Origin of the sequence: Micromonospora sp. NPDC006431 (assembly GCF_042870725.1) — a bacterium.
Taxonomy (GTDB): Bacteria; Actinomycetota; Actinomycetes; order Mycobacteriales; family Micromonosporaceae; genus Micromonospora.
Genome location: NZ_JBIAHQ010000004.1, coordinates 142,060 through 186,159 on the forward strand (window position 1 = coordinate 142,060; position 44,100 = coordinate 186,159).

The 44,100-nt window shown below is 72.7% G+C and carries 44 protein-coding genes and 1 pseudogene (1 of these 45 only partly in view); 25 read left to right on the forward strand and 20 right to left on the reverse strand.

Features of this window, described 5'->3' with window-relative positions; translation table 11 throughout:
- The 3 genes in view from ACFYM6_RS09735 to ACFYM6_RS09745 are tightly spaced (at most 14 nt apart) and all read left to right on the forward strand, a layout consistent with a single transcriptional unit that may run on beyond the window.
- Positions 1-276: the 3' end of a hypothetical protein gene (locus ACFYM6_RS09735; RefSeq protein WP_387273982.1), read on the forward strand. It extends 324 nt beyond the left edge of the window; only the last 276 of its 600 coding nucleotides appear in the window; its start codon lies off the left edge, out of view; it ends in the stop codon at positions 274-276.
- 9 nt (positions 277-285) lie between these two features.
- Positions 286-1,428, forward strand: a complete 1,143-nt coding sequence (locus ACFYM6_RS09740) for a hypothetical protein (protein WP_387273984.1) — start codon at positions 286-288, stop codon at positions 1,426-1,428.
- A 14-nt stretch (positions 1,429-1,442) separates the two neighbouring features.
- Entirely contained in the window at positions 1,443-2,750 is a 1,308-nt protein-coding gene (locus ACFYM6_RS09745; RefSeq protein ID WP_387273986.1) for a toxic anion resistance protein, read from the forward strand.
- A 20-nt stretch (positions 2,751-2,770) separates the two neighbouring features.
- On the opposite strand, the gene ACFYM6_RS09750 is transcribed toward ACFYM6_RS09745, so the two are convergent.
- Complete coding sequence (locus ACFYM6_RS09750) at positions 2,771-3,742, reverse strand: LysR family transcriptional regulator (RefSeq protein WP_387273987.1); 972 nt, start codon at positions 3,740-3,742, stop codon at positions 2,771-2,773.
- A 49-nt stretch (positions 3,743-3,791) separates the two neighbouring features.
- On the opposite strand from ACFYM6_RS09750, the gene ACFYM6_RS09755 reads away from it, so the two are divergent.
- Both ACFYM6_RS09755 and ACFYM6_RS09760 read left to right on the forward strand, forming a co-directional pair.
- Entirely contained in the window at positions 3,792-4,670 is an 879-nt protein-coding gene (locus ACFYM6_RS09755; protein ID WP_387273989.1) for a serine hydrolase, read from the forward strand.
- A 152-nt stretch (positions 4,671-4,822) separates the two neighbouring features.
- Entirely contained in the window at positions 4,823-5,818 is a 996-nt protein-coding gene (locus ACFYM6_RS09760) for an MBL fold metallo-hydrolase (RefSeq protein WP_387273991.1), read from the forward strand.
- A 34-nt stretch (positions 5,819-5,852) separates the two neighbouring features.
- Here ACFYM6_RS09760 and ACFYM6_RS09765 read toward each other — a convergent pair whose 3' ends face one another.
- From ACFYM6_RS09765 to ACFYM6_RS09775, 3 genes are all read right to left on the reverse strand, one after another.
- Positions 5,853-6,404, reverse strand: a complete 552-nt coding sequence (locus tag ACFYM6_RS09765; RefSeq protein WP_387273993.1) for a DUF1697 domain-containing protein — start codon at positions 6,402-6,404, stop codon at positions 5,853-5,855.
- Positions 6,405-6,604: 200 nt separating this feature from the next.
- Positions 6,605-6,988 (reverse strand): Rho termination factor N-terminal domain-containing protein, encoded by a 384-nt coding sequence (locus tag ACFYM6_RS09770; RefSeq protein ID WP_387273995.1) that lies wholly within the window; start codon positions 6,986-6,988, stop codon positions 6,605-6,607.
- Entirely contained in the window at positions 6,985-7,995 is a 1,011-nt protein-coding gene (locus ACFYM6_RS09775) for a ParA family protein (protein WP_387273997.1), read from the reverse strand. The genes ACFYM6_RS09770 and ACFYM6_RS09775 overlap by 4 nt, the downstream gene beginning before the upstream one ends.
- Before the next feature lie 130 nt (positions 7,996-8,125).
- Here ACFYM6_RS09775 and ACFYM6_RS09780 point away from each other — a divergent pair, with 130 nt between their 5' ends.
- Positions 8,126-10,210, forward strand: a complete 2,085-nt coding sequence (locus ACFYM6_RS09780) for a LuxR C-terminal-related transcriptional regulator (RefSeq protein WP_387273999.1) — start codon at positions 8,126-8,128, stop codon at positions 10,208-10,210.
- Here ACFYM6_RS09780 and ACFYM6_RS09785 read toward each other — a convergent pair.
- The 3 genes from ACFYM6_RS09785 to ACFYM6_RS09795 are packed head-to-tail and all read right to left on the reverse strand — an operon-like array spanning position 10,149 to position 12,853.
- Complete coding sequence (locus ACFYM6_RS09785) at positions 10,149-11,288, reverse strand: oxalate decarboxylase family bicupin (RefSeq protein WP_387274001.1); 1,140 nt, start codon at positions 11,286-11,288, stop codon at positions 10,149-10,151. The two genes, ACFYM6_RS09780 and ACFYM6_RS09785, sit on opposite strands and share 62 nt — an antisense overlap.
- Before the next feature lie 23 nt (positions 11,289-11,311).
- Positions 11,312-11,572 carry a hypothetical protein gene (locus ACFYM6_RS09790; protein WP_387274002.1) on the reverse strand — a complete coding sequence of 87 codons (261 nt, stop codon included), beginning with the start codon at positions 11,570-11,572 and terminating at the stop codon, positions 11,312-11,314.
- Positions 11,573-11,590: 18 nt separating this feature from the next.
- A complete protein-coding gene (locus tag ACFYM6_RS09795; protein ID WP_387274004.1) occupies positions 11,591-12,853 on the reverse strand; it encodes an Nramp family divalent metal transporter in 1,263 nt (420 codons plus the stop codon).
- Between the two features lie 429 nt (positions 12,854-13,282).
- On the opposite strand from ACFYM6_RS09795, the gene ACFYM6_RS09800 reads away from it, so the two are divergent.
- Positions 13,283-15,406, forward strand: coding sequence for a hypothetical protein (locus ACFYM6_RS09800; protein ID WP_387274547.1), 2,124 nt, complete (start codon positions 13,283-13,285; stop codon positions 15,404-15,406).
- A 72-nt stretch (positions 15,407-15,478) separates the two neighbouring features.
- Here ACFYM6_RS09800 and ACFYM6_RS09805 read toward each other — a convergent pair whose 3' ends face one another.
- The 3 genes from ACFYM6_RS09805 to ACFYM6_RS09815 are packed head-to-tail and all read right to left on the reverse strand — an operon-like array spanning position 15,479 to position 17,882.
- On the reverse strand, positions 15,479-16,195 hold the full coding sequence (locus ACFYM6_RS09805) for a hypothetical protein (protein WP_387274006.1): 717 nt from the start codon (positions 16,193-16,195) through the stop codon (positions 15,479-15,481).
- A gap of 2 nt (positions 16,196-16,197) precedes the next feature.
- Complete coding sequence (locus ACFYM6_RS09810; RefSeq protein WP_387274008.1) at positions 16,198-16,989, reverse strand: ABC transporter permease; 792 nt, start codon at positions 16,987-16,989, stop codon at positions 16,198-16,200.
- A complete protein-coding gene (locus ACFYM6_RS09815; RefSeq protein WP_387274010.1) occupies positions 16,986-17,882 on the reverse strand; it encodes an ABC transporter ATP-binding protein in 897 nt (298 codons plus the stop codon). The genes ACFYM6_RS09810 and ACFYM6_RS09815 overlap by 4 nt, the downstream gene beginning before the upstream one ends.
- A gap of 132 nt (positions 17,883-18,014) precedes the next feature.
- On the opposite strand from ACFYM6_RS09815, the gene ACFYM6_RS09820 reads away from it, so the two are divergent.
- From ACFYM6_RS09820 to ACFYM6_RS09830, 3 genes are all read left to right on the forward strand, one after another.
- Entirely contained in the window at positions 18,015-19,262 is a 1,248-nt protein-coding gene (locus ACFYM6_RS09820; RefSeq protein ID WP_387274012.1) for a sensor histidine kinase, read from the forward strand.
- Complete coding sequence (locus ACFYM6_RS09825) at positions 19,241-19,942, forward strand: response regulator (RefSeq protein WP_387274548.1); 702 nt, start codon at positions 19,241-19,243, stop codon at positions 19,940-19,942. The genes ACFYM6_RS09820 and ACFYM6_RS09825 overlap by 22 nt, the downstream gene beginning before the upstream one ends.
- Positions 19,943-20,183: 241 nt before the next feature.
- The gene (locus tag ACFYM6_RS09830; protein WP_387274014.1) at positions 20,184-20,393 is read left to right on the forward strand and encodes a hypothetical protein; all 210 of its coding nucleotides are present in this window, start codon (positions 20,184-20,186) and stop codon (positions 20,391-20,393) included.
- Positions 20,394-20,526: 133 nt separating this feature from the next.
- Here ACFYM6_RS09830 and ACFYM6_RS09835 read toward each other — a convergent pair whose 3' ends face one another.
- Positions 20,527-21,300 (reverse strand): D-Ala-D-Ala carboxypeptidase family metallohydrolase, encoded by a 774-nt coding sequence (locus tag ACFYM6_RS09835; protein ID WP_387274016.1) that lies wholly within the window; start codon positions 21,298-21,300, stop codon positions 20,527-20,529.
- A 332-nt stretch (positions 21,301-21,632) separates the two neighbouring features.
- Between ACFYM6_RS09835 and ACFYM6_RS09840 the strand changes: the two genes are divergently transcribed.
- Positions 21,633-22,274: a DUF6642 family protein gene (locus tag ACFYM6_RS09840; protein WP_387274018.1), complete on the forward strand. Its 642-nt coding sequence runs from the start codon at positions 21,633-21,635 to the stop codon at positions 22,272-22,274.
- 44 nt (positions 22,275-22,318) lie between these two features.
- Positions 22,319-22,783 (forward strand): PPOX class F420-dependent oxidoreductase, encoded by a 465-nt coding sequence (locus ACFYM6_RS09845; protein WP_387274020.1) that lies wholly within the window; start codon positions 22,319-22,321, stop codon positions 22,781-22,783.
- A 5-nt stretch (positions 22,784-22,788) separates the two neighbouring features.
- Here the strand turns inward: ACFYM6_RS09845 and ACFYM6_RS09850 are convergent, their stop codons facing one another.
- Together ACFYM6_RS09850 and ACFYM6_RS09855 are read right to left on the reverse strand one after the other, a co-directional pair.
- Positions 22,789-23,430, reverse strand: coding sequence for an NAD(P)-dependent oxidoreductase (locus ACFYM6_RS09850; RefSeq protein WP_387274022.1), 642 nt, complete (start codon positions 23,428-23,430; stop codon positions 22,789-22,791).
- A 263-nt stretch (positions 23,431-23,693) separates the two neighbouring features.
- Entirely contained in the window at positions 23,694-24,926 is a 1,233-nt protein-coding gene (locus ACFYM6_RS09855) for a serine hydrolase domain-containing protein (RefSeq protein ID WP_387274024.1), read from the reverse strand.
- A gap of 65 nt (positions 24,927-24,991) precedes the next feature.
- On the opposite strand from ACFYM6_RS09855, the gene ACFYM6_RS09860 reads away from it, so the two are divergent.
- The 6 genes and pseudogenes from ACFYM6_RS09860 (at position 24,992) to ACFYM6_RS09885 (ending at position 28,485) form a co-directional block, all read left to right on the forward strand.
- Positions 24,992-25,585: a pentapeptide repeat-containing protein gene (locus ACFYM6_RS09860; RefSeq protein WP_387274026.1), complete on the forward strand. Its 594-nt coding sequence runs from the start codon at positions 24,992-24,994 to the stop codon at positions 25,583-25,585.
- Positions 25,586-25,638: 53 nt separating this feature from the next.
- Positions 25,639-26,091 (forward strand): pyridoxamine 5'-phosphate oxidase family protein, encoded by a 453-nt coding sequence (locus ACFYM6_RS09865; RefSeq protein WP_073832328.1) that lies wholly within the window; start codon positions 25,639-25,641, stop codon positions 26,089-26,091.
- 121 nt (positions 26,092-26,212) lie between these two features.
- Entirely contained in the window at positions 26,213-26,725 is a 513-nt protein-coding gene (locus ACFYM6_RS09870) for a hypothetical protein (protein WP_387274579.1), read from the forward strand.
- A 79-nt stretch (positions 26,726-26,804) separates the two neighbouring features.
- Positions 26,805-26,918, forward strand: a pseudogene (locus ACFYM6_RS09875) (nitroreductase/quinone reductase family protein); the annotation flags it as partial.
- 178 nt (positions 26,919-27,096) lie between these two features.
- Entirely contained in the window at positions 27,097-28,068 is a 972-nt protein-coding gene (locus ACFYM6_RS09880; protein WP_387274028.1) for a hypothetical protein, read from the forward strand.
- A gap of 90 nt (positions 28,069-28,158) precedes the next feature.
- Positions 28,159-28,485 (forward strand): hypothetical protein, encoded by a 327-nt coding sequence (locus ACFYM6_RS09885; RefSeq protein WP_387274030.1) that lies wholly within the window; start codon positions 28,159-28,161, stop codon positions 28,483-28,485.
- 45 nt (positions 28,486-28,530) lie between these two features.
- On the opposite strand, the gene dacB is transcribed toward ACFYM6_RS09885, so the two are convergent.
- Positions 28,531-30,114, reverse strand: coding sequence for a D-alanyl-D-alanine carboxypeptidase/D-alanyl-D-alanine-endopeptidase (gene dacB / locus ACFYM6_RS09890; RefSeq protein WP_387274032.1), 1,584 nt, complete (start codon positions 30,112-30,114; stop codon positions 28,531-28,533).
- Positions 30,115-30,461: 347 nt separating this feature from the next.
- Between dacB and ACFYM6_RS09895 the strand changes: the two genes are divergently transcribed.
- Positions 30,462-30,743 carry an iron-sulfur cluster assembly accessory protein gene (locus ACFYM6_RS09895; RefSeq protein ID WP_073832335.1) on the forward strand — a complete coding sequence of 94 codons (282 nt, stop codon included), beginning with the start codon at positions 30,462-30,464 and terminating at the stop codon, positions 30,741-30,743.
- Positions 30,744-30,753: 10 nt separating this feature from the next.
- Here the strand turns inward: ACFYM6_RS09895 and ACFYM6_RS09900 are convergent, their stop codons facing one another.
- The 4 genes from ACFYM6_RS09900 to ACFYM6_RS09915 form a co-directional block, all read right to left on the reverse strand.
- The gene (locus tag ACFYM6_RS09900) at positions 30,754-31,854 is read right to left on the reverse strand and encodes a hypothetical protein (protein ID WP_387274034.1); all 1,101 of its coding nucleotides are present in this window, start codon (positions 31,852-31,854) and stop codon (positions 30,754-30,756) included.
- Positions 31,855-32,077: 223 nt separating this feature from the next.
- Positions 32,078-32,581, reverse strand: coding sequence for a PepSY domain-containing protein (locus tag ACFYM6_RS09905; RefSeq protein WP_387274035.1), 504 nt, complete (start codon positions 32,579-32,581; stop codon positions 32,078-32,080).
- An 81-nt stretch (positions 32,582-32,662) separates the two neighbouring features.
- Positions 32,663-33,940 carry an ATP-binding protein gene (locus ACFYM6_RS09910; RefSeq protein ID WP_387274037.1) on the reverse strand — a complete coding sequence of 426 codons (1,278 nt, stop codon included), beginning with the start codon at positions 33,938-33,940 and terminating at the stop codon, positions 32,663-32,665.
- Positions 33,937-34,632 carry a response regulator transcription factor gene (locus ACFYM6_RS09915; RefSeq protein WP_387274039.1) on the reverse strand — a complete coding sequence of 232 codons (696 nt, stop codon included), beginning with the start codon at positions 34,630-34,632 and terminating at the stop codon, positions 33,937-33,939. The genes ACFYM6_RS09910 and ACFYM6_RS09915 overlap by 4 nt, the downstream gene beginning before the upstream one ends.
- Before the next feature lie 335 nt (positions 34,633-34,967).
- Between ACFYM6_RS09915 and ACFYM6_RS09920 the strand changes: the two genes are divergently transcribed.
- From ACFYM6_RS09920 to ACFYM6_RS09935, 4 genes are all read left to right on the forward strand, one after another.
- Positions 34,968-37,403 carry a M14 family zinc carboxypeptidase gene (locus ACFYM6_RS09920; RefSeq protein WP_387274041.1) on the forward strand — a complete coding sequence of 812 codons (2,436 nt, stop codon included), beginning with the start codon at positions 34,968-34,970 and terminating at the stop codon, positions 37,401-37,403.
- Positions 37,404-37,536: 133 nt separating this feature from the next.
- Positions 37,537-38,814, forward strand: a complete 1,278-nt coding sequence (locus ACFYM6_RS09925) for a YibE/F family protein (protein ID WP_387274043.1) — start codon at positions 37,537-37,539, stop codon at positions 38,812-38,814.
- Between the two features lie 99 nt (positions 38,815-38,913).
- Complete coding sequence (locus tag ACFYM6_RS09930) at positions 38,914-39,396, forward strand: septum formation initiator (protein ID WP_387274045.1); 483 nt, start codon at positions 38,914-38,916, stop codon at positions 39,394-39,396.
- Positions 39,397-39,659: 263 nt separating this feature from the next.
- Positions 39,660-40,052, forward strand: coding sequence for a cupin domain-containing protein (locus ACFYM6_RS09935; RefSeq protein WP_387274047.1), 393 nt, complete (start codon positions 39,660-39,662; stop codon positions 40,050-40,052).
- A 96-nt stretch (positions 40,053-40,148) separates the two neighbouring features.
- On the opposite strand, the gene ACFYM6_RS09940 is transcribed toward ACFYM6_RS09935, so the two are convergent.
- Together ACFYM6_RS09940 and ACFYM6_RS09945 are read right to left on the reverse strand one after the other, a co-directional pair.
- On the reverse strand, positions 40,149-41,342 hold the full coding sequence (locus tag ACFYM6_RS09940; protein ID WP_387274049.1) for a threonine synthase: 1,194 nt from the start codon (positions 41,340-41,342) through the stop codon (positions 40,149-40,151).
- 8 nt (positions 41,343-41,350) lie between these two features.
- Positions 41,351-42,385 carry a DNA polymerase ligase N-terminal domain-containing protein gene (locus ACFYM6_RS09945; RefSeq protein WP_387274050.1) on the reverse strand — a complete coding sequence of 345 codons (1,035 nt, stop codon included), beginning with the start codon at positions 42,383-42,385 and terminating at the stop codon, positions 41,351-41,353.
- Positions 42,386-42,522: 137 nt separating this feature from the next.
- Between ACFYM6_RS09945 and ACFYM6_RS09950 the strand changes: the two genes are divergently transcribed.
- Together ACFYM6_RS09950 and ACFYM6_RS09955 are read left to right on the forward strand one after the other, a co-directional pair.
- Complete coding sequence (locus tag ACFYM6_RS09950; RefSeq protein ID WP_387274052.1) at positions 42,523-43,311, forward strand: aldo/keto reductase; 789 nt, start codon at positions 42,523-42,525, stop codon at positions 43,309-43,311.
- Positions 43,312-43,391: 80 nt separating this feature from the next.
- A complete protein-coding gene (locus tag ACFYM6_RS09955) occupies positions 43,392-43,985 on the forward strand; it encodes a hypothetical protein (protein WP_387274054.1) in 594 nt (197 codons plus the stop codon).
- The last annotated feature ends 115 nt before the right edge of the window (positions 43,986-44,100 follow it).

Below are 44,100 nucleotides of genomic sequence, written 5' to 3' on the forward strand. Positions count from 1 at the left end.
GACCGCTCACCGGACAGCCTCTACTCCACCGCCGCCCAGGTCGGCGGCCATCTGCGCAGCCTCGACGGCGTGGTACGCCAGTATCTCGACATCCAGCGCCAGCCGGTGCTCTACCACGATCCGGAGATGCTGCGCCGCAACGGCGAAGCCGCGTTCCGGCGCTTCGCCGACTTCGCCCTGGACAGCGTCCGGCTGGTCAACCAGGGCGACATCGCGCAGTACACCGCCAACCTGGACACCGTCGCCCCACCCAGCCTGCCCGACCTGGGCCGATAAGGAGTCACGTTGAGACTGCCCAGCGCCCGGTTCCTGATCGGGCTGGTCACGGTGATCGCCGTCTGTGTCGTCGCGGCGGTGCTCTGGCGCCGCTCCGCGGGCACCCCGGCGACCGCCGGCCCACCCACCACCGTCACCTGTGTGGGCGGCTCCGAGAAGTCCGAACTGATGGCCGACGGCGAGGTCAAGCGGATCCTGCGCGAGGACTACCGGCTGACGGTCGCCTTCCAGCCGCTGGGCTCCTACGATCAGGTGCAGCTGAGCACCGACGAGATCAAGGCCCGCAAGCTGGACTGCCTCTGGCCCTCCAGCGCCAGCGCCCAGAGCGTCTTCGAGGCGCAGCACGCCGGGGCCTTCCCGGACTACCGGGCGGAGAACCTGCTCCAGTCGCCCGAAGTCATCTACGCCGGACCGCGCGGCACCGACGCGCTCCTGCGCAAGGGCATCGTGCAGCGCCGCGGCGACCGGTACTTCGTGGTCGACATGAAGCGCCTGCTCCTCGACCACGTCGTCAAGCGCGGCACCTGGGAGGCGATCGGCGCGGCCGACCTGCGCGGCCCGATCACCGTGGCCAGCACCGATCCCGCCAAGTCCAACAGCGGATTCACCCTGGCGCAGCTCCAGCTCAACATCATCGCCACCGCCGACGGGTTCTCCGCCCCGAGCCTCGCCCAGGCGCGCCGGGCCCTGCCCACCATGCGCGCGCTGCACGACGCGCAGGGCCTGCAGTCCCGCAGTTCCGACTCGGGCTTCCGGGAATGGCTCACCCAGGGCGGCGAGTTCAAGGCCCCGCTGTACGCCGGCTACGAGAACCAGATCATCCAGCAGGTGGTGCAGAGCGGCGACAGCAGCGCCAACCTGCTGAAGAACGTCCGGGTGCTCTACCCCGACCCGACCATCTACAGCGACCACCCGGTGCTCGCCCTCGACCCGGCCGCCGGTCGGCTCATCGACGCGCTCAAGGACCCGAAGATCCAGGACATCGCCTGGCAGCGGTACGGCTTCCGCTCGGCGGTGCAGGTCGGCGCGAACGACGTCACCGACTTCCCCGACATCGGGCTCGCCGACCAGATCCGGGCCGCTCCCGCCCCCGCCGCCGACGTGACTCTCGCGCTGCTCAGCTGCATGAAGGACACCACCACCTGCAAGTGAAGGGACCCCACGCCATGACCGAGGGACTCCAGATCGACTTCGGCAGCATCGTCGGCGGCCCGGCCGACCCGCCCGCCGGCGCCGCCGACGCGGCGATCACCACCGCGCTGGCCACCGCGGAACCGAAGACCTTCTCCTGCACCGCCCTGCTCACCCCGGCGCAGCGGACCCAGGCCGAGCAGGCCGCCCGCCAGCTCTACCCGACCATGATGGCCAACACCGAGGCCCTGGCGAGCTTCGGCAACCAGGCCTTGGACCAGGTCAACGCGCAGGTCAGCCGGATCTTCCGGGAGGTCGGCCGGGTCGACATCCCGGAACTGACCAGCATCATGCACGAGATCAACGACCGGATGCGCAGCTTCCGCCGCAAGTACGACCCGAGCGACCCCAAGGTGCGGGAGACCTTCACCAAGTTCTCCGACGCCATTCGGGGCCTGTTCCGCACGGGGCGGGACCTGCTGGAGATGCTGTTCGAGGAGGCCCGGACCGTCGAGCAGCAGCTCGACCGGGTCGCCGGGCAGCTCAGCGACAAGCAGTTGCAGCTACGCCGCAACGTGGTGCTCTGCGACGAGCTCTACAAGGCCAACGAGGCGGCCATCGGGCAACTCGTCGGCGCCATCGCGGTGATGGAGCTGATCCGCGACGCGGCGCTGGCGGACGCCAGGTCGATCACCGTCACCCCCGGCGCACCCGACGAGCGGGACCAGCAGGAACGACTCTCTCTGGTCACCGAGTTCGCCCAAGCGCTGGAGGTGCGGATCAACGAGTTCCAGCAGCGCCTCTTCGTCGCCTGGTCGACCTCGCCGCAGGTGCGTAACATCCGCACCCTCAACTACGGGCTCGGCCAGCGTCTCGCCCTGCTGATGAACCTCACCATCCCGACGATGAAGCTCACCATCGCCCAGTGGGCGCTGCTGTTGCAGGCCAACCAGGCCGCCGACATGCAGCAGGCGGTCGCCGACGGCGCCAACGACGTGCTGTCGGCGTACGCGGCGGCGTCGAAGACGGCCGTGCCGCAGATCGCCCGGGTGATCCAGACCCCCACCGTCCGCCCAGAAACCATCCTGGAGGTGGCCGAGTCGATCGACGCGCAGGCCCGGGGCATCGAGGACGCCGTCCGCTACGGCCAGCAGAAGCGGGCCGAGGTGGTCACCGCCATCGTCACCGCGAACCAGTCCATGTCAGAGTCCGCCCAGCGGCTCAGCCGGACCGTGGTCGACCTGGTCACCCGGGCCAAGGAGCCGGTGGCGCTGCCCGCCGGCCCGCAGCTTCCGACGGCCGTGCTGGAGCAGGCCCCGGCAGTCGTCCCCGCCCCGCGCTGACCGGCGCGTCACCGCCGGCGTCAGCCGGCCGGTGACTGGCCCGCCTCGAACAGCACCGGCCACGGGCGGGCGGCCGACGCGACCGCCGCCGGCCCGGGCGGCGGCTCGACCACCGCCAGCACCTCGGCCGCGAGCTGGGCGAACATTGGCGCGGCGGGATGCGGTGCCCGGTCCGGCCAGGCCGCCGAGGTGCGCTTCACCAACGGCGCGCCGGCGAGCGGCCGCCAGGCGATCCGCGGTTCGCGGCGCGCCACCGCCTCCGGCTCGACGGCCACCGCCCCGCCCGCCAGCAGGAGCCCGAACAGGAACTCCGGGTTGCGGGCATGCCGGACCCGGGCGGGCACGAAACCGTGCCGCCGGCACACCGCCAGGACGTGGTCGTGCCAGCCGGGTGCGGTGGCCCGGGGCGCGGTGATCAGGTCCAGCCCGGCCAGCCCGGCCAGGTCCACCTGCCGGGCCCGGGCCAGCGGCGACGCCCGCGGCAGCAGCACCCCCACCGGCACGTCGACCGCCGGACCGAACCGCAACCCGACCTCCTCCACCGGGTGGTGCAGCAGGCCGACGTCGAGCCGTCCCTCGCCCAGCATCCGCCGCTGCTCGGCGCTGGTCAGCTCGTGCAGGTCGACGTCGAGCCCGGGCGCCCGGGCGGCGAGCCCGTCGAGCAGCGCGCGCAGCATCACCGCCGGGGTCTCCGGCGGTACGCCCGCCCGCAGCACACCCAGCGCGCCCCGGCGTACCTGGTCCATGAGGTTGCGCAGCCGCTGCTCCCCGGCGAGCAGGTCGTCGGCCTCGCCGAGCAGGAGCTGACCGGCGGTGGTCAGCCGCACCTGCCGCCCTGACCGGTCGAACAGGGCAACTCCCAGCTCCCGTTCGAGGCGCTGGATCGACTGGCTCAACGGCGGCTGCGCCATCCCCAGCACCTCGGCCGCCCGCCCGAAGTGCAACTCCCGGGCCACCACCACGAAGTGCCGCAGGTGTCGCAGCAGATCCACGTCCCGCACCCTACGCCCGCCCCCGACGGCCGCTGGTTAGCGTGTGTCGGTGGCAGCGGGGGAGCAGGTCGAGGCGATCTTCGAGCGGGCGGGCATCAGCGGCAGCCTGCACGTGATGGACGTGGACGACGGCAGCCGGCAGGTGGCCGTCCGGGCGGACGACCAGGTGGTCATCGCCTCCGTCTTCAAGATCCTGCTGGTGCTGGAGTTCGCCCGGCAGGCCGTCGCCGGGCAGCTCGACCCCGTCGAGCGGGTCCTCGTGCGGGCCGCGGACCGGCTCGGCGGCTGGGGTGTCGCCGGCTGCGCCGACGACGTCGAGGTGTCGCTGCGCGACCTCGCCTACTTCGCCATGTCGGTCAGCGACAACACCGCCGCCGACCTGCTGCTGCGCCGGATCGGCCCGGACGTGCTGCCGATGCTCGCCGCCGAGCTGGACCTGCCGCGTACCCGCATCGTCGGCGGCCCCCGGCAACTGGTCGAGACCATGCTCGCCGACGTCGGCGCCCGCACCGAGGCGGAGTTCGCCCGGATCTTCCCGACCCTGCCACCCGAGCGGATCCGGGCGATGCGCGTCTTCGACCCCACGCACACCACGTCCAGCACCGCCCGGGAAATGACTCGGCTGCTCGGCCTGATCTGGCGCGACGAGGCCGGCCCGCCGGCCGCCTGCGCGCTGGTCCGGGAGTTGATGGGCCGGCAGCTCTTCTGGACCCGGCTCGCCGCCGGCTTCCCGCCCGGCGTCCGGGTGGCCGGGAAGACCGGCACCCTGCCCGGCCTGCACCTGGAGGCCGGGGTCGCCGAATATCCCGACGGCGGCCGGTACGCCGTGGCGGTCTTCGCCCGCACCGAGCGGCTGAGCACCCGGAACATCGACGTGGACCTGGCGATGGGCGAGGCGGCCCGGGTCGCCGTCGAGGCGCTGCGCTGAATTTCGGCCGACCCCGGCCGAAGACGACCCGGGTGAGCTGCGGTGATATGCGAATACATATCGACCGTGCCGCTGTTCGATCTTGGACAGGGCGAACCGGCCGATGGTGGGCTGGTGCTACCGATCGCCCACCGCACGGGGGAGGACCCACCATGCCCGAGAACCGCTCGTATGACCGCCGCCGCTTCCTGCGCGATGCCGCGGTCGGCGCCGCCGCCGTCTCCGCCGTCGGCCTCGGCGCCGGCGCGCTGGCCGGGCCGGCCCAGGCCGCTCCGGCGACCGCCGCACCGCTCACCACCACCGGCGCCCGCCGCTCCCGCCCGGTCAGCTTCCGCTGGTGGGGTACGTCCGGCTGGCGGATCGACATCGGCGACCGCACGGTGCTGGTGGACCCGTACCTGAGCCGCTTCGACACCGGCCTGTTCACGGGGAAGTTCGATCAGGACACGCCGTTGGAGGTGAACACCGAGGTCATCGACTCGCTGGTGGACCGGGCGGAGAACATCTTCGTCACGCACACCCACTGGGACCACTTCAACGACGTGCCCCACATCGCCGGCCGGACCGGCGCCCGGGTCTTCGGCACGCTGACCGCGTACCACCTGGGGCTGGCGTACGGGCTGCCGTCCGGGAAGCTCGCCCCGGTCAAGGGCGGCGAGGTGCTCGACTTCGGCGACTACACGGTCGAGGTGATCAGCTCCCTGCACAGCCGCAACGCGGCCTGGTCGATGGCCTTCCCCGGCGTACGCCTCACCCCGCCGCCGATGCCGCAGACCATCGCCGACCTGCCCGAGGGGGACACCCTGGCGTACCAGATCCGGATCGCCGACGGCCCGGCGGTGTTCTTCATGGGAGCGAGCGACCTCAACGAGCGCAACCTCGCCGGCCTGGCCCCCGATGTGGCGATGGTCGCCTCCGCCGCCACCACCTCCACCGCCGACTACGTGCCCCGGCTGATGGCCGCACTGGACTACCCGAAGATCGTGGTGCCGGTGCACTGGGACAACTTCGAGACCAGGCTGACCAACCCGCCGACGGTCGCGGAGAGCGACCGCAAGCGCCTCGACGACCTGATCGCCGCGGTGCGCAAGGTGTCGCCGCGCAGCCGCGTGCTGCTGCCTGAGTACCACACCGCGTACCACTTCTGACGCCGGCCGCGGCGGGGCCCGGCGGCCCCGCCGCTCAGCCCCCGGTCAGGTCGCGCAGGGCCAGCACCGACTTCCAGTTGCGGGTCGTCGCCACCACCCCCAACTTCTTTTCCAGGTACGCGTTGGTGAACTTCGTCCGCCCGTAGCCGCCGTCCGGGAAGTGCAGGTGCAACTCGCGGCCGATCATCGCGTACTCGATGTTCTCGCCGGCCGGCACGGTCAGGTCCTTGACCTTCGCCGCGGTGGGCTTGGCCGACAGGAAGGCCACCAGCACCCGGGTCGGGTCGTCCTGCTTCCCCGCGTACGGGCTGGCGTCGGCGACCGCCGCCAACTCGCCGCCGTCGCGGACCAGCACCGGCACCCGCAACCCGAGCTCGTCAGCGAGCTTGCGCTCGATGCCCTCGGCCAGGATCTCGTCCTTCGTCGGTGGGCTGGTGAAGACCACGTTGCCGCTCTGCAGGTACGTCTTCACGTCCTCGTGGCCGAGGTCGGCGACCAGGCGACGCAGGTCCGCCATGGCGAGCCGGGTGCTGCCGACGTTGACGCCCCGCAGCAGGGCGGCGTAGCGGTTGCTGCCGTCGGCCATCCTGGGTCCCCTCGCCTGCGACCTCGTTCCCGCCCAGCCTAGGGCCCTCGGCGCCGCCCGGCTGGCCACGTCGACCCGCGTGGTGTGAATCGTCTGCGACATCAGGTCGACAGCGACTCACGAGGTATGTGCCGGGCAGCTCAGCCGGCGGCGGCGGAATACACTCCTCCTCCCGGACCGCTGCGCCGCGACGTCGCGGCTCAGCGCTGGCGGATGGCGGTGGAGTTGAGCCGGAAGCCGATGGTGCGCTCGACGATCCGCTCGACCAGCTCACCCTTGCGCAGCCCGGCCACCCCGCGCAGCCCTGCCCGGGCGGCCAGTGCCCGCAGTTCCCGGGTCGTCCACGACCCCAGGTACGCCGTACCGTCCTCGCGCCGGGACATCGCCGCGAGCGCGGCCTGGGCCCGCTCCACGTCCTGGATTTTCCCGCCCGGCGCGCCGCCCGGTGGCGCCGCCCGTCCGGCGGCGGCCGGGAGCAGCGCGAGCCGGGCGCGTCCCGCGGCCAGGTCGGCCACCTCCGCCGCGGACAGACCGCCGAGGAACGCGGCCACCCGGGCCAGCACGGCGAGGGTCGGGTCGCTCATGCGTCTGCCCCCGTCGCGCCGCTGGTGACGGGGACGGCGGGGGTTGCCGCCGCGCCGTTGGCGGCGGGGGAGGAGGGCGCTGCCGCCGAGGCGGGCTGGAGGTGGGCCAGGAACTCGGTGGTGATCTGACGCAGCTCCTCGCGGACCGCCGGCGCGGTGACCCGGTCCCGCAGCACCACCGGCACCCCGCGTGGCGTGTTCGTGGCGAACAGGGTCACGTTCTCCCGCAGCGCGGTGGGGAACACCGGCACGCCCAGCGCGCGTACCTGGTCCATGTAGCCCTGGTGCGCGGCGAGCGGCTGCTGCGCCATCAGCTGGATCATCGTGAACACCACGCCCGCGATGTCCGGGGCGACCTTGTGGTGACGCCGGATCTTGGCGAATCGGCGGGAGTCCGCGTTGTACCGGTCGACCAGCTCGCGGACATTGCCGTGCAGGTAGTCGATGCCGAGGGTGGACAGGTAGTCGGCCTTCGCCGGGATGAGCAGGTGGTCGCTGGCGATGATGGCCGACTGGGTGACCACGTTGAAGTTCGGCGGGCAGTCGATGAGCACCAGGTCGTACGGGTCCAGCGCCGGGTCGTGCAGCCCCTGGTCGAGCGAACCGCGGACCCGGAACAGCTCGGCGTCGTACTCGTCGCCGTCGGCGACGCCCCGGGCCAGGGCCAGGTCGATGTCGACCAGCTGGAGGTGGGACGCGATCAGGTCGAGCCGCCCCGCACCCTTCAGCTGGGCGTTCGCCGGGCCGGGCGAAACCACCAGCTCCCCGAGGGCCACCGCCGGGGTGTCCCCGCGCAGTCCGTCGTACCAGCGCTTGACCGTCCGCTCGTCGCGCAGCCGGTCCCGCCAGTCGTCCGGCTCGTAGAAACTGAACGTCAGGCTGGCCTGCGGATCGAGGTCGATCAGCAGTACCTTCATCCCCCGGTTGGCCAGTTCGGCCCCGAGGTTGGCGGTCATGGTGGTCTTACCCACCCCGCCCTTGTAGTTGATCACCGATACGACGTACACCTGCACCTCCCCGACCGGAACGGTAACGGGCGGGCCGGAATCCCGTGCTACCTCCCCGGGCGTCACCGTTCCGAGCGGCTTTCACCTAGAACTCCCGCCCCGGCCCGGCAGCCGTGGTTGATTCGGTGCCGTGGCTGAACCACCGGAAGCGGGCGGCCCGCACCACGACGATCCACCGTCGACCGCCGCCGAACGGTCGGTGACCAGGGCTGTCGCGGTCGCGTCGGGCCCGTGCCGGCTGGGCTACGTCCAGCGGCTGACCGGGCTGCCCGCCCCCGAGGTCGCCGACGCGGTGGTGGCCCTCACCGCCCGTGGCGTGCTCACCGACGACCGGGGCGGGCTGACCGTCGCAGCGGCGGTACGCGACCGGCTGCTGGGCGGACTGCCCCGATCACTCCTAGGCGACCTGCACCGGCGGGCCGCGCGGCTGCTCGCCGACAGCGACCCGTCCCGCGCCGCCGACCACCTGCTGTCGGCCGTGCGGGCGACCGGTGAGGCGGACCCTGAACTGGTCGACCAGCTCGCCACCGCCGCCCCGGTCGACCCGTCGACCGGGGCGGACCTGCTGCTCGCCGCACTGACCCGGGCCGACGCCCGGACCCGGACCAGATGGCTGCTCGCGGCATCCGACCTGCTCGTCCTCGCGGGACGGTCCACCGAGGCGCTCGACCTGCTCTCCGCCGAACTCGCGGCCGACCGGGCCGGCGGCACGGAGCGGGCCCTGCTGCTCGGCCGGCTCGGGGCCGGACATGCGGCCCACCGCCCCTCCATCGCCCTCGACCAGCTTCGCCGGGCCCGCAGCGGGCACCCGTCCGGTCCGGAACACCGCGGTTGGCTGCTCGCCACCGAGGCGTCGATCGCGTGCCTGGTCGGCCATCCGGACGCCGACGGTCTGCTCGGCGAGGCGGGCCGAGCGCAGGCCGCCCATCCGTCGCCCCCGGCGGGCGTACGGCTCGTCCTCGCCCGGGCCGCCCGGGCGATCTCCCTCGGTGCCGTCCACACCGCCCGAGGCCTCCTCGCCACCGTCGATCCGAGCCGGCCGGCGGTACGCGGGGAAGCCGCGGCCGTCCGGACCGAGCGGATCACCGTCCAGCTCGCGCTCGGCGCGTACGAGGACGCGGCGGTCGCGCTGGACACGGCGTACGCCGACCTCCCCGCGGCGGCCAGGCCGACCCTGGCGGCGCTGTCCTGCCTGCGGTTGCTCGGCGTCGGGGAACTCCCGGAGGCCGACGCGCAGGCCCGGCTCACGCTGGACCGACCGGCCGGCCCGCTCACCGACGAGGCACGCGCCACGCTGCTCGCGGTCCGCGCCGAGGTCGCGTACCGCCTCGGCCGCCCGGAGGCCGCCCGGACGCTGATCGACCGCGCGCACCCTGACCGGCCCTGGCCCGACAACGTGCCGTACGCGCCGCTGCGCTGCGCGGCCGCCGCCGACCCCGACCCGCTGCGCCACCCCGCGCTGGTCCGCACCGCCGCCGAAGACCTGGCCCGGTCGGCCCGTCCGGTGCTGCTGGTCGCCCAGCACGGTCCCCGCCTCGTCCGGGCCCTGCTGCTGCTCGGCGACCTGCAGCGGGCGCGGACGGCCGCCGGCCACCTCACGCAGGTGGCCGACCGGACCCCGGTGCCGCTCTGGCGTGGCCTTGCCGGTCACGCGGACGCCCTGGTCCGCCGCGACCCGGAGACGCTGCGGGCCGCGGTGCGGGCGTTACGGACCACCGGCGCCGGGCCGGCGCTCGCGGACGCCCTCCTCGACCTCGCCCGCTCGCCCCGGGTCCGGCTGGCGGAGGCCCGCGCCGCCGGCGAGGAGGCGGCGGCCCGGTACGGCCGCACGGGCGCGGTGGGCGACCAGGCGCGCGCCGAGCGGTGGCTGCACCGACTCGACCGGACCCGTCGCCGCCCCGCCCCCGGGGCCCCTGAGCACGGCCTGGCCGCGCTGACCGCCCGGGAGGCCGGGATCGCGGAACTGCTGGCGGCCGGGGCCACCAAGCAGCAGGTGGCCGGCCGGCTGTACCTGTCGTTCCACACCGTCGACACGCACCTGCGCGCCATCTACGCCAAGCTCGGCATCCGCAGCCGGCTGCAACTGGCCCGGCTGTGGGACGGCCGGGAGCCGCCCGCAGGGGCGGACCCGGTCGCGGCCGTCCCCGCGCGGCTCAGCGGACCACCGGACGCTTCTCCTTCGGCAGCGCCTCGATCATCTCGCGGGGCAGGTTGATGGTGTCCGAGATGACCTCGGCGGGCGTGTTGGCCATCCACTGGGCGAGGGAGATGTCCTGGAAACGGGGGTTGCGGAACATTTCCAGGAACACCAGTGGCTCGTCGCCGAGGTTCTCGATGTAGTGCCCGTAGGCGAACGGCACATACCCCACGTCGCCGGCCCGGAAGTCGAACGTCCGGGCGACGCCGGTACTGGCGAACACACCCATCCGGCCCTGCCCGGAGATGTAGTACTGCCACTCGTCGTCCGTGGGGTGCCAGTGCAGCTCGCGGAGGCCACCCGGATCGATCTCCACGAGGGCCGCGGAGATGTCGGTCGACGCCGCGAAGTTGGTGGTGTCCGCGATCCGGACCGAGCCGCCGGGGAAGCGGTGCGGCGCCTGGGCGCGCAGCCGGTGCTTGAAGCTGCGTGGCACGTCACCGGCCGGGCTCACCACCCGGTCCTCGGTCAGCGGTGGGGGAAGCTCGCCCTGGAAGATGTACTTCTCCCGCTCCGGCAGGGCGTCCAACTGGTCGACCGACCAGCCGAAGTTCTTGGCCACGACGCTCTTCGGCACGTGCGCGAAGAAGTCGCTCATCAGGAACGTGTCGTTCTCCGAGAACAGCCCGTCGTCGAAGACCAGGAGGAACTCCACCCCGTCGGCGAGCGCCTGGATGTGGTGCGGCACGCCCTTCGAAAAGAACCACAGGTCACCCTGCTGCACGTCCTCCAGGAAGTTGCGGCCCTCGTGGTCGACCGCGCCGATCCGGCAGCTGCCGTTGATCACGTACGCCCACTCGGCCTGCTTGTGCCAGTGCAGCTCCCGGTACGCCCCGGGTTCGAGGGCCATGTCGACGCCGGCCAGCTCGGTGGCGATCGGCAGCTCCCGCTGGGTGACCTCGCGGGCCCAGCCGCCCTGCTCGATTCGGGTGTGCGCGTTGGAGAAGGAGAAGCGCAGGTTGGGCACGGTGCCGTGGTCGGTCGGCGGCGGGACGAGCAGGTCGGGGTTCTGCCGGTCGAGCATCACGTTGCGCGGACCGGTGTCCGGCCTGCCGCCATCCGCGCGTACCGGCTGTGGTGCGGTGTCCTGTGCCATGGTGGTCAACTCCTTCGATCGGTTCATTGGTGCGGGACGTGTCGGGGCGCCGGCAGCCAGAGCAGGGCACGGGCGGCGGCCGGCTCGTGTCGGAGCGCCACGGCGACGGGGATGCCGAGGCAGGTGAGCGCGACGGCGGCGGCCGCCCACGGCGAGACCCCGGCGCCCAGCCCGGCGGCGGAGAGCAGCAGCACCCCGAGCTTGAGCCGCAGGGCGGCCAGCGGCGCTGCCGCCGCACCGGGCCTGGCGGCGGGCCGGGTGGCGAGCGGGTTCCGGGTGGTCATCGGTCCTCCGGGCAATGGTCAGGCGAGGAGCAGCAGCGGGAGCGCGCAGCCGACCGCGGCCACCGCGGCCCCGGCGGTGGCGGCCACGCGGGTGGTCAGCGGGGCGTTGACCAGCGACCCCATCAGGGCCCGGTCCCGGCAGAACCAGACGAGAAGCAAGAGCGCGACTGGTACGCCGAGGGAGAGCACCACCTGGCTGGCGATCAGCAGTCCGGTCAGCGGCGCCCCGAACAGCAGGGCGAGCACGGCGGGCGTGATGGTGAGCAGGCGGCGCAGCCGTACCGGGATGCGGCGGGCCAGGAAGCCGTCCATCACCACGTCACCGGCGAGGGTGCCGACCCCGCTGGACGACAGACCCGAGGCGAGCAGGGCGATGCTGAACAGCAGCGCGGCACCCCCGCCCACCCTGGTCAGCAGCTCGCTGTGGGCGGCGACGATGTCACCGGTCCACCCGCCACCGCTCGCCTCGTGCAGGCCGGCGCCGAGTGCGATCATCGAGACGTTCACGACGGTGGCCAGCCCGAGCGCCGCGCCGCAGTCGATCCGTAGGGCGCGCCGGATGAGGGCCGGCGAGCGTCGCGCCGCCTCGGCGGGTCGGCCGCCGGTACGGACGATCGCAGAGTGCAGGTAGACGGCGTGCGGCATCACGGTCGCGCCGACGATGCCCATCGCCAGCAGCACCGACTCCGTGCCGTCCAGGCGGGGGGTCAGGCCGTGCAGGGCAGCGGTGGCCGACTGGTGGCCCACCGCGTACAGGTTGTAGAGGAAGCCGGCCCCGACCGTCAGTAGCGCGGCGGCGCTGACCAGCTCGAGGCGGCGGGTCCGGCCACGCCGCCGCAGCTCCAGCATCAGCAGGGAAAGGACGCCGGTCACCACCGCCGCGAGGCCGACCGGCATGCCGAACAGCAGCCGCATGCCGATGGCCGCCCCGACGAACTCGGCCACGTCGGTGGCGAGGACGACCACCTCGGCCTGCACCCACAGGGCTCGGCTCGCCCAGCGGGGAAACCGCTCCCGGCTGAGCTGCGGCAGGCTCTTCCCGGTCGCCGCGCCGAGCTTGGCCGCCTGGAACTGCACCAGCACCGCCACCAGGCTCGCTGCCACCACCACCCAGACCAGCAGGTACCCGGAGGTGGCCCCGGCGGTCAGGTTCGTGGCCACATTGCCGGGATCGATGTAGGCGATGGCGGCGACGAAGCCCGGCCCCAGCAGGGGCGCGACGCGGGGCCGGGCGGGGATTGCGGCCCGTCCGGTGGGCCGCAGTTGCTGGACCGTGGTCATGCCGCTGATCGTCCGGCCGGGTCGGCCAGCCACACATCACGCGATCGCGGGGTCTGTTTTCGCCACCGCCCGACCCGCTCCGGGCGGTGCCGGCGACCCGGCGGACGCACCGAGCCCCGTCGACCCGGCCCGCTTCGGTGCCGCTCGGCATCGGCCGGCTCCTGGCCGAACCGGCCGTCGATCGACCTGGAGGGCGTACGGATGGTTCGCGCCAATCGTCCGTATGACGGAACGGGTCGCCCGATCGTGTCGTACTTGTGACCTGCCGCCGCTTCGCAGCGCACTGTCGCAAGTGGTTGCCTGAAGCCAACATCCCCTGGTCAACAACTGCTGCGCGCAGTATCGACCTCTGGGGTGGTTGAACCTGTACCCCGACGGCGGTGGCCAAAGCTGATCACCGCCTCACCGGCAGGAGGCATCCGCGTGCGAATGAGACGACCGAGCCGGATCGCGGCCGCGGTGGCGGGCGCCACCGCGCTCGCCTTCACGGTCTCGGCCCCGGCCCAGGCCAACGATCACGAGAACCTTCCCGGCGAGCCGACCATCACGTTGCCGATCAACGACAGCGCGGCGGGCGGCACCTACAACCAGGACTTCACCCGGGTGTACGCCAACACCACGCCCGACGGCACCCCGGTCTACATCTACGTCCCGAAGGGCACCCCGCTCGACGGCACCGCGCCGGCCGGCGTGGCCAGCCTCGACCCGCAGTTCGACCACAACCCGGGCGACGGGTTCACCCCCTGCGCCACCGCCACGGCGGCGCAGTTCACCCTCACCCAGGCGCAGATCAACTACGTCGGCGACAAGCTCGCCAACCAGATCGTCGCGGTGGACGAGGAGCACTTCGGCCCGATGGACGCGGCCGACCCGGACGAGCCGGCCAGCGACTCCCTGGTCATGCTGCTCTACAACATCCAGGACGACGCGTACTACGACTGCGCGCAGACCTCGTACACCGCCGGCTACTTCGCGCCGGACTTCATCCAGACCAACGGCATGAACGTCATCGTGGTCGACGCCTTGGACTGGGCCAACCGGGTCGGCCCGAACGACTCGCCGTGGCGCGACAACAACCCGGCCAACGACCGCCCCGAGCTGTACGAGGGCACCGTCGCGCACGAGCTGCAGCACCTGCTGCACAACTACAGCGACCCGGGCGAGCTGTCCTGGGTCGACGAGGGCCTGGCCGACTTCGCCATCTTCCTCAACGGGCTGGACGCCGGCGGCTCGCACCTGAGCAACCAGCAGGTCTTCTACGAGGAGACCTCGCTGACCCGGTGGGGCAGCACCCTGGCCAACTACGGCGCCTCCTTCACCTACTTCCAGTACCTCTGGGAGCAGGCCGGCGGCAACGGCGACGGCACCTACACGCCGGACAAGCAGTACGACGGCAAGGCCGGTGACCTGCTCATCAAGAAGATCTTCGAGGAGCAGGCCGACGGCATGGCCGGCGTGCAGAACGCCATCGACAGCTTCAACGCGGCGACCGGCGCGCACCTGCGCAGCGCGGCCGACCTGTTCCGCGACTGGTCGGTGGCGGTCTACCTGGACGACGAGAAGTCGCCGATCTACGACATCAAGGCGTTCGACTTCGGCGACCCGGCGGACACCTCCTGGACCATCGACATCGCCGACGACGTCTTCTGGGGCGGCCGGGGCCACTACCAGGGCGCCACTCCGGAGTCCAAGTGGGCGCGGCTGAAGAACCGCCCCGACACCACCGCCGTGCCGTTCGGCATGTCCGTCGAGCGGTTCCGCAACCCCGGCCCGACCGTGGCGCTGGCCTTCGACGGCGACGACGAGACGGTGATCGCACCGCACACCGGCACGACCCACTGGTACGCCGGGTACGAGAGCCAGGACGACAACATCCTCGACGTCGACACCTCCGGCGGCGTGACCTCGCTGGACTTCTGGAGCTGGTACTTCATCGAGGAGGGCTGGGACTACGGCTTCGTCGAGGCCCTGGTCAACGGCAACTGGGTGACAGTGCCGGTGCGCAACGACGCCGGTCAGGTCGTCACCACCAACGACGACCCGCACGGCAACAACGAGGAGGGCAACGGCCTGACCGGCACCTCCGGCGGCCGGTACTTCGTGGACGACCCGGCCTACCTGCACCTGACCGCCGACCTGCCGGCCGGCGCGACGGACGTGCGGTTCCGGTACTCCACCGACGCCGCGTACATGGACACCGGCTGGTTCGTCGACGACGTTCGGGTCAACGGCGCCAATGCGAACCTCACCTCGGCGGCGGGCAACTGGTTCGCCACCAGCGGCGTGCAGGACAACAACTGGACGGTCCAGGTGGTCAGCCACTGCGACCTCACCCCGGGCGTCACCTCGCCGGGGGAGACCACCGACGGCGCGGGCAACTGGGTCTACCGGACCACCGGCGACCAGTTCACCGCCAGCGGCCTGAAGACGAAGTGCGCCAACGGCAAGCAGGACGACTTCGCCGTCCTGATCTCCAACCTGCCGACCGGTGACCTCACCTACCTGGACGCGGACTACACGTTCCGGGTGACCAACACCGGCAACGCGAAGTAAGTTCCGTACCCCTTCGGGCCCGCGCCGCACGTCGGCGCGGGCCCGTCGCCGTCGGCGGTCACCGGCCACCCGCTAGCGGCGGTCGCCGTCCCGGTCGGGCTGGCCCGGCACCAGCCGCCAGTACTGCCGCTTCCCGTCGTCGCGGACCACCACCCCGAGCCGTCCCAGCTCTTCGCGCAGCTCCCGCACCTCGCCGCCACGGTCGGCCTCGACCGCCCGCTGCCGGGCCCGCAGCAGCGCGTCCGCCCCGGCCGGCAGCCCCGGCAGCCCCTGCACCCAGCGCCGGTACGCCGCCCGGTGCGGGTCCTGCTCCAGCCAGGGCCAGCCCTGCCCGGTGAACGCGGCACGCAGCCGGCCCTGGTCCAGGTCGGACTTCTCCCGGGCCAGTTCCCCACCCTCGGCGTCGAGCAGCACCAGCGTTTTCCCGTCCAGGAAGACCCCCGCGACCCCGGCCCGGGCGAGGTCCCGGCCGTGGCCGTCGCGGTGCAGCCGCACCCCGGACCGGCCCACCGTCACGGTCAACCGCTCCCGGGTGCCGAGGTAGGCGACGATCAGCCCGACCAGCGCCAGTGCCGCCGCGCCCCCGACGTACGCCCGCTCGTCGGGCAGCCGGGCCAGCAGCTTGAACCAGCCCTGGAACGGGAACCAGGGCAGGCCGGCCAGCCAGCCGGACGCGGCCGTGAGCGCCGCGCCCAGCCCGGCCCCGAGCAGCGGGAACCCGGCCCACATCAGCACCAGTTCCGCGGCGCCGCCGCTGACCACCGTGTCGCCGTACCCCCGCGTGGTCATGGTCAGGACACCTCCCGCCGTAGCGTCCGGGCCAGCCCGGCGGCCAGCGGTAGGACCATCCACACCAGCAGCGACACGGCCAGGCGTGCCCACTGCCCCGCGGTGACGTCGGGTCCGAGCAGCGGCTCCATCGTCACCCCGGTGTCCAGCCAGCGGGCGGGCCCGCGCAGCGCCGAGATCATCCCGCCGAGGATCGACCAGAGGGTGGGCAGCAGCAGGTAGGTGACGATCGCCAGCGGCGTGTTGAGCAGCAGCAACCCGAACCCCGCGCCCATCAGCACGCTGACGACCTGCAGCACGGCCGCGTGCAGGAGCATGGACCCGTCGAACGACCAGGCGCCCGCTCCGCCGGTGGCCCGGGCGAGCAGCGTGGCGACGGCGGCCACGGCCAGGCTGACCAGCACCGACCCCAGCGCGGCCAGCACCATCGCGGCGAGCTTCGCGAAAACCACCCGCTCCCGCCTGGGCACCAGGGTGAACGTGGTCAGCGCGGTCCGCTGCGACCACTCGGCGGTGATCGACAGAATGCCCAGCACCGGCAGCAGCAGCCCCACCGGCAGCAGCGACGGGACGAAGAAGTCGGCGAAGTTCTGCTGCTCGTCGCCGAGGACGAAGAGCTGCACGGTGACGATGCCGGCGGCGACCAGGCCGATGGTGATCAGCAGCCAGTATCCGGCCCGGGTGTCGGCGAGCTTGCGCAGCTCCACCCCGGTCAGCCGGGCCAGCGACGGCTGGTGCCGGTCGGCCCGGCGGGTGACGGTGGGCGGGGCGGGTGCGGGCGTGGTGGTGGTCATCGGGCGTCCTCCCTGGTCGGCGTGTCGGAGGTGAGGGAGAGGAAGAGCTGTTCGAGGCCGGAGCTGCTGGCCGGCCGCAACTCGCTGAGGGCGACGCCCGCGTCGGCGGCGGCCTGCCCGACCGCCTCGGCCTCGGCCCGCACCAGCAGGCCGTCGGTGACCTGGTCGGCGTCGAGCCCGGCCCGGTCCAACGCGACGCGCAACGCGCCCTGGTCGCGGGCCCGGACCAGGGTGCCGGCGCCGGCGAGCAGTTCGTCCTTGCCGCCCTGGGCCACCACTCGACCGTTGCCGATCACGACCAGCCGGTCGGCGACCGCCTCCACCTCGCGGAGCAGGTGCGAGGAGAGCAGCACGGTGCCGCCCCGGTCGGCGAAGTCGCGCAGCAGGCCGCGCATCCAGAAGATGCCCTCCGGGTCGAGACCGTTGGCCGGCTCGTCGAGGATCAGCACCCGGGGATCACCCAGCAGGGCCAGCGCCAGGCCGAGCCGCTGCCGCATCCCCAGGGAGTAGGCCCGGACCCGGCGCTTCGTCGCGGGCCCGGTCAATCCGACCAGGTCGAGCTTCGCGGCGACCTCCCGCCGGTCCACGCCCATCGTGCTCGCGGCGACGGTCAGCACCTCCCGACCGGTCCGCCCGACGTGCTGCGCGGACGCGTCGAGCAGGACGCCGACCTCCCGGCCGGGGTTGCCCAACTGCCGGTAGGGCAGCCCGGCGACGGTGGCGCTGCCCGAGGTCGGCGGGGTCAGGCCGCAGATCATCCGCATGGTGGTGGACTTGCCCGCGCCGTTCGGGCCGAGGAAGCCGGTCACCGTGCCCGGCTCGCAGCGGAACGAGACATCGTCGACGGCCGGGTGCGGGCCGTAGCGCTTGGTCAGGTGGTCAACCTCGATCATGCCGGTGAGCCTGCCCGCGCCACCCGGCCACCCGCAGCGGCCGGCGGTCGGCACCGCCTCGACCGAGGTCGACGCTCAGGTGTCGACTTTGGTCGCTGGTCCGACTCGCCGGGGTCCGCCTAGCATGAGGGCGTGACCAGCAGCGCCGTGCCCGAGCACCCCTGGCTGCTGCCGGGGGCGCTGACCTTGAATCCGGCGGCGGGAGCGCGACCGCGACGCACCACGCGGGACTGGGTCATCGACAGTCTGTGCTTCCTGCTCGGCCTCGGCTGGGTCCTGCTCGCCACGGCCGATGCGGCCTCGCCCGATCCGGAGATGGCCGAGCCGCTGGCGCAGCCGTGGATGATCACGGCCGACGCGCTGCTCGGGCTGGCCTGCTGCGCCCTGCTCTGGGTGCGGCGTCGGTGGCCGCTGGGCCTGGCCGTCGCGACCCTGCCGTTGACCCTGTTCTCGTTGGCGGCCGCGGGCCCCCTGCTGATCATCTACTTCACCGTGGTGGTGCACCGCCGGGCGGCCGTCGCGCTGGGGGTCACCGCCGCCGGCATGATCACCAACTTCGCCTTCAACTACCTGCGCCCCGAGCCCTCCCTGCCGTACTGGGCGGCCACCGCCTGGGGCGTGGTGCTCAGCTTCCTCGTGCTCGCCTGGGGGATGTTCGTGCGGGCCCGCCGGCAGCTGGTCGTGTCGTTGCGGGAGCGGGCCGAGCGGGCCGAGGCTGAGCAGCAGCTGCGGGTGGCGCAGGCCCGACAGCTGGAGCGCACCCGGATCGCGCGCGAGATGCACGATGTGCTCGCCCACCGGATCTCCCTGCTAAGCCTGCACGCGGGCGCTCTGGAGTTCCGTCCGGACGCACCGCCGGACGAGGTGGCGAAGGCGGCCGGGGTGATCCGGGGCAGCGCCCACGCCGCCCTGCAGGACCTGCGCGAGGTGATCGGCGTGCTCCGCGCGGAGACCGGCGCGGAGCGGATTCCGGAACGTCCACAGCCCACGCTGGCGGACCTCGCGGCTCTGGTCGAGGAGTCGCGGGCGGCCGGGATGCGGGTCGATCTGCGCGATCGGGTGACCGCGGCGGAACGAATGCCGGCGGCACTCGGGCGCAGTGTCTACCGGATCGTGCAGGAGGGCCTGACCAACGCCCGCAAGCACGCCGACGGGGCCGCGGTCACGGTGGAGCTGATCGGCGGGCCCGGCGGGGGGCTCACTGTCGAGATCCGTAACCGCTGGCCCGTCGGCGGGTCCAGGAGTCCGGAGCTGCCGGGTGCCGGGACCGGCCTGGTCGGCATCGCCGAGCGGGTCAGCCTGGCCGGCGGCCGCCTGAAGTACGGGCGCGACGACTCGGGCGACTTCCGGCTCGCCGCCTGGCTGCCGTGGCCGGCGTGAACGCCGGCGCGGAACCGGTCCGGGTGCTGATCGTCGACGACGACGCGCTGGTCCGGGCCGGCCTGTCGATGATCCTCGGCGGGGTGCCGGACGTCCGGGTGGTCGGGGAGGCGACCGACGGCGCCGAGGTGTCGGCCGCCGTCGAGGCGTACGCGCCGGACGTGGTGCTGATGGACATCCGGATGCCCCGGGTGGACGGGCTGACCGCCACGGAGTCACTGCGGGCGCTGCCCCGGCCGCCCGAGGTGCTGGTGCTGACCACCTTCGACGCCGACGACCAGGTGCTGCGGGCCCTGCGCGCCGGCGCCGCCGGTTTCCTGCTCAAGGACACGCCACCCGCCGAGATCGTCCAGGCGATCCGCCGGGTCGCGGCGGGGGAGGCGACCCTGTCGCCGACGGTGACCCGCCAGCTCATCCGGCACGTGACCGCCGCCGCGCCGGCCGAGGTGGGCGCGGACCCGCGGCGAGACCGGGCACGGCGGCTGCTGGACGGGCTCAGTGAGCGGGAGCGGGAGGTCGCGGTCGCGCTCGGGCAGGGCCGGACCAACGCCGAGATCGCGGCGGAGCTGTTCATGAGCGTGGCGACCGTGAAGGCGTACGTGTCGCGCCTGCTGACCAAGCTCGAGCTGAACAACCGGGTGCAGGTGGCGCTGCTCGTCCACGACGCCGGCCTGGTCTGAGCGGCGCCGGCCCGTTCGCCGGGCATCTTGCAATCATTTTTGGTTGTATCACTGGTGAGAGGATTGCGATCCCACCTCGGCCCTGTTGGTCGGCGCCGAACGGGCGCTGGCGGCCGACTTCCCCCCCCCCGCAGTCCCAAGCCGATCTGGTACTGCGGGCCATCGGCTCCGGCGAACGGAGGTGGAGAGCGGGGTGGCCACCTCGACGATGCGCTTGGCGACCAGTAGTCGCAGGGCGCGATTGAGGGAGGCCTGCGGCAGGTCCCCGGCGGCCCGCGCGATAAGGGAGAAGGTCGACGCCCATGACCTGGGCCGGTTGCTCATGCACCGCTCCCGGCTGCCCGGCGCGGACGAGCATGTCCCGCTGGTGGCGGTATCCCGGTCCGAGGCAGCCATGGACGGTGTGTCGATCATCTCGCCGGAGGAACTGCTCGGCGCCTGGCGGCATTGACGACCGCTCCGGCCGCGGCATGGCGTCACGCACTCCGAGCCGGAATGGCACCCGGGGCGACGTCGACGGCGGCCCGGCCGCAGGGCTCCTCCACCCCTGCGTCGGGCCGCCGTCGACATCGACTCCGCCCTGGTCAGATCCCGCAGCGTGCGGCGGACCAGGTGGTCGTGTTCGCGCTCTTGTCGGCGTTGTTCTCCCGGCGCGCGTCCACGTGGACATGGTTGCTGTGGCCCGGGTAGCCGGGGCCGAAGATGCCGCTGAAGCCGTGGCTGCGGGCCTCCCGGGCGATCCGGCACAGCGACGAGGTGCGCGAGGTCAGGTCGGCCGCGGTCCCGTAGAGGTGCTGGCTGTCCGACGCGCCGCCGACGCGCCGGTTGCAGGTGAAGCTGCGGAAGCCGCTGTTCACGTGGAGGGGCTGGTCGCCGAGGCTGTGGCGCAGCGCCTCCAGCTTCCACATGTGCCGTAGCGCGTTGGCCCGGGTCGCGCTCGCGGAGAGCGGGCCGCCGGTCCAGCCACCGATGCCGCAGCCGTTGTCCAGCTCGGTGTAGCTGAAGTGCTTCGGCGTGCAGTCGTTGTCCTGCAACTCGTAGAGCTTGGCGAAGGTCTGTGGGCCGGCGATGCCGTCGGCGCGCAGCCCGTACGCCGACTGGAACCGCCGGACCGCGGCGGCCGTCTCGGTACCGTACCGGCCGTTGACGCGGACGATGTTCCGGTATGCGGCCCAGCCGGCCACCCGGATCTGCAGCTGGCGGACGTCCTCGCCGGAGCGCCCCTGGGCGAGGGTGCGGTTCCAGGTGTAGCAGCCGTCGGCGTGGGCCGGCGGCGCGGCGACCACCGTGGCGATCGCGGCCCCGAGCAGGGCCAGCGCGAAGGCGACGGCGATCCGTTTCAAGGTAAGGACGCGCACAGGTTCCTCCTGATTGGAGTGCGATTGGGGTGCGATCAGGGCATCGGGCGGGACGTCCCTGGCTCATCCACCCTGGCACGGTTTCAGCCCATCAGCAGCCTTTTACCCGAATCAGGCTCATAACCGCAGGCAAGAGGCTGTTTCTGCAAATTGCACTAATTCTCGGAAACGCCCATTTCGGCGGTCGACACACGTGCCGGGCCAGAGGGGACGGAAACGGTTGTCCAATCGTGCCGATGGTGATGTCGCCGGGCGGCCTGCGGCCGGTAACGTCTGCGCCGGGGGGCGGGGACGGTTTCCCGGGCGGCCTTCGCGGGCGGGGGAGGTGGGCGTTGGCGCGGGGTGGCGTCTTCTGCGTCGAGGGGCAGTGGCACCGGGACCTCAACGAGCGCGGCTCCGTCCTGCCCACGCTCGAACTGCTCGAACGGCTGGGCCGGATCCGATTCATCCACAAGGACGCCGCCACCCGCGACGAGCTCTTCTACTTCATCGACCGCTGGCTGCTCAAGCAGTACGCCGACTACCGGGTCGGCTTCTTCGCCATGCACGGCGAACCGAGCCGGCTCTGCCTCACCGACTGGGACTCGGTGGAACTGGCCGACGTGGCCGACCGGATGGCCGGCCGCTGCGACGGGCGGCGCCTCTATTTCGGCAGCTGCTCGGTGCTGCGCGCCTCCGACGCCGCGCTGCGGGAATTCCTCGACGTCACCGGGGCGGCCCTGGTCTGCGGCTTCACCCGCGAGGTGGACTGGGTCGAGTCGGCCGCGTTCGAGACCGTGCTGCTCGACGTGCTGGCCAACGGGCAGCGACACAACGCCGCCGAGCTGCGGATGGGCTCGGCACACTGGGCGCCCCTCGCCGCGTACCTCGGCTTCCGGGTGATCTACGCCAACGGCCGGGCCTGGCGGCCGACCGCCCGGCCCCGGGTGCCGGCCCAGGCCACCCCACGCCGGGTTGCCAATCGCCCCCGCTGAGCCCGGGCCGAATCCCTGACCCGGCGGACTGGTAGAACCGACGCATGGCACGCACCATCGCGACCAACACCCGGCTCGACCGAGACGCCCTGATCGAGTTCCTCCGCCCCCGGCACAAGGTCCTGCTGATGACCACCCGCGCCGACGGCCGGCCGCAGTCCTCCCCGGTGTCCTGCGGCGTCGACGCCGCGGGCCGGCTGGTGATCTCCACCTACCCCGAACGGGCGAAGGTGGCCAACATCCGCCGCGACCCCCGGGTCTCCGCCTGCGTGCTCTCCGACGATTGGAACGGGCCCTGGGTGCAGGTGGACGGCACCGCCGAGGTGCTCGACCTGCCCGAGGCCCTGGAGCCGCTGGTGGAGTACTTCCGCAGCATCTCCGGCGACCACCCGGACTGGGACGAGTACCGCGAGGCCATGGTCCGGCAGGGCAAGTCGCTGATCCGGATCACCATCGAGCACTGGGGCCCGATCGCCACCGGCGGCTTCCCCGCCCGGCTGGCCGACTGACCCGCTCAGTAGGCCGCGGTGAACCGCGTGTTGGTGAACCGCGGGTGCTCGATCTCGTCGACGATGACCACCGCCAGGTCTTCGTAGGTGAGCACCGACCGGCCCTGCGCGTCCGTCACCGGGTGGTCGGTGCCCGTGCGGTAGTGCCCGGTCCGTTCGCCCGGGTGGAACTCCAGCGGCGGCGGGGAGATGTACGTCCAGGTCACCCCGTCGTCCGCGGAGCGGTAGATGGCCAGCGCCTCGGCCTGGCCCAGCGCCGCGTCCCGGTATTCCGCGGGGAAGTCCGGCTCGTTCAGGTACGGGGTGCCCTTCGACGTCAGCAGCGTCGCCCCGCCACCGACGTGGATCACCCGGGGCGGGCTCGGCAGCTCGCGGAGCGTGTCGACCAGTGTCCGGGCCGCCTCCCGCCACAGCTCCCGCTCGCCGCCGCCGATCGCCACCACGAACACGTCCGCGTCCTCGGCCAGCTCGCGCACGCTGCGCGCCGAGGTGGCGTCGCCGGTGACCGTGCGTACGCCGGGCGCCAGGTAGCTGGTCGCCTCCGGCCGGCGCACCGCCGCGGTGACCCGGTGCCCCCGGTTCATCGCCTCGTCGGTGATCCGCGATCCTGCGGTGCCACCGGCGCCGAACACGACGATGTTGCTCATGCCGCCACCTCGCTCCGCTCGGCGAACGCATGAGGCTCCACGGCACTGCGCCCGATGATTCGCTCGCTGCGCTCGCTCATGCGGCCACCTCGCTCCGCTCGGCGACCGCATGAGGCTCCACGGCACTGCGCCCGATGATTCGCTCGCTGCGCTCGCTCATGGCTGACCACCTCCCCGCCCCAGGTGCCTCGCCCCTCAGGCTAGGGAGCCGATCGCCCGGCCGGTGCCGTAACGGCGATCCCGGCCGGGCGCGGCGAGCCGGGTCAGTCGACCAGCGCGGAGTAGACCAGCTGGCGCAGCTGCGTGCGCAGCGGGTACGTGCTCGACGGCATGAGCTGGGTGAACAGCAACGCGGTGATCTCCTCCACCGGATCCACCCAGAACGCGGTGCTGGCCAGCCCGCCCCAGTAGTACTCGCCCACGCTGCTCGGCACCCGGACGGGCACCGGGTCCAGCACCACGGCGAAGCCGAGGCCGAAGCCGATGCCGTCGAGCACCGTCTCGGCGAAGCCCTCCGGCTCGAACGAGGCCAGGTCCCGGCCGTGGGGCAGGTGGTTGCGGGTCATGAAGCGCACCGTCCGCGGCCCCAGCAGGCGTACCCCGTCGAGTTCGCCCCCGCGTAGCAGGAACTGGGTGAACCGGTGGTAGTCGGCGGCTGTGGAGACCAGCCCGCCGCCGCCGGAGAACCAGCTCGGCTCGGTCAGCGCGGCCTGGCCGATGCCGTCGTGCCGCGTCGCCTGCCCGGTGGCCGGGTGCGGGGCGTACAGCGCGGCCAGCCGTTTGGCGTCCCCCTCGTCGACCCACCACCGGGTGTCGGTCATGCCCAGCGGACGCAGGATCCGCTCGGCGAAGAACGCCTCCAGGCTCTGCCCGGAGACCACTTCGACGAGCCGGCCCAGCACGTCGGTGGAGACGCCGTAGTTCCAGCTCGTGCCGGGCTGGAAGAGCAGCGGCAGCCGGGCCAGCCCGGCCGAGGCCGCCGCCAGGTCCGCACCCGGCGGCACGCCCAGGTCGAAGCCCGCCGCCCGGTACAGGCCGTCGACCACCGTGCTCTGGGCGAAGCCGTACGTCAGGCCGGCGGTGTGGGTGAGCAGGTGCCAGACCCGGATCGGCTCGACCGCCGGCACCGTGTACGGCTTGAGCACCGACCCTTTGTCGTAGACCCGGACGTCGGCGAACTCCGGCAGCCAACGGCTGATCGGGTCGTTCAGCTCGAACCGGCCCTCCTCCCAGAGCATCATCGCGGCCACCGAGGTGATCGGCTTGGTCATCGAGTAGATGCGCCAGAGGGTGTCCGCCTCGACCGGCGTGCCGGCCTCCCGGTCGCGCAGCCCATAGGTCGAGGAGTGGGCGATCTCGCCCCGGCGGGTCACCACGATCTGCCAGCCGGCGAGCCGGCCGTCGTCGACGTACCTGCCGAAGTGCTCGTCGATCCGCGCCAGCCGGGCGGGGTCGAAGCCGATACGGGCCGGGTCAATGCTCACTGCGACGCTCACGCCGCCGAACCTACCGGCCGGTACGCCGACCGGGAAGTGTCGGCGGCCACCACTAACCTGGCCCCATGCCGGAGCCGACAGAGGACGTCACCTACCGCCACGAGGACTGGTACGCCGAGGAGTTGGCCGACCGGCACTTCGTCCGCTGCTCCTTCTTCCACGTCGACCTCACCGAGGCGGTCAGCCAGGGCGCCGTGTTCACCGAGTGCGTCTTCGGCAACGTCGCCTTCAACGCCTCCCGGCACACCGACTCGGCCTTCACCCGCTGCACCTTCAAGCGCTGCAACCTCTTCGAGGCCGAGTTCACCGGCTGCAAGCTGGTCGGCAGCAGCTTCGAGCAGTGCGACCTGCGCCCGCTGCGGGTCAACGGCGGGGACTGGTCCTTCGTCGCCCTGCCCGGCGCCGACCTGCGCGGGGTGCAGCTCACCGACGTACGCATGCGCGAGGTGGACCTGACTGGCGCCGACCTGACCGGCGCGACCGTGGCCGGCGTCGACCTCTCCGGCGCCCAGCTGCACGCCGCCCGGCTGGTCCGGGCCGACCTGCGTGGCAGCGACCTGACCGCGCTCGACCCCACCGCCGTGGAGCGGGCCGGGGCGATCGTCGACGCCGAGCAGGCGATCCTGCTGGCTCAGGCGCTGGGCTTCGAGATCCGCTGAGCAGTCCGGAAATACGCCGCACGGTGTCAGATTTCCCTGTCACGCTGGCCCGCATGGCATGGTGGTCCGACCTGGTGGCAGCCGAACCCGACTTCGCAGCGCGCGTGCGGGCCCGATTCACCGTCCGCAAGCACGGCACGATGGCGACCCTGCGGCGGGACGGCTCGCCGCGGATCAGCGGCACCGAGTTCGACTTCTCCGACGACGGTCAGCTCCGGCTGGGCAGCATGGCCGGCGCGGTCAAGGCGCTCGACCTGCGGCGCGATCCCCGCGTGGCGCTGCACTGCCCGAGCGAGGACGCCCCGGAGGGCGACCCGGCGTCGTGGGGCGGGGACGCGAAGATCGCCGGGCGGGCGCACGAGGAGCCGCCCGGCGAGGACGGTTCGCACCGGTTCCGGATCGAGTTGACCGAGGTGGTGCTGACCCGGGTCGGCGACCCGCCGGACCATCTGCTGATCGAGAGCTGGCATCCCGACCGTGGCCTGCGGCGGCGCGAGCGGCGCTGACCGGCCAGCTGTCGGAAACATGCCTCCGCTCGACGGCTACTCGACGATCGGGGCGTGTGTCATCCTCCCTGCGGCGGGTCACGGGGGCGACCGCCGGCGCCGGTGGCCGAGGGAGGGATCGGTGGCTGAGGACGAAGTCACGCAGACCGGTATCCGGGTGGGTGGCTGGCTGCCCGCCGTATCGGCCGAACCGGCGCGCGCACCGGAGCAGGCGTTGACCGTGCCGCGGCGGCTGCCCGCCGACGGCGAGCCTGCGTCTGATCCGGCGCCGGTCCGCGACCACCTCGATCCGTCGCTCGTCCGCGCCCACGCTCAACCGGTGATCGTGATCGACCGGCCCGGGGAGGGTGACTCCGAGCCGTTCAGGTCCCCGGCCGAGCCGGCCGCACCGCCGGTCACCGGGCCGCGGCCCGGCGCCGTGGCGCCGGCCCCGCACTCGTCGCGGAGCGTCGGAGGTCGACTCGCCGAGTTGCTCGGTCCGGCGGCCGCCAAGGTACGCACGGCCGTCGGGATCATCCCCGACGGGCCGGTCACCCGGGTCGGCGTGGCCCGGGCCCGGCGGCGCCGGCGCCGGCTGTGGTTCGGGGCGGCGGCCCTGGCCGCGCTGGCGCTGGTGTTGGCGTACGTCCGGTAGGGGCCGGACCCGCGGGCGAGCCGCCCACGCCCGCGACCAGGGTGGACAGGACGAGGGTGGCGGCAGTGACCCCGGCGGCCCCGGGGAGAAGCCGCGGATGTGGCGCGCCATGACGGCCATCTGGCCGGCGTACGACCAGTACCAGGCGCAGACCGAGCGGGAGATCCCGGTGGTGGTGCTGGAACGGGTGTGAGCCGTTCCGTGCCTCGCGGCTGGTCGACCTGGCGGCGGGCGTCGGGCCGGACTACAGCGCCGCGCGCACCGCCGCCCGGCTGCGCCAGGACGCCGGCTGAGACGGATCCCCCACCCGGGGGAGTCGGTCCCCTCCCGGTCGGGAGGGACCGTGGGCGCGGCGGCGGCAGGGTGGACGCATGACGCTCACCGTGCCGCCGCCGACCGCCGCCGCCACCGGGCGCCGTGCCGCCTGGCTGGCGTACGCCGCCGTGGCCTGGGCGATCGGCTACGGCACGCTGCGCGCGGGCTGGGCGGTGGCGGGTCCCCCGTCGTTCGGGCCGCTCGGGACCGACCTGGTGGTGGTCATCGGCTGGTGGTCCGTGGCGCTCCAGGCCGCCGCGGCGATGGCCGGCGTGGGGCTGGCCCGGGCTCAGGCCTGGCGGCCGGCGCTGGCTGCGGCGGCCTGGGCGGTCTGCGCCGCCGTCCTGCTCTCCTGCGCACTGCTGCTGCTGGACCTGGTGGGTTTCCTCGTCCTCGACCTCAGCCCGGCGTTCACCCTGGCCGGGTTCCTCAGCCGGGCCGGTGCGCTCTCCGGCGCCGTGCTGCTGCACGCGGCGGCGCTCGCGCACCTTCGCCGATTCCGGGGGGACTGCGGCCGGTGCGGCCGCGCTCGCGGGTCCGGTGGGCCGGCGCCGCGCTGGGCCCGGGTCGCGGCGTGGGCGGCGGTCGCCGGCTGCCTGGTGCGGCTCGCCGCCCAGGTGGCGGTGGGTTTCGGGGACCTGCCGCTGGCGCAGGGCGCCTCGGTGGCGGCGTTCGAGGTGGGGTTCCTGCTCGCCGGGGTGCTGCTGCCGCTGGCCCTGGTGTACCGGTGGGGGACGGTGTGGCCGTGGTGGGTGCGGCTGCTCGCCGGCCGTAGGGTGCCCCGCCTGGTGCCGCTGGCACCGGCGGTCGTCTTCGCGGTGGGGCTGGTCAGCTACTTCGGTGTCGGGCTCGCCCAGCTCGCCGTCGAGACCGCGACCGGCACCGTCGACCTGGGCGACGGGCGTTACCCGCTGGGCTTCTTCTGGTTCGCCGAGTCCGGCTACTGGGTGTGGGGCTGGGGGCTGGGCGTCGCCGCAGTCGGTTATCACCTGCGGACCCGTCGGGCGTGCCGGCACTGCGGCCGGTGACGGCGGGACAGTTTGTCCGTCAGGGGCGCCATGGGCCGCCGTACCTTTCCCGATGTCCCGGTTCGACCGTCCCCTGTGGAGGTTGTTCTCATGTGCACCAGTGTTTCCGTCGTCCGTTCCGTCGGCCTGTCCGGCCCGGGTGACTCGTCCGGCGCGGTGCTGCGGGAGATCCCGCTGCCGCCGTACGTGACCGGCGAGGACGCCCAGTTCGCGGCCCGGGCGGTGGTGGTGCATGCACCGCAGCGCTGGTCGGGCGGCACGATCTGCCGCAATGACGCCAGTCCGCACCCGTGCCGGCTGCACCGCTGGGGACGGCGGGTGCTGGCGCTGCACGGGCTGCCGCCCGCCGAAATCGACGCCCTGATCGAGCGCGGCGACCCGAACGCCGAGCCGCGCCCGCACCGGCCCGGCGCCTGACCGGTGAAGCCCCGGCCCGTCCCGCGGGCCGGGGCTTCACCGGAGTCAGCAGACGATCGGCTTCACCCAGGAGCACTCCCTGCCCTCGGGCACCCGCGGTGCCTCCGGCGCCGTCGGCACCGTCAGCCGCGCCGTGCTCGTCCCCTTCTCGGTGTACGAGGCCAGCGCGACCGCGATCTGGTCCTCCAGCCCCTTGACCGACGAGGTCAGGTAGTTGTTCAGCACGATGGAGAAGGCCAGCAGGCGCCCGTCCGCGTCGGTGACGTAGCCGGAGAGGCTGGACGCCCCGGTGAGGCTGCCGGTCTTGGCGTGCACGTTGTTCGCGGCGGCTGTGCCGCGCATCCGGCTGCGCAGCGTGCCGCCGACGAAGCGGTCGGCGTTGCCGGCCACCGGCAGGGCCGCGTACCAGGTGTCGAACCAGGGTTCGGCCCGGACGGCGGCGAGCAGCGCCACGAACTGGGAGGGCGGAATCATGTTGCGTCGGGAGAGGCCGGAGCCGTCGCGCTGGCGCAGCGTGCCGGTGTCCACTCCGGAGTTGCCGGCGTACGTCCCGATCGCGGCGAGCCCGGCGGACCAGGTGCCGGAGCCGGACAGGACCCGGCCCAGTTCCTTGGTGAGCACCTCCGCGTGGCCGTTGTTGGAGAGTTTGAGGAACGGCACCATCAGCTCGGCCAGCGGCATCGAGTCGTGGCGGGCGATCGTGGTGGCGTCGCGCGGGGTGGCCTCGCCCAGCACCGTCCGGCCGAGGACGCGCACTCCGTGCCGCAGCAGCGCCGACCGGAAGATGTCGGCGGCGTACCCGGTCGGCTCCCAGACCGTCATCCAGTCGCTCGCCGGGTCCTCGCCGACCGCGATCTGGCCGGTCACCACGATGGTGTTGCCGCCGTGCTCGCGCTCGAAGGAGATGCTCGTCTCGCCGGTGGCGACCGTCTCGGCCCGGTTGTCGATCCGCAGCCAGCCGTTGGGCGGGGTCATGGTGACCACCGGCGGCGCGCCCGCCGCGCCGGCCGGGGCGGCGTGCACGATCACGGTACCGGCGTCGTAGTCGGTGTCCGGGGCCACGGTCAGCGCCGAGACCTGCGCCGCGTAGTAGTAGGACTCGTCGTCCCAGGTCCAGTCCGGGCCCAGCCGAGTGCGGTCGTAGCGGGTGTCGTCGGCGACCAGGGTCCCGGTCACCACCCGTACGCCCGCGGCGGCGACCCGCGCGGCCAGCTCGTCGTAGTTCTCGGCGAGCATGGTCGGGTCGCCTCCGCCGCGCAGGTACAGGTTGCCGGTGAGCACCCCGGCGCGGCGTACGCCGTCGTTGGCGACGTCGGTGGTGAAGCGGTGGCCGGGGCCGAGCAGTTTCATCGCCGCGGTCGAGGTGAGCAGCTTCGTGTTCGAGGCGGGGATCAGCCGGCGGTCACCGTTGCGGTGATAGAGGGACCGCCCGGTGGCGGTGTCCACCACGACCACGCCCGCCTGCGCCCCGGCCAGCCGGGAGTCGGCGAGGACCGCGTCGATGGTCGCGTTGAGCCGGGTCTGCGCGGGGGTGGGCGACTCGGCGGTGGCGGTCGAGGCGCCGGCCGTGGCCGCGGTGGCGACCACGGCCAGCACGGCGAGCGCCCGCGGAAAGAGACGACGATGCATGTACCGATGCTGCCATGGAGTTTTCTTCCGGAGAAGGCTCTGGAGCGAAGGTTATTGCCGTAATGGTCGCGCCGACGGAAGCGCGGAGGAAACTCCACCGAGTACCCATTTCGCGGACCCGAAAACCCCTGGTCACCCGATCGGGTGCCCCACCCGCGGCCCCGGTGTCCACTGATCCAGCTCTATTTGACGGATGCCCGCGCAGGGGGCACCGTAGGCCATGAGGGCGGTGCGAGCTGCCCAGATTTGCCCCGGCGAAGAGTGATTCGCCGTTCCGGTTCCGGGCCCGGCCGCGTACGGCCGCGTCGACCCGTCCTCGATCCCGAACCTGTCACGAGGAGTCCGCCATGCTGACCATGACCGACAACGCCGTCCTGGTGATCCGCGACCTCGCCGAACAGCAGGACGTCGCCGATGGTGGCGGGCTGCGCATCGCCGCCGACACCGACGCCGGCTCGCTCTCGATCGAGCTGGTGCCGCAGCCGGCGCAGGGCGACCAGGTGGTCGACACCCAGGGCGCCCGGATCTTCCTCGACGCCGACGCCGCCCAACTGCTCAACGACACCTCCGTCGACGCGGTCGTCGACGAGGAGGGGATCGTCCAGTTCGGCTTCACCACAAAGGAGTGACGGCCACCGGTCACCCGGCCCGGCGGTGAGTCTCACCGCCGCGGTGCGGCCGGCCGGAACGGCCCCGCTCAGGCCCGTCCGCGTGCCACGGCTCGTCGCGCTGCTCCGGCCCGGCGGGGAGCAGCGCCGCCAGCACGTGCGCCAGGTGGTGCGAGGTGCTCCAGGCGATCCAGTTCGCCGTCGAGCCGGCCCCCGCACCCCGCCGGGCCCGGCGCAGGATCTCGTGATCGCCCCAGGAGAAGCCGGCCCCGGCAATCGGCCAGTGCGGCGCCGCCACGAGCGTGCGGCACAGGTCGGCGAAGCGCTCGTCACCCCGGCCGCCCCGCCGCGACCAGCGATAGAGCCACCACGCCCCGTCCGTGGTGTAGCGCAGCGTCGGCAGCCGGTCGCCCGGCCCCTCCGCGTCCGGCACCGCGCAGCAGACTCCGTTGTCGCCGTAGCCGACGCCGAGGTCGGCCAGCCGCTGCCAGAGCTGCCAGTCGAAGCGGTCCAGGCGGACCGGTTCGTCGGTGGGCAGCCGGGCCAGCGTCGGCGGCATTCCGCCGGCCACCACGGTCACCGAACGCCACGCGTGCCGCCGGGCCCACTCCGCCAGCCGTCGGACCCGGGGCTCGGCCAGCCGGACGTCCGCCGGGCAGCAGACGTCCCCGGCGTCGATCAGCAGGTCGCACTGCTCCGGCACCAGCCGGGCCAGCCGCCACACCCGCTCCACCGCGCCGGTCGTCGCGTCCGGCCCGGCCCGGTCCTGCCCGGTCCGCAGCCGCAGCACCGCCCGCTGGGCGTACGCCCGCGCGGCGGCGCCGTGCGCCACCAGCCGCCGGTGGCTCTCCGCGAGCCCGATCACCGGCACCAGCGGTACGCCCCAGCGGACCAGCTCGCTGCGCGGCCCGTCCGGCAGCGCCGAGACATCGACCGAGGGAAGCAGCCCGGCCGGAAGCCGGCGGACAAGGTCCACGGTGTACGGCTCCACCGCGTGGATGTCGATGACCGGAGCGAGCAGCGGAGCGGTGACCTCGTCGAGATGGGCCAGCGCCTCCAGCTCACCCCGGCGGCCATTGAGTACAGGACGGTAGACCGCATCGGCCGCCCGACCCTCGTGGGCGGGCACCATACTTCAATGTATCGGGCGATTCGCGTACGCCCACACTTTCGGCGGAATCGGGACGTCGTTGACGGCCGCTGACCAGCGGTGCTGGCACGGGCGGGCGGGCGTAGCCGGACAGGACACCAGCATTCCTGACCACCTCCTGAGCCGACTGTGTGCTTGCGTGCTGGCACTCCGGGGTCCGGGCAGACGATGTCCGCCCGGACCCCGGAGCTGTGCGGAGGGGTGCTCAGTCGTCGTCGCGGTTTCGGGGCCGGTCCCCGCCGTGGTCGTCGCCGACGTCGTGGTTCCGGTCGTCGCTGCCGGTGCGGGCGGCGGTGCGGTCGTCGCCGCGGCGACCGTCGTCGGCCCGCCGCTGCTCGATCTCGACCACGGTGCCGTCACCCCGGTCGACCTTCACCTCGTACGTGGTGCCGCCTTTGGCGACCTTGACGCTCCACATCCGACGGCCGTGCTCCAGCTCGGCCTCGATCTCCACGATCCGGCCGCCGCCGAGCCGGGCGAGCGCGATCTCGCCCGCCCGCTTGCCGCTCACCGCACCGTCGGCAGTGCCGCTCGGCGCCCCGCTGGACGTCGCGTCGTCGTCCGGCTTGGGGTTGTCGTCGGCGGTCGCTGCGGCGAGCGCGGGGCCGGGAGCCGGCCGGTCGGCCGCGGTCACGCCCAGCGCCACACCGGTCACCGCCAGCACCGCGGCCCCGCCGGCCGCCGCCAGGACCAAAGAAGTCCGTCGCATTGTCTCCACCTTTCCTCGGTTGTGCCGTCGAGGATCGGTCCGGAGTGGATAGCGGCGCGCTACCCGCGGGATAAGCCCGGGTTAAGGCCGGGGCGGCCCGAGCCGCAGCAGCACGAGCGCTCCACCCCCGGGGGCGGTCTGCAGCTCCAGCCGGCCACCGCTGGCCCGGGCGGCCCGGTCGGCGATGTCCAGTCCCAGCCCGGTCGAACCCGCGTGGCTGGCGCCCCGCCGGACCGTTCCGGACGGCAGACCCGGGCCGGAGTCGGCGACGGTCAGCGCGACCTGCCCCGCTTCGGGGGCGAGCCGGACGGTGAACGGGGTGCCGTCCGGCGTGTGCGCGAAGACGTTGCCCAGCAGCGCGTCCACGGCTGCGGCCAGCTCGTCCTCGGGCACCCCGACCGGCAGCGGGCCGGGCGCCAGGTCGAGGGTGACGGTGCGGCCGGTGTCCTCGGCGAGCACCGACCAGAAGGTCACCCGCTCGCCGACGACCGCCGCCGCGTCGCAGCCGGCCCGGCCGTCCGATGCCGCGCTGCGCCACCGGGCCTGCCGGATCAGGCCGGTGACGGCCCGTTCCAGGCCGTCCACCGCGGTGGTCAGCCGGGCCGCGTCGTCCGGGTCGCGCAGCGACTCGGCCTCCAGCCGCAGCGCGGTCAGCGGGGTACGCAGCCGGTGCGACAGGTCCGCGACCTGCTCACGCTCCTCGCGTAGCAATACCTGGATCCGGCCGGCCAGGTGGTTCAGCGCGCCGGCGACCTCCCGCAGCTCGGGCGGCCCGGCCGGGGTGACCCGGGCGTCGAGTTCGGCGTTGGCGAGCCGGTGCGAGACCGCGGAGAGTTGGCTGATCGGCCGGACCAGCGTGCGGGCCAGCCGGTCGGCGACCGCCAGCCCGACCAGCACCAGCAGCCCGCCGAGCAGGGCCAGCACCAGCCAGGCCCGGGTCACCCCGGCGGTGAGCTCCGACCGGGGCACCACGGTCCGGATCACCCCGGTCCCGGCATCGCGGCCCCGGACCGCGATGACCACCTCCCGGCCGTCGGCCGACTCGACGGTCAGGCTCTGCCCCCGTGCGGCGAGCGCCACCGCGGGCGTCCGTGGCACCGGCGTGCCGAGCACCGCGCCGTCGGGCAGGTACACGCTGATCGGTCGACCCGAGTCGGCGGCGCGCTGCTCGACGGTGAGCCGGATGGTGTCCGGGTCGGCCGTGCCGACCACCGGTACCAGGGTCTGCGCGTCGGCGGTGGCCTGGACGGTCGCCCGGTCCGCAGCGACGGTGCGCAGCAGCAGCGCCAGCGGCACCAGGAAGGCGGTCAGGACGAGCACGCTGACGGCGGCGACGAGCAGCGCCAGCCGGCCCCTCACCGGCTGGCCCCGGGAGCCTCCAGCCGCACTCCGACTCCCCGGATCGTGTGCAGGTAGCGCGGTTCCTGAGCGGTCTCGCCCAGCTTGCGGCGGAGCCAGGACAGGTGCACGTCGACGGTCTTGTCGGCGCCGCCGTACGGGATCTGCCAGACCTCGGTGAGCAGCTCCCGCTTGCTGACCACCTGCCCGGGGCGACCGGCGAGGTGGTGCAGCAGGTCGAACTCGCGCGGGGTCAGCTCGACCGGGACGCCGTCCAGGCTCACCTGCCGGGAGCGCGGGTCGATCCGCAGCCCGCCGACCACCAGCGCCGCGTCCTCCGCCCCGGGGTCGCCGGCCGACCGGCGCAGCACGGCCCGGACACGGGCGTCCAGCTGCGCCGCGGTGAACGGTTTCACCAGATAGTCGTCGGCCCCGGCGTCGAGCAGCCGGACGATCTCGCTCTCGTCGTCCCGTGCGGTGGCCACGATCACCGGCACCGAGCTGACCGCGCGCAGCATCCGCAGCAGCTCACGACCGTCCAGGTCGGGCAGTCCCAGGTCGAGCACGACCAGGTCGGGCCGGTCGTCGAGCGCGTCGCGCAGCCCGCTCATCGCGGTCGAGGCGGCGGCCACCGCGTGGCCGCGCTCGCGCAGGGCCCGGATCAACGGGGTACGGATGGTCAGGTCGTCCTCGATGAGCAGCAGCCGGGGCACAGGGTGCACGGTAGCCCGCTGGAGCCGTCCGGGTCAGTCCTCGTCCGGGTTGTCGAGGCGGTCCGGTCTTCGACCGAAGGCCCGATTGAGTCCGCAGAAATGTTAGCTGGGCTAATGATGCGGTTCGAGCTGCTCGGGTCCAGGGCTTGGCGGTGCGGGCAGCCCGGTCGGGATGATCGTTCCGATCGGTCGGACCAACGTCCGCCCTGTCGCCACTGATCTTGACACTGGCTGAGAGGCGGCTCACACTTCCGCCCAACTGTGGCAGCCGGAGGTCGTGCCGGACACTCCCCACCAAGCGGCCCTCGGGAACCCCCTTGCCTGGAAGGACTCTCATGAGGAGTAGCAGAAAATCGGTCAGAACGGGCCGCTGGTTGGCCCTGCTCGCGCTACCGCTGGCGCTCGCCTTCAGCGCCCCCGGCCTCGCGATGACGTCGGACGGCGAGGTGGCCCCCGACAGGGTGTCGAGTGGTGCGCAGAACGGCGTCGGGCTGATGCGCATCGTGGTCGCCGACAAGTCGGGGATCGATCAGCTCAACGAGCTGGGTGTCGACCTCGCCGAGTACGTCAAGCCGGTCGACAACGGCATCGAGGTGCACGCGATCCTCAGCCCGGAGGAGAGCCAGGCGTTGCGGGACATGGGCTTCGACGTCCAGGACGCCATTTCCGACCAGAACGACTACGCGGAGAACCTGACCGAACGGGCCGCTACGATGCGCGCCCTGACGGCTGCGGCGGCCAGCACGGACACCTTGACCATGCTGCGCGCGGAGTGGTTCACCAGCCTCGACAACCAGCTCTTCCTCAACATTGAGGTGAAGTCGAGCGCCGGCACCGACTCGACGACCGTGCTGACGGCCAGCTGGGACAGCGGAGCGGGTACCGAGATCGGCTCCGGTGGCACCGCCACCATGTCCCGGTTCACCGACGCCGGCCAGTACATGTACCACCGGTTCAGCAACCCGGTGGCCATCAGCGCCGCACCGGCCAAGGCAACCATCACCAGCAACAAGGGCGGCTCGGTCACCGTCGACGTGAGCAAGTGGCTGGGCAGCCCGCGCAAGGTCACCGGCAACCACCCGTACGTGTCGGACTTCGTCGACCACTACATGGACCCGACCGAGGTCACCGCGCGGATCAGCAGCCTGGCCGCCGAATTCCCGAAGCTGACCCAGCTGATCGACCTGCCATACAAGACGAACGGCTACCGGCGCCAGGCGCAGGCTCAGTTCGGCACCGCCTCGGCGAGCATCGTCTACGTCACCTCGAAGGCGTACGGCTCTGAGGGCGGCAACGACATCACCATGTCGCTGGTCAACCCGGGCGTGGCGAACGCCCCGCTGACGGTCGGCGTGTCCGGCAAGGCCGTCACGGTGAACCTGGCCACCAACGGCTCCGGCGCGATCAGCAGCACCGCGGCGCAGGTCGTCGCCGCGGTGAACGGCAACGCCGACGCCGCGAAGCTGCTCACCGCCAGCACCTACCGGGGTAACGCCGGCACCGGTGTGGTGGCCGCGGCGGCGGTCACCAGGCTGACCGACAACCTGAAGGCCCCGGCGAGTGTGTCCCGCGACCCGTTCCAGATGAAGGCGCTGCGGATCGGCAAGCAGCGGGACGGCTCGAAGGTCGGCGTCTTCCTCTACTGCCAGGAGCACGCCCGGGAGTGGGTGACCCCGCTGGTCTGCGTGGAGACGGCCGAGCGGCTGCTGCGCAACTACGCGAAGGACCCGAACACCCGCAAGCTCGTCGATGACCTGGACATCTTCATCCTGCCCACGGTCAACCCGGACGGCTCGCACTACAGCATGTACGACTACAACATGCAGCGCCGGAACATGACCAACTACTGCCCGGCCACCTCGGCGGACCCGGCCAACCGCAACGCCTGGGGCGTGGACCTGAACCGGAACTTCTCGATCGGTTCGGTCTACGACGGCTACAACGGGGGCTCGACGAGCTGCACCAGTGACACCTACGCCGGTCCGAGCAAGTTGTCGGAGCCGGAAGCACGCAACGAGGTGTGGTTGGTCGACACCTTCCCGAACATCAAGTTCGCCATGAACAACCACTCCTACGGTGGTTACTTCATGTGGCCCCCGGGTGCGTACAAGACCGCCGGGCGGGAGGTGCTGCCGCGGGTGGACCAGGGCACCGAGGCCTTCTTCTGGACCTCCTCGGACTACATCCTCTCCCGCGTGCAGGAGCACCGAGGCACCGGGATCTGGCCGGGTCGCACCGGGCCGGTGACCGACGTGCTCTACTCGGCGGCCGGTAACAGCGCCGACGAGCACTGGTACAACCGGGGCATCATCGGCTGGGACTTCGAGGTCGGCGCGGACGTCTACAACCCGACGACCAAGCGGTTCACCGCGGTCGGCTTCCAGCCGTCCTTCGCCGAGGGTCACGAGGAGGCGATGGAGTTCGCCAACGGCAACATCGCCATCCTCGATGTCGCCCGGTCCTACGCGACGGACAAGCTCCAGCCGCGATCCGAGCTGAAGACCGTCAAGCAGGAACCTGGTGCCACGACCTTTACCTTCACCACCAGCGAGCCGGCGAACGTCTACTACACGCTCGACGGCAGCCGACCGACGTTCGACTCCCCCAAGCTAGCGCTGGCCGGCATGCGGGAGGGCAACCAGACCCTCACGGTCAAGGGCAACACCACCGTCAACTGGTTCTCGATCGACATCGCCGGCAACGTGGAGAGCAACTACAAGCCGGACGGCAACGGCAAGAACTACAACAAGCAGACGGTAGCCATCCAGTAATCAACATCGATGGGAAGCGGTGGCCGTCGACCTCCGGTCGGCGGCCACCGCCGTTGTCCCGGCATGCCCGGCTCGGCTTCGTCCCCGCAGCCACCCCGATCACGCCCATCCTCGCTGCCCACCGGAGCAACCGATGCACACCCACACCCGGCCGACCTCCCGGCCGCCGGTCGACCCGTCCCGCGACAGCGCGACCCGACGCCGGACCCTGCTGCTGCTCACTCTGATCCTGGCGCCGCTGGCCGCGGCGACGCTGCTCGGGATGGTGCTGCTCTGGCCGGACGGCAAGCCGGCGAGCGGTAGTGCCACCGCGAGCGCGCGCAGCCGGAGCCATCCCGAGGCGACGGTGCAGAGCGTCGCGACGTACGACTGCCCCGCCGGCAGTCAACAGCCCGGACCAGACGGCCGGCAACAGATGGTGACCTGCGCGTCGGTGCAGGCCCGGTTGGAGACCGGGCCGGAAAGTGGCGGCAGCGTGGCCGTCGACGTGCCGGCGGAGGTCTACCGCGCCGGCCTCGAACCCGGTGATCGGATCAAGCTGGTCCGCGTCTTCAACCACCAGAGCGGCCCGGCCATGTACGCCTTTTACGACTACTCCCGGACCCTGCCCATCTCACTGCTCGCGGCGGCCTTCGCCGTGGTCGTCATCGCAGTGGCCCGGATGCGCGGGCTGAAGGCCCTGATCGGGCTCGGCTTCGCTTATCTGATCATCGTCAAGTTCATGCTGCCCGCGCTGCTGACCGGTGAATCCGGCCTACTGGTCGGCGTGGTCGGCTCGTCGGCGATCATGTTCGTCGTCCTCTACCTGGCCCACGGATTCTCGGTGCGCACCACCTCCGCGCTGATCGGTACGCTGTTCGGCCTGCTGGCCACGGCCGGTATCGGGCTCTGGGCCACCAGCGCCGCCCACCTGACGGGCCTCGGTGACCAGGACAGCGGTGCGCTCGCCCTCTTCGACACCCGGATCAACTTGCCGGAGATCGTGCTCTGCGGCGTCATCGTCGCCGGACTCGGCGTGCTCAACGACGTCACCATCACCCAGTCCTCGGCCGTGTGGGAGCTGCACGAACTGGGCTCGAACAGCTCCGCCCGACAACTGTTCGGCAGTGCCATGCGGATCGGCCGCGACCACATCGCCTCGACCGTCTACACCATGGCTTTCGCGTACGCCGGGGCGGCCCTACCCGTCCTGCTGCTGATCAACGCTTACGACCGCCCGCTGCTCAACGTGCTCACCACCGCCCAGATCGCCGAGGAGATCGTCCGGACGCTGGTCGCCTCCATCGGTTTGGTGCTCGCGATCCCGCTGACCACGGCGGTGGCCGTCGCGGTCGTCAAGGCCATCGGGAGCGCCACACCGACCCCTGCCCCGACCCCAGGCGGGATGCCGACCGCCACCGCCGCCGGATGACTAACTCGGCCGAACGGCTGCGGCCGTCGTCGGAGCCTCGCCGGCTCTTTTAACGTTCCCCGGTGCCGGCCTTAACCTTCCCTCGGGGACACTCGGCGCATGGGCCGTCGTCAGATCCTCGCCGCCGTCGGGTGGTTGGCCACCACCGTCGCCGCCACGCTCGTCGGGGTGGGCGCGATCCAACTGGTCGGCAAGGGCATCGCCGGCACCCCCGGCGGCGTACGCGACCAGCAGGAGGTCGAGCGGGCGCTCGCGTCCACCGAGCCGGCACCCCCGCGGCCGACCCGAAGCCCGACCGGCTCGCCAACCACGACCCCGACGGCCTCGGCGAGCCCGACGCCCACCGGCCGCCCGACCGGAGCCCGGAGCAGCTTCTCCACCCCGGGTGGCACGGCGGTGGCGGAGTGCGGGCCGGCTGGAGCCCGCCTGGTCACCTGGTCACCCGCCCAGGGCTACCGGGAGAAGGAAGCCGAACCAGGACCGGACGACCACGTCAAGGTCCGGTTCGTCGGCCCCGGGGGCGAGTACGAGCTGAGGGTGCGCTGCGTCGGCGGGCAGCCGGTGGCCGACCCCCACGACTGAGCCGGCCGGCTGCCGGAGCGAGCGCGCAGACGAGCGCACGGCGCCGCTCGACCGGGGTCGTAACGTCGCCGCGCTCTGGCCGTCTCCCACCACCGCAGCCGTACGGCGGTACGACAGCGGGGACCTGGCTCGACCGGCCAGGGTGCACCGGTCCTGGCGCAGCGGATGCCCGTCCAGAGGGGATCCAAACCAGTGCGGGTGGCAAATTCCACGATCCGCAAGTTTCGGCGTGACTGGTGCGGGCGATCGGGTATGTGCCCGTCATGGAGCATTTCACGATCGCGACCGTCGCCGAGAGGAGCCCGGACTTCCGGCGGGTGCTCTGGACCGGGCAGCACACCCAACTGGTGATCATGACGATCCCGCCGGGTGGGGAGATCGGCGAGGAGGTGCACGAGGACATCGACCAGATCCTGACCTTCGTCAGCGGCACCGGGGAGGCCCGGGTGGCCGGGGAGAAGAAGGAGGTCGTCGCCGGCGACCTGGTGGTCGTACCCGCCGGCACCCGGCACAACTTCGTCAACACCGGCCCCAACCCGCTCGTCCTCTACACCGTCTACGGCCCGCCCGATCACGCCGACGGCGCGGTGCACCGGACCAAGGAGGAGGCCGACGCGGCCGAGGCCGCCGGCCAGGACGAGCCACCCACCGGGTGACCGGCCGGGCCTGATCCGGACCGGGACGGGGCGGTCGACCGGTGCCCCGACCGGTTCGACGCGTCAGCTACCGCCGCCGGTGGATCGAGGTGCGGATCAGACCGCCACCAGCGGTACCCCGGAGACGTCCACCGTCTCCGGGTACTTCAGCCCGGCGCCGGTGTTCAACACCACCACCCGCTCGCCGGCCCGGATCCAGCCCCCGGCCCGCAGTTGCCGGGCGGCGGTCAGGCAGGCGGCCCCCTCCGGGCAGAGCAGCAGCCCCTCCCTGGCGGCGAAGTCACGCAGGTCGGCGAGGATCTCGGCGTCGTCCACCGCGATCGCCGTCCCGCCGCTCTCCCGCAGCGCGGTGAGGATCAGCTCGTCGCCGAGCGGGGCCGGCACGGTGATGCCGAACGCCACGGTCCGCGCGTCGGCCCAGGCGGTGGCGCGCGGCTCGCCGGCGGCGAACGCCCGGACGATCGGCGCGCAGCCGGTGGACTGCACCGCCACCAGCCGGGGCAGCCGGTCCTCCACCCAGCCCAGCTCGCGCAGCTCGTGCAGCGCCTTGTGGATGCCGATCAGCCCCACCCCGCCGCCGGTCGGATAGATGATCACATCGGGCACCTGCCAGCCGAGCTGCTCGACGATCTCGTACCCCATGGTCTTCTTGCCTTCCAGGCGGTACGGCTCGCGCAGCGTGCCGGCGTCGAAGATCCGCCCGCCCGACTCGGCGACCAGCCGGGCCACCCACCGGCCGGCGTCGCTGATCAGGCCGTCGACCAGCCGCAGGTCGGCCCCGGCCGCCAGGCACTCCCGCCGGCAGATGGTCGGGGCGTCCAGCGGCATGGCGATGGTCGCGCCCATCCCGGCCCGGGCCGCGTACGTCGCCCAGGCCGCGCCGGCGTTGCCGTTGGTGGGCATGGCGATCCGCTCGACGCCCAGCTCCCGGGCCCGGCTCACCCCCACCGCCGCGCCCCGGGCCTTGAACGACCCGGTCGGGGTGAGCCCCTCGTCCTTCAGAATCAGGTCCGGGATGCCGATCTCCTGGCCGTACCCGGGGACGCGCAGCAACGGAGTCCAGCCCTCGCCCAGCGTGGCCACGAAGCGTTGGTCGGCCACCGGCAGCAGCTCCCGGTAGCGCCACAGGTCAGCCGGGCGGAGACCGAACTGCTCCGGGGTCAGCGACGCGGCCACCGCGGCCAGGTCGTAGCGGGCCAGCAACGGGGATCCGCACTCGCACAGGTTCTGCAGCTTGTCGGCCGGATGCTCCCGGCCGCAGCGCGGGCACTCCAGGTGCGTCAGGTGCACGGTGGTCCTCAGCTCGGGTCGATGCTCAGCCAGTGCCGGCTGCGCCGACCCGGCTCGTACGGGGAGTCGAGCCGCTTGGCCACGACTCCCGGGAGCCCCTGTTCGCGGGCGGTCCGCAGGGCGTCCGCGCCGACACCCGGGAACCACGGCGGAGTCTGCCAGTGCTTCCCGGCCAGCGCCAGACCGTCGAGCAGTTCGCGGCGCTGGGCGTACGGCACGTCGAGGGTGGTCACGCCCTCCAGCCAGAGCAGGTCGACGCCCAGGAACTGGCCGTCCCGCTTGGTGGGCGGCTTGACCCGCCCGGCCGGGTCGATGCGGACCAGCACGCCGTCCAGCACCGCCTCGGTGGGGGCCAGGTCCTCGGCCATCGCCCGCAGCCAGGGGTAGTACCCGGTCACGTCCGTGTCCGACTCGTCGAGCAGCCGCAGCCGGCCGCCCGAGACGTACGCGACCGCCCGCAGCCCGGCCCAGCGCAGCTCGTACCCCCAGGCGGTCTCGTCCTTCGGCAGGCCCTTCCCTGGGGCGGCGTGCATCGGGCGGACCAGTTCGGGCATCGGGGTCCAGCCCTCGGGTGCCGGGCCGGTGCGGCGGACCATCCAGTCGCGCCCCCGGCCGCCGGTGGCGAAGAGCACGTACCGGCCCTTCGTCCGCTTCCCGTCGAGCACCACGATCACCTCGTCGTCGCGCCACTTCTCGGCGCGGTACGTCCCGGTGTCGTGGATGGTCATCTTCCCGCCGCCGTACTCGCCGGCCGGGATCTCGCCGTGGAAGGTGAGGTACTCCATCGGGTGGTCCTCGGTGTGCACGGCGAGGTGGTTGCGACCCGGGTCGCGGGGCAGGCCGCGCGGCACCGCCCAGGAGGCCAGCACGCCGTCGTGCTCCAGCCGCAGGTCCCAGTGCAGGCTGCGGGCGTGGTGCTGCTGGATGACGAAGCGGGGCTTGCGCCGGGAGGTCCGCTTCCGCTCCGGGGCCGGTTCCGGCACCGGCTCGGGGGTACGCGCCGCGTCCCGCTTCCGCCGGTACTCCTCCAGCCGGTCAGCCACTCCCGCATTGTCCGGTACGCGGCGGCGCTCCGCAGGGGTGTCGTGGTGCGGATCGTCCCGTTTCCGCCGTCGGCGTCCGGCCCGTCCGCCGGCGGGTCGCCGGCATGGGGGGCCCGATCAGGGGTAGAACAGCCGCCATGACTGGTGTTGAGCAGCAACCCACCGTCCCGCTCTCCGGCGACGTCCGGATCCCGTTGCTCGGGTTCGGCACCTGGCAGGCCACCGGCCGGGCCGGTTACGACGCCGTGCTCGCCGCCCTCGACGCCGGCTACCGGATGATCGACACCGCCACCATGTACGGCAACGAGGCGGAGGTGGGCCGGGCGGTCAAGGAGAGCGGGCTGCGCCGGGAGGACCTCTTCCTCACCACCAAGATGCTGCCGGACCAGGTCGGCCGGGAGCGGGAGGCCATCGAGGCGAGCCTGCGGGCCCTCGACACCGACTACGTCGACCTGTGGCTGATCCACTGGCCACCGTCCGCGCCGGGGGACAGCATTCCCGTGTGGCGGGAGTTCCTGGCCGCCCGGGACGAGGGCCTGGTCCGCACGGTGGGGGTGAGCAACTACAGCATCAGCCAGATCGACGAGCTGATCCAGGCCACCGAGGAGAATCCGGCGGTCAACCAGATCCGGTGGAGCCCGACGCTGTACGACCGGCAGACGCACGCCGCCCACCGGGACCGGGGCGTGGTGCTGGAGGGCTACAGCCCGTTCAAGACCAGCGACCTCTCCGACCCGGTGCTGGTGCGCATCGCCCAGGCCCACGGCGTCTCCCCGGCGCAGGTGGTGCTCCGCTGGCACATCGACCACGAGATCGTGGTTATCCCCAAGTCGGTCCACCCGGAGCGGATCCAGGCCAACGCCGACGTCTTCCACTTCTCGCTCACCGCCGAGGAGATGCGCGACATCGACGCCCTCGGCCGCTGACTGCGGCGGGAAACGGGACGGCGGGCGACCGAACGGGCGTCTACAGTGGCTGCTCCGGTTCCGTTGTTCGAAGGAGCAGTGTGCCCCGCATCCGCAACATCCTGATCATCGCCGGCGTCGCCCTGGGCGCGTCGGCCCTCGTGCCTGCCGCGCCGGCCTCGGCCGACACGGTGACCAAGTACGCCCACGCCCTCTTTCGCAACAGCGACGACAACGTCGGCATGGACATCGACGTGGTGAAGGCCGCCGGCCAGGCCACGATCGATGTCGAGTGGCAGGACTCGCACTGCGCGCCGGTCGACACGACGTACGTCTGCGACAGCGTCTCCCGGACCGCCTACGACGTCCCGGTCACCAGCTTCTCCTTCTCGGTCGACGGGGTGACCACCGTTACGGCGGACCTGGCGTACCGGGAGCTGCGCCGGCACTGTGTCTTCACGGAGGAGACCGAGGACTGCACCGAGACGGACGACAGCGGTACCACCACCGTCGAGGTGACCTGGACCGCGTCCGGTAAGCCGACCCGCTCGGAGTGGACCGACGAGCAGGGTGTGCGGCACGTCCAGACGCAGAACGCCACGGCAGTGGCCGGTACCGGCTTCGACCTCTCCTACGGCCCGGACGACAGCTTCGGCCAGGTGACCCAGGTGCGTACGGCCGACCCGGTGTCCTGAGCCGGGTGCTGGGTGCCGGGGGGGGGGGCCCCCCCCGGCGCCCCCCCCCCCCGCCCCCACGGGGGGGCTGGGGGGGGGGGTGTGGTGGGGGTATGAGTTGAAGATGTGGGGGTGG

Excerpts from the sequence above, each read along its gene's own strand:
- ACFYM6_RS09935 (WP_387274047.1), top strand. The coding sequence starts at position 39,660 with ATGGAGCATTTCACGATCGCGACCGTCGCCGAGAGGAGCCCGGACTTC.
- ACFYM6_RS09930 (WP_387274045.1), top strand. The coding sequence starts at position 38,914 with ATGGGCCGTCGTCAGATCCTCGCCGCCGTCGGGTGGTTGGCCACCACC.
- ACFYM6_RS09795 (WP_387274004.1), bottom strand. The coding sequence starts at position 12,853 with ATGACCACGGTCCAGCAACTGCGGCCCACCGGACGGGCCGCAATCCCC.
- ACFYM6_RS09810 (WP_387274008.1), bottom strand. The coding sequence starts at position 16,989 with ATGACCACCACCACGCCCGCACCCGCCCCGCCCACCGTCACCCGCCGG.
- ACFYM6_RS09765 (WP_387273993.1), bottom strand. The coding sequence starts at position 6,404 with ATGGCCGACGGCAGCAACCGCTACGCCGCCCTGCTGCGGGGCGTCAAC.
- ACFYM6_RS09895 (WP_073832335.1), top strand. The coding sequence starts at position 30,462 with ATGCTGACCATGACCGACAACGCCGTCCTGGTGATCCGCGACCTCGCC.
- ACFYM6_RS09785 (WP_387274001.1), bottom strand. The coding sequence starts at position 11,288 with ATGGCACAGGACACCGCACCACAGCCGGTACGCGCGGATGGCGGCAGG.
- ACFYM6_RS09860 (WP_387274026.1), top strand. The coding sequence starts at position 24,992 with ATGCCGGAGCCGACAGAGGACGTCACCTACCGCCACGAGGACTGGTAC.
- ACFYM6_RS09805 (WP_387274006.1), bottom strand. The coding sequence starts at position 16,195 with ATGACCACGCGGGGGTACGGCGACACGGTGGTCAGCGGCGGCGCCGCG.
- ACFYM6_RS09900 (WP_387274034.1), bottom strand. The coding sequence starts at position 31,854 with ATGGTGCCCGCCCACGAGGGTCGGGCGGCCGATGCGGTCTACCGTCCT.
- ACFYM6_RS09790 (WP_387274002.1), bottom strand. The coding sequence starts at position 11,572 with ATGACCACCCGGAACCCGCTCGCCACCCGGCCCGCCGCCAGGCCCGGT.
- ACFYM6_RS09845 (WP_387274020.1), top strand. The coding sequence starts at position 22,319 with ATGGCACGCACCATCGCGACCAACACCCGGCTCGACCGAGACGCCCTG.
- ACFYM6_RS09885 (WP_387274030.1), top strand. The coding sequence starts at position 28,159 with ATGTGCACCAGTGTTTCCGTCGTCCGTTCCGTCGGCCTGTCCGGCCCG.
- ACFYM6_RS09770 (WP_387273995.1), bottom strand. The coding sequence starts at position 6,988 with ATGAGCGACCCGACCCTCGCCGTGCTGGCCCGGGTGGCCGCGTTCCTC.
- ACFYM6_RS09920 (WP_387274041.1), top strand. The coding sequence starts at position 34,968 with ATGAGGAGTAGCAGAAAATCGGTCAGAACGGGCCGCTGGTTGGCCCTG.
- ACFYM6_RS09760 (WP_387273991.1), top strand. The coding sequence starts at position 4,823 with ATGCCCGAGAACCGCTCGTATGACCGCCGCCGCTTCCTGCGCGATGCC.
- ACFYM6_RS09905 (WP_387274035.1), bottom strand. The coding sequence starts at position 32,581 with ATGCGACGGACTTCTTTGGTCCTGGCGGCGGCCGGCGGGGCCGCGGTG.
- ACFYM6_RS09865 (WP_073832328.1), top strand. The coding sequence starts at position 25,639 with ATGGCATGGTGGTCCGACCTGGTGGCAGCCGAACCCGACTTCGCAGCG.
- ACFYM6_RS09850 (WP_387274022.1), bottom strand. The coding sequence starts at position 23,430 with ATGAGCAACATCGTCGTGTTCGGCGCCGGTGGCACCGCAGGATCGCGG.
- ACFYM6_RS09925 (WP_387274043.1), top strand. The coding sequence starts at position 37,537 with ATGCACACCCACACCCGGCCGACCTCCCGGCCGCCGGTCGACCCGTCC.
- ACFYM6_RS09950 (WP_387274052.1), top strand. The coding sequence starts at position 42,523 with ATGACTGGTGTTGAGCAGCAACCCACCGTCCCGCTCTCCGGCGACGTC.
- ACFYM6_RS09800 (WP_387274547.1), top strand. The coding sequence starts at position 13,283 with ATGAGACGACCGAGCCGGATCGCGGCCGCGGTGGCGGGCGCCACCGCG.
- ACFYM6_RS09880 (WP_387274028.1), top strand. The coding sequence starts at position 27,097 with ATGACGCTCACCGTGCCGCCGCCGACCGCCGCCGCCACCGGGCGCCGT.
- ACFYM6_RS09815 (WP_387274010.1), bottom strand. The coding sequence starts at position 17,882 with ATGATCGAGGTTGACCACCTGACCAAGCGCTACGGCCCGCACCCGGCC.
- dacB (WP_387274032.1), bottom strand. The coding sequence starts at position 30,114 with ATGCATCGTCGTCTCTTTCCGCGGGCGCTCGCCGTGCTGGCCGTGGTC.
- ACFYM6_RS09745 (WP_387273986.1), top strand. The coding sequence starts at position 1,443 with ATGACCGAGGGACTCCAGATCGACTTCGGCAGCATCGTCGGCGGCCCG.